The sequence below is a fragment of the Microbacterium sp. F2E genome (assembly GCF_020905435.1).
GTDB lineage: Bacteria > Actinomycetota > Actinomycetes > Actinomycetales > Microbacteriaceae > Microbacterium > Microbacterium lacticum.
In genome coordinates this window covers 111817-166807 of the sequence record NZ_JAJJIB010000004.1, presented here as the reverse complement: position 1 = coordinate 166807, position 54991 = coordinate 111817, and the positions used below count along the sequence as shown (strand labels likewise).

General features: G+C 72.5%; 56 protein-coding genes and 1 tRNA gene (2 of these 57 running past the window's edge). 30 read left to right on the top strand and 27 right to left on the bottom strand.

Features of this window, described 5'->3' with window-relative positions; translation table 11 throughout:
* Nucleotides 1–1506, bottom strand: partial view of an MMPL family transporter gene (locus tag LOK55_RS05285; RefSeq protein WP_229934537.1) — the beginning only. 1506 nt of this gene lie to the left of the window's left edge; 1506 of the gene's 3012 nt are visible here — the first part of the coding sequence; the start codon lies at nt 1504–1506; the stop codon falls past the left edge of the window.
* A gap of 127 nt (nt 1507–1633) precedes the next feature.
* Here LOK55_RS05285 and LOK55_RS05280 point away from each other — a divergent pair, with 127 nt between their 5' ends.
* Nucleotides 1634–2272, top strand: coding sequence for a TetR/AcrR family transcriptional regulator (locus tag LOK55_RS05280; RefSeq protein ID WP_229934536.1), 639 nt, complete (start codon nt 1634–1636; stop codon nt 2270–2272).
* Between the two features lie 52 nt (nt 2273–2324).
* Here LOK55_RS05280 and LOK55_RS05275 read toward each other — a convergent pair whose 3' ends face one another.
* Nucleotides 2325–3404: an NADH:flavin oxidoreductase/NADH oxidase gene (locus LOK55_RS05275; RefSeq protein WP_229934569.1), complete on the bottom strand. Its 1080-nt coding sequence runs from the start codon at nt 3402–3404 to the stop codon at nt 2325–2327.
* 40 nt (nt 3405–3444) lie between these two features.
* Between LOK55_RS05275 and LOK55_RS05270 the strand changes: the two genes are divergently transcribed.
* From LOK55_RS05270 to LOK55_RS05250, 5 genes are all read left to right on the top strand, one after another.
* Nucleotides 3445–4317: an ADP/ATP-dependent (S)-NAD(P)H-hydrate dehydratase gene (locus LOK55_RS05270; protein WP_229934535.1), complete on the top strand. Its 873-nt coding sequence runs from the start codon at nt 3445–3447 to the stop codon at nt 4315–4317.
* A gap of 43 nt (nt 4318–4360) precedes the next feature.
* Entirely contained in the window at nt 4361–5599 is a 1239-nt protein-coding gene (locus LOK55_RS05265) for a DUF2029 domain-containing protein (RefSeq protein WP_229934534.1), read from the top strand.
* Between the two features lie 74 nt (nt 5600–5673).
* Nucleotides 5674–6030, top strand: coding sequence for a thiamine-binding protein (locus LOK55_RS05260; protein ID WP_229934533.1), 357 nt, complete (start codon nt 5674–5676; stop codon nt 6028–6030).
* A gap of 12 nt (nt 6031–6042) precedes the next feature.
* Complete coding sequence (locus LOK55_RS05255; protein WP_229934532.1) at nt 6043–6228, top strand: hypothetical protein; 186 nt, start codon at nt 6043–6045, stop codon at nt 6226–6228.
* Nucleotides 6229–6265: 37 nt separating this feature from the next.
* Complete coding sequence (locus tag LOK55_RS05250) at nt 6266–7462, top strand: MFS transporter (protein WP_229934531.1); 1197 nt, start codon at nt 6266–6268, stop codon at nt 7460–7462.
* A gap of 67 nt (nt 7463–7529) precedes the next feature.
* On the opposite strand, the gene LOK55_RS05245 is transcribed toward LOK55_RS05250, so the two are convergent.
* From LOK55_RS05245 to LOK55_RS05230, 4 genes are all read right to left on the bottom strand, one after another.
* Entirely contained in the window at nt 7530–7856 is a 327-nt protein-coding gene (locus tag LOK55_RS05245) for a hypothetical protein (RefSeq protein ID WP_229934530.1), read from the bottom strand.
* Nucleotides 7847–8242: a hypothetical protein gene (locus LOK55_RS05240; protein ID WP_229934529.1), complete on the bottom strand. Its 396-nt coding sequence runs from the start codon at nt 8240–8242 to the stop codon at nt 7847–7849. The genes LOK55_RS05245 and LOK55_RS05240 overlap by 10 nt, the downstream gene beginning before the upstream one ends.
* Before the next feature lie 137 nt (nt 8243–8379).
* Nucleotides 8380–9582, bottom strand: a complete 1203-nt coding sequence (locus LOK55_RS05235; RefSeq protein ID WP_229934528.1) for a homoserine O-acetyltransferase — start codon at nt 9580–9582, stop codon at nt 8380–8382.
* A 173-nt stretch (nt 9583–9755) separates the two neighbouring features.
* Nucleotides 9756–11078, bottom strand: a complete 1323-nt coding sequence (locus LOK55_RS05230; protein WP_229934527.1) for a bifunctional o-acetylhomoserine/o-acetylserine sulfhydrylase — start codon at nt 11076–11078, stop codon at nt 9756–9758.
* Nucleotides 11079–11220: 142 nt separating this feature from the next.
* On the opposite strand from LOK55_RS05230, the gene LOK55_RS05225 reads away from it, so the two are divergent.
* Nucleotides 11221–12000 carry an SDR family oxidoreductase gene (locus LOK55_RS05225; protein WP_229934526.1) on the top strand — a complete coding sequence of 260 codons (780 nt, stop codon included), beginning with the start codon at nt 11221–11223 and terminating at the stop codon, nt 11998–12000.
* A gap of 34 nt (nt 12001–12034) precedes the next feature.
* Here LOK55_RS05225 and LOK55_RS05220 read toward each other — a convergent pair whose 3' ends face one another.
* Nucleotides 12035–13525 carry an MFS transporter gene (locus LOK55_RS05220; protein WP_374107619.1) on the bottom strand — a complete coding sequence of 497 codons (1491 nt, stop codon included), beginning with the start codon at nt 13523–13525 and terminating at the stop codon, nt 12035–12037.
* 23 nt (nt 13526–13548) lie between these two features.
* On the opposite strand from LOK55_RS05220, the gene LOK55_RS05215 reads away from it, so the two are divergent.
* Genes LOK55_RS05215 through LOK55_RS05205 form a run of 3 tightly spaced genes read left to right on the top strand, consistent with a single transcriptional unit; the run spans nt 13549 to nt 15476 of the window.
* A complete protein-coding gene (locus LOK55_RS05215) occupies nt 13549–14076 on the top strand; it encodes a phosphoribosyltransferase (RefSeq protein ID WP_196324740.1) in 528 nt (175 codons plus the stop codon).
* 27 nt (nt 14077–14103) lie between these two features.
* Entirely contained in the window at nt 14104–14841 is a 738-nt protein-coding gene (locus LOK55_RS05210) for a uracil-DNA glycosylase (protein WP_229934525.1), read from the top strand.
* A gap of 5 nt (nt 14842–14846) precedes the next feature.
* Nucleotides 14847–15476, top strand: a complete 630-nt coding sequence (locus LOK55_RS05205; RefSeq protein WP_229934524.1) for a GNAT family N-acetyltransferase — start codon at nt 14847–14849, stop codon at nt 15474–15476.
* A gap of 24 nt (nt 15477–15500) precedes the next feature.
* Here LOK55_RS05205 and LOK55_RS05200 read toward each other — a convergent pair whose 3' ends face one another.
* The 8 genes from LOK55_RS05200 to LOK55_RS05165 form a co-directional block, all read right to left on the bottom strand.
* Nucleotides 15501–15902 (bottom strand): protealysin inhibitor emfourin, encoded by a 402-nt coding sequence (locus tag LOK55_RS05200; RefSeq protein ID WP_229934523.1) that lies wholly within the window; start codon nt 15900–15902, stop codon nt 15501–15503.
* On the bottom strand, nt 15871–16944 hold the full coding sequence (locus tag LOK55_RS05195; RefSeq protein WP_229934522.1) for a M4 family metallopeptidase: 1074 nt from the start codon (nt 16942–16944) through the stop codon (nt 15871–15873). The genes LOK55_RS05200 and LOK55_RS05195 overlap by 32 nt, the downstream gene beginning before the upstream one ends.
* A 38-nt stretch (nt 16945–16982) precedes the next feature.
* Nucleotides 16983–17864, bottom strand: coding sequence for an ABC transporter ATP-binding protein (locus LOK55_RS05190; RefSeq protein ID WP_229934521.1), 882 nt, complete (start codon nt 17862–17864; stop codon nt 16983–16985).
* Nucleotides 17861–18649 (bottom strand): ABC transporter ATP-binding protein, encoded by a 789-nt coding sequence (locus LOK55_RS05185; protein WP_141381241.1) that lies wholly within the window; start codon nt 18647–18649, stop codon nt 17861–17863. The genes LOK55_RS05190 and LOK55_RS05185 overlap by 4 nt, the downstream gene beginning before the upstream one ends.
* Nucleotides 18646–19563, bottom strand: a complete 918-nt coding sequence (locus LOK55_RS05180) for an ABC transporter permease (protein ID WP_141381240.1) — start codon at nt 19561–19563, stop codon at nt 18646–18648. Before LOK55_RS05180 ends, LOK55_RS05185 begins: the two co-directional genes overlap by 4 nt.
* The gene (locus LOK55_RS05175; RefSeq protein WP_141381239.1) at nt 19563–20513 is read right to left on the bottom strand and encodes an ABC transporter permease; all 951 of its coding nucleotides are present in this window, start codon (nt 20511–20513) and stop codon (nt 19563–19565) included. The genes LOK55_RS05180 and LOK55_RS05175 overlap by 1 nt, the downstream gene beginning before the upstream one ends.
* Nucleotides 20514–20520: 7 nt before the next feature.
* A complete protein-coding gene (locus LOK55_RS05170; RefSeq protein WP_229934520.1) occupies nt 20521–22032 on the bottom strand; it encodes an ABC transporter substrate-binding protein in 1512 nt (503 codons plus the stop codon).
* 211 nt (nt 22033–22243) lie between these two features.
* Entirely contained in the window at nt 22244–23182 is a 939-nt protein-coding gene (locus LOK55_RS05165; protein ID WP_229934519.1) for an alpha/beta fold hydrolase, read from the bottom strand.
* 75 nt (nt 23183–23257) lie between these two features.
* Between LOK55_RS05165 and LOK55_RS05160 the strand changes: the two genes are divergently transcribed.
* The 3 genes from LOK55_RS05160 to LOK55_RS05150 all read left to right on the top strand — a co-directional run bounded on the left by LOK55_RS05160 (nt 23258) and on the right by LOK55_RS05150 (nt 25021).
* Complete coding sequence (locus tag LOK55_RS05160; protein ID WP_229934518.1) at nt 23258–23749, top strand: carboxymuconolactone decarboxylase family protein; 492 nt, start codon at nt 23258–23260, stop codon at nt 23747–23749.
* Entirely contained in the window at nt 23746–24468 is a 723-nt protein-coding gene (locus LOK55_RS05155) for a tyrosine-protein phosphatase (protein ID WP_196324751.1), read from the top strand. The genes LOK55_RS05160 and LOK55_RS05155 overlap by 4 nt, the downstream gene beginning before the upstream one ends.
* A gap of 67 nt (nt 24469–24535) precedes the next feature.
* On the top strand, nt 24536–25021 hold the full coding sequence (locus LOK55_RS05150; protein ID WP_141381234.1) for an SIP domain-containing protein: 486 nt from the start codon (nt 24536–24538) through the stop codon (nt 25019–25021).
* 63 nt (nt 25022–25084) lie between these two features.
* Here LOK55_RS05150 and LOK55_RS05145 read toward each other — a convergent pair whose 3' ends face one another.
* The 4 genes from LOK55_RS05145 to LOK55_RS05130 form a co-directional block, all read right to left on the bottom strand.
* Nucleotides 25085–25534: a Fe-S oxidoreductase gene (locus LOK55_RS05145; protein WP_229934517.1), complete on the bottom strand. Its 450-nt coding sequence runs from the start codon at nt 25532–25534 to the stop codon at nt 25085–25087.
* On the bottom strand, nt 25531–26430 hold the full coding sequence (locus tag LOK55_RS05140; RefSeq protein ID WP_141381232.1) for an arginase family protein: 900 nt from the start codon (nt 26428–26430) through the stop codon (nt 25531–25533). The genes LOK55_RS05145 and LOK55_RS05140 overlap by 4 nt, the downstream gene beginning before the upstream one ends.
* A gap of 114 nt (nt 26431–26544) precedes the next feature.
* Nucleotides 26545–27279 carry a PspA/IM30 family protein gene (locus LOK55_RS05135; RefSeq protein WP_229934516.1) on the bottom strand — a complete coding sequence of 245 codons (735 nt, stop codon included), beginning with the start codon at nt 27277–27279 and terminating at the stop codon, nt 26545–26547.
* A gap of 97 nt (nt 27280–27376) precedes the next feature.
* Entirely contained in the window at nt 27377–29443 is a 2067-nt protein-coding gene (locus LOK55_RS05130) for a YgcG family protein (protein ID WP_229934515.1), read from the bottom strand.
* Between the two features lie 379 nt (nt 29444–29822).
* Between LOK55_RS05130 and LOK55_RS05125 the strand changes: the two genes are divergently transcribed.
* Together LOK55_RS05125 and trmB are read left to right on the top strand one after the other, a co-directional pair.
* Entirely contained in the window at nt 29823–30683 is an 861-nt protein-coding gene (locus LOK55_RS05125; protein ID WP_141381184.1) for a DUF3097 family protein, read from the top strand.
* Nucleotides 30684–31070: 387 nt separating this feature from the next.
* Nucleotides 31071–31736 (top strand): tRNA (guanosine(46)-N7)-methyltransferase TrmB, encoded by a 666-nt coding sequence (trmB, locus tag LOK55_RS05120; RefSeq protein WP_141381186.1) that lies wholly within the window; start codon nt 31071–31073, stop codon nt 31734–31736.
* Nucleotides 31737–31844: 108 nt separating this feature from the next.
* Here the strand turns inward: trmB and LOK55_RS05115 are convergent, their stop codons facing one another.
* The 5 genes from LOK55_RS05115 to LOK55_RS05095 all read right to left on the bottom strand — a co-directional run bounded on the left by LOK55_RS05115 (nt 31845) and on the right by LOK55_RS05095 (nt 35485).
* Complete coding sequence (locus LOK55_RS05115; RefSeq protein WP_229934514.1) at nt 31845–33893, bottom strand: bifunctional lysylphosphatidylglycerol flippase/synthetase MprF; 2049 nt, start codon at nt 33891–33893, stop codon at nt 31845–31847.
* 52 nt (nt 33894–33945) lie between these two features.
* Nucleotides 33946–34155 (bottom strand): hypothetical protein, encoded by a 210-nt coding sequence (locus LOK55_RS05110; RefSeq protein WP_229934513.1) that lies wholly within the window; start codon nt 34153–34155, stop codon nt 33946–33948.
* Nucleotides 34156–34210: 55 nt separating this feature from the next.
* Nucleotides 34211–34378 carry a hypothetical protein gene (locus tag LOK55_RS05105; protein WP_229934512.1) on the bottom strand — a complete coding sequence of 56 codons (168 nt, stop codon included), beginning with the start codon at nt 34376–34378 and terminating at the stop codon, nt 34211–34213.
* A gap of 295 nt (nt 34379–34673) precedes the next feature.
* A tRNA-Arg gene (locus LOK55_RS05100) sits at nt 34674–34746 on the bottom strand.
* 16 nt (nt 34747–34762) lie between these two features.
* Complete coding sequence (locus tag LOK55_RS05095; RefSeq protein WP_229934511.1) at nt 34763–35485, bottom strand: SGNH/GDSL hydrolase family protein; 723 nt, start codon at nt 35483–35485, stop codon at nt 34763–34765.
* Nucleotides 35486–35633: 148 nt separating this feature from the next.
* Here LOK55_RS05095 and LOK55_RS05090 point away from each other — a divergent pair, with 148 nt between their 5' ends.
* The 10 genes from LOK55_RS05090 (at nt 35634) to LOK55_RS05045 (ending at nt 48017) form a co-directional block, all read left to right on the top strand.
* Nucleotides 35634–36488 carry a transglutaminase family protein gene (locus tag LOK55_RS05090; RefSeq protein WP_229934510.1) on the top strand — a complete coding sequence of 285 codons (855 nt, stop codon included), beginning with the start codon at nt 35634–35636 and terminating at the stop codon, nt 36486–36488.
* Nucleotides 36489–36627: 139 nt separating this feature from the next.
* The gene (gene argS, locus LOK55_RS05085; protein ID WP_229934509.1) at nt 36628–38304 is read left to right on the top strand and encodes an arginine--tRNA ligase; all 1677 of its coding nucleotides are present in this window, start codon (nt 36628–36630) and stop codon (nt 38302–38304) included.
* Nucleotides 38305–38308: 4 nt separating this feature from the next.
* Entirely contained in the window at nt 38309–39148 is an 840-nt protein-coding gene (locus LOK55_RS05080; RefSeq protein ID WP_229934508.1) for a DUF2993 domain-containing protein, read from the top strand.
* Between the two features lie 208 nt (nt 39149–39356).
* Entirely contained in the window at nt 39357–40811 is a 1455-nt protein-coding gene (lysA, locus tag LOK55_RS05075; protein ID WP_229934507.1) for a diaminopimelate decarboxylase, read from the top strand.
* Complete coding sequence (locus LOK55_RS05070; RefSeq protein WP_229934506.1) at nt 40808–42133, top strand: homoserine dehydrogenase; 1326 nt, start codon at nt 40808–40810, stop codon at nt 42131–42133. Before lysA ends, LOK55_RS05070 begins: the two co-directional genes overlap by 4 nt.
* Before the next feature lie 42 nt (nt 42134–42175).
* The gene (gene thrC, locus LOK55_RS05065) at nt 42176–43246 is read left to right on the top strand and encodes a threonine synthase (protein WP_141381177.1); all 1071 of its coding nucleotides are present in this window, start codon (nt 42176–42178) and stop codon (nt 43244–43246) included.
* Complete coding sequence (gene thrB / locus LOK55_RS05060) at nt 43243–44214, top strand: homoserine kinase (protein WP_141381176.1); 972 nt, start codon at nt 43243–43245, stop codon at nt 44212–44214. Before thrC ends, thrB begins: the two co-directional genes overlap by 4 nt.
* Before the next feature lie 154 nt (nt 44215–44368).
* Complete coding sequence (rho, locus tag LOK55_RS05055) at nt 44369–46366, top strand: transcription termination factor Rho (protein ID WP_229934505.1); 1998 nt, start codon at nt 44369–44371, stop codon at nt 46364–46366.
* 7 nt (nt 46367–46373) lie between these two features.
* Complete coding sequence (gene prfA / locus LOK55_RS05050; RefSeq protein WP_229934504.1) at nt 46374–47450, top strand: peptide chain release factor 1; 1077 nt, start codon at nt 46374–46376, stop codon at nt 47448–47450.
* A gap of 162 nt (nt 47451–47612) precedes the next feature.
* On the top strand, nt 47613–48017 hold the full coding sequence (locus LOK55_RS05045) for a phage holin family protein (RefSeq protein ID WP_196324430.1): 405 nt from the start codon (nt 47613–47615) through the stop codon (nt 48015–48017).
* 8 nt (nt 48018–48025) lie between these two features.
* Here the strand turns inward: LOK55_RS05045 and epsC are convergent, their stop codons facing one another.
* The 3 genes from epsC to cysK (LOK55_RS05030) are packed head-to-tail and all read right to left on the bottom strand — an operon-like array spanning nt 48026 to nt 50548.
* On the bottom strand, nt 48026–48613 hold the full coding sequence (epsC, locus tag LOK55_RS05040) for a serine O-acetyltransferase EpsC (protein WP_229934503.1): 588 nt from the start codon (nt 48611–48613) through the stop codon (nt 48026–48028).
* Complete coding sequence (cysK, locus tag LOK55_RS05035; RefSeq protein WP_229934502.1) at nt 48610–49557, bottom strand: cysteine synthase A; 948 nt, start codon at nt 49555–49557, stop codon at nt 48610–48612. The genes epsC and cysK (LOK55_RS05035) overlap by 4 nt, the downstream gene beginning before the upstream one ends.
* Before the next feature lie 40 nt (nt 49558–49597).
* Entirely contained in the window at nt 49598–50548 is a 951-nt protein-coding gene (cysK, locus tag LOK55_RS05030; protein ID WP_229934501.1) for a cysteine synthase A, read from the bottom strand.
* Nucleotides 50549–50674: 126 nt separating this feature from the next.
* Here cysK (LOK55_RS05030) and prmC point away from each other — a divergent pair, with 126 nt between their 5' ends.
* From prmC to atpB, 5 genes are all read left to right on the top strand, one after another.
* Nucleotides 50675–51586, top strand: a complete 912-nt coding sequence (prmC, locus tag LOK55_RS05025; RefSeq protein WP_229934500.1) for a peptide chain release factor N(5)-glutamine methyltransferase — start codon at nt 50675–50677, stop codon at nt 51584–51586.
* Nucleotides 51587–51658: 72 nt separating this feature from the next.
* Nucleotides 51659–52396, top strand: coding sequence for an L-threonylcarbamoyladenylate synthase (locus LOK55_RS05020; protein WP_229934499.1), 738 nt, complete (start codon nt 51659–51661; stop codon nt 52394–52396).
* Entirely contained in the window at nt 52393–53610 is a 1218-nt protein-coding gene (locus tag LOK55_RS05015) for an MraY family glycosyltransferase (RefSeq protein ID WP_229934498.1), read from the top strand. Before LOK55_RS05020 ends, LOK55_RS05015 begins: the two co-directional genes overlap by 4 nt.
* Complete coding sequence (locus tag LOK55_RS05010) at nt 53607–54203, top strand: hypothetical protein (protein WP_229934497.1); 597 nt, start codon at nt 53607–53609, stop codon at nt 54201–54203. The genes LOK55_RS05015 and LOK55_RS05010 overlap by 4 nt, the downstream gene beginning before the upstream one ends.
* 140 nt (nt 54204–54343) lie before the next feature.
* On the top strand, nt 54344–54991 hold the 5' portion of the coding sequence (atpB, locus tag LOK55_RS05005; RefSeq protein WP_229934567.1) for a F0F1 ATP synthase subunit A. It continues 141 nt past the right edge of the window; the window shows 648 of its 789 coding nt (coding positions 1–648); its start codon is at nt 54344–54346; the stop codon falls past the right edge of the window.

Genomic DNA, 54991 nt, shown 5'->3' with positions numbered 1-54991 from the left:
GCCGGGGATCTGCTCGACCTCGGCCTTCAGGTCGGCCATGAGCCCGAGCGGATCCGTCGAGGTGACGATCGTGCCGGTGAGGATGAGCGGCCCGTTCGCGCCGGCGCCGAAGTGCTCGGCGGTGAGGTCGTAGGTCTGCCGCGCCTCGCTCGAGGTCGGCTGCATGCCGGCGTTGGGGAGGGCCAGCTGCAGGCTCGCGGCGGGGATCGCGACCACGCCGAGCGTGACGACGACGGCGATGGTCGTGATGATCGGATGCCTCGTCACGAGCGCGACCCAGCGGTTCGTGCGGGCCGGCGCGGCGGCGAGGGCGGGGGTGCCCGCGGCATCCGCCTTGCCCACCTCCGCGGCATCCGCGTCGTGCTCGGCGTCGGCACCGGCGGCCCCGGCGGCGGGCGTTTCACCTCGGCGCGAGCCTCGCCCGCCGGGCCGCCGCCGCACGGCGACACCGCGGGAGAGCCCGTAGCCCCACCCTGCGACCCGTGCCTTCGCGAAGCCGAGGAGGGCGGGGGTGAGGGTTACCGCGACGAGCACGGCGACCGCGACGGCGGCGGCCGCGGCGATGCCCATCGTGGTGAGGAAGGGGATGCCGGCGAAGCCGAGGCCGATCAGGGCGATGAGCACCGTCACGCCCGCGAAGACGACCGCCGAGCCGGCGGTGCCCGTGGCGCGGGCCGCCGACTCCTCGGGGTTGGTGCCGGCGCGCACCTGGTCCTGATGTCGCGCGACGATGAACAGCGCATAGTCGATGCCGACGGCGAGTCCCAGCATGATCGCGAGCATCGGCGTCGTCGACGAGACCGTCGCGAAGGCCGTCGACAGGAAGATGAGGGTGATCGCGAGGGCCACGCCGATCAGGGCGCTGACCAGGGGGAACCACGCGACCGCGATCGAGCGGAAGGTCACGATCAGGACGAACAGCGCCACGAGCACACCGACGGCCTCGATGATCGACAGCGCGGGGAGGGAGGTGGAGAACAGGTCGCCGCCGACGGCGACCTTCGATCCTTCGGGCAGCGCACCGCCGAGCGCGGCCGACTCGTCTTCGAGGGCCGTCTTCGTGGCATCCGGCACGTCGGTCACGGTGCCCGCGAACTGCAGGCGGATGAGCGCCGCCTCACCGTCGTCCGACACCATGCCGCCGACCATCTCGTCGAACGGGTCGGTGACGGCGAGCACGCCGTCGAGGTCCGACAGCTGCGACACGGCCGAGGCGATCTCGCCGCTGTAGGGCCGCTCGTCGATGCGGTCGCCGGGCGCGGCGACGATGACGTACTGGGCGCTCGTGCCGCTCGCCTGCGGGAAGGTGCGATTGAGGATCTCGAGGCCCTCTTCGCCCTCGGTGCCGGGGATCGAGAACGAGTTGTCGAAGCCCTTGACGCTGCCGGCGGCCATGCCGGCGCCGACGATGCCGCCGACCACGCCGAGCAGCAGCAGCCAGCCGACGAGCACCCGCCAGGGGTGGCGGTACGACCAGCGGCCGAGCGAGTACAGAAGTGTGGACACGGGCGCTCCCGATACGAGGGTCAGTGGGGTTCGATACAGCGCTGTATCCGATACATAGATCGATCCTAAGAGCGTCGCCCGCCGCAAGTCTGGTGAATCGATGTGAAAATGTCCGAGAGGAGGCGCCGTGACCGATGTGACGAGCCGCGCCGGCAGCCGCCGCCGCGAGCAGACCCGCGCGCGTCTGCTCGACGCCGCTCATGAGGTGTTCGCCGAGGTCGGCATGGATGCCGCGTCGGTCGAGATGATCTGCGAACGGGCCGGCTTCACGCGCGGCGCGTTCTACTCGAACTTCGAGTCGAAGAACGAGCTCTTCCTCGCCCTCATCACCCAGCTCGCCGGGGAGAAGCTCGACGAGGTGGCCGTGCGCGTGCAGGAGCTCGCCCCCGACGCGGTCTCCGACATGAGCGCCCTCGTGCGGCAGGTGGTCGGCGTCTCGTTCGGTGCGCGCATGGAGCCGCAGCTGATCAGCGAGATCCGCACGCAGGCCCTCCGCGATCCGAGCCTCGCCACCGCCTACCTCGCCTGGGAGGGAGCGCTCCGCTCGCGCGTCGAGGGCATCATCCTGCAGGTCGTGGATGCCTACGGCCTGCGCCTCCGCCTCACGGTCGCCGAGGCGGCGCAGCTGCTCGTCGACGTCTCCGACGACACGTGCGCGCGCGCCACGATCGAGGGGCGCTCGAGCGCGGAGATCACCGACCGCATGAACGACCGGCTAGAACGCCTCGTCGGGGTGCTCGTCGAGAACCCGGCCGTCGTGCGCTGACGGCGCCGATGTCGCGCGGCGCGCCGGTCTCGCTGGTGGCGCCGGTCGCGCCTCAGCGCGGCTGCCGCGGCCGGGCCCGCAGGTACTGCGGCGGCCACGGGGCGGTCGCCGGGTCGCCGAGCTCGGTCGCCGCGCGCAGCGCGAAGTGCGGATCGCGCAGCCACTCACGACCCGCGAGGATGACATCGGCCGCGCCCGCGGCGAGGATCTCCTCCGCCTGCGGACCCGAGGTGATCTCGCCGACCGCGCCGACGGCGACGCCCGCCCCCGAGCGCACCTCGGCGGCGAGGGCGACCTGGTAGCCCGGGCCGGTGACGATCTGCTGGTGGGCGACGAGACCGCCGCTGGAGATGTCGAAGAACACCGCGCCGCGCTCGGCCGCCCACCCGGCGACGACCGCGGTCTGTGCGGCGTCCCAGCCGCCGTCGGCCCAGTCGCTCGCCGAGAAGCGCACGGTCAGGGCCGCGCTCGGCGCCGCCTCCCGCACCGCGTCGACGACGCGCAGCAGCAGTCGGGCGCGGTTCTCCAGCGAGCCGCCGTACTCGTCGGTGCGCGTGTTCGACAGCGGGGAGAGGAACTGGTGCAGCAGGTAGCCGTGCGCGGCGTGCACCTCGAGCAGCGCGAACCCCGCGGCGACGGCCCGCGCCGCGGCCGCGGCGAAGGCATCCACCACCGCGTCGATGCCCGCGGCGTCGAGCGCGACGGGCTCGTCGAACCCCTCGAAGGCGATCGCCGACGGGGCCACCGTCTGCCAGCCGCCGTCCGACGCCGGCACCGTTCCGCGTTCGCCGGTGAGCGGCGACCAGGTCGACGCCTTGCGGCCGGCGTGCGCGAGCTGGATGCCGGGGACGGCGCCCCGCGCGGCGATCGAGGCGGCGATCGGGGCCCAGGCATCCCGCTGCGCGTCGTTCCAGAGCCCCACGTCCTCGGGCGAGATGCGCCCCTCGGGCAGCACCGCGGTCGCCTCGGCGATAACGACGCCCGCCCCGCCCGACGCGAACTGCGCGAGGTGCACGTGGTGCCAGTCGTTCGGCACACCGTCGACAGCCGAGTACTGGCACATCGGGGCGACCCACAGACGGTTGCGGACGGTCAGCCCGCCCAGCTCGATCGGCGTGAACAGCAGGTTCATCGGGTCCTTCCGGGGAGAGTGACGGGGGTAGGGTGACGCCATGGCGCTCGAGTGGACGGCGGAGCAGGCGGCAGGGGTTCTCCGGATGCCAACGGCCTCCGACGACAAGTATTCCCGCGGCGTGCTGGGGGTGCGCACCGGGTCGGACCGCTACCCGGGCGCCGCGGTGCTCGGCGTCGAGGCCGCCCACCGCACCGGGCTCGGCATGGTGCGCTACCTCGGCGACGAGCGCCCGACCGCGCTCGTGCTCGCCCGCCGCCCCGAGACGGTGACCGCGGACGGTCGCGTTCAGGCGTGGCTGATCGGCTCGGGCACGGATGCCTCGGAGCGGAGCGGCGCCGACACCGCCGCCCGCCGCGAGCTGCTCGCCGGGTCGATGCCCGTCGTCGTCGACGCGGGCGCGCTCGATCTCGTGCCGGGCGCCGTCGCGCCGGTCGTCGTTAGCCCGCACGACCGCGAGCTCGCGCGCCTGCGGGAGGCGGCGGGGCTGCCCGAGATCTCGCTCACCGGGCCCGGCGCCGACCGGGAGGGCGCCGCGGTCGACACCGCCGCCGCGCTCGGTGTGACGGTGCTCCTGAAGGGATCGCGCACCGTCGTCGCGACCCCCGCGGGCCGCGTTCGCACCGTCGTGAGTCCGACGGCCTGGCTCGCGGCGGCCGGCACGGGCGACGTGCTCGGGGGCATCCTCGGCGCGCTCGTCGCCGGCGCGGCCGGGGCGGCCGAGGCCGATGCCGGGGCCGACGGCAGCGCCGCGCTCGACGCCGATACCCTCGGCGCGCTCGCGGCGACCGCGGCGTACGTGCACGGCCACGCCGCCGCGGCGGCGTCGGCGGCACGCTCGGGGGGGCCGATCGCCGCGCTCGACGTGGCCGGGTCCGTGGCATCCGTCATCGGCACGCTCCTGGCCCGCTGAACCCGCGCGGGGGCTCCGGCCGCGCCTCCCTAGGATGGGGAGCGTGTCGAGACGGGCTGCGCTGTGGATCGCTTTCGCGCTCGTGCACGCCCTCGTCGCGTGGCTCGGATTCGCCTACCCGAACGAGCCGATGGGCGACGTCTACCGGGTCTACGAGCCGTGGTCGCTCGAGGCGCTCCAGGGCCGCGGCATCGTCGGCATCACCGAGGCGTGGGTGTACCCGCAGCTCGCGCTCGTGCCGATGGTGCTCGCGCACACATTCGCGCCGATCGCCGGCTACACCGTCGGCTGGGCGATCCTCGTGACGCTCCTCGACGCGGCCGCGTTCGCCGTGCTCGTCGGCCGCGGCGCCTCCCTCCCGCGCCGCACCGCCGCCTGGTTCTGGCTCGCGTACATCGTCCTCCTCGGCCCCGTCGGGCTCTACCGGCTCGAAGCGGTCACCGTCGCGCTCGGGATCGTCGGATGCCTGTGGCTCGTCGGCCGGCCGTGGGCCGCGTCGATGCTGCTCGCCGTCGCGACCTGGATCAAGGTGTGGCCCGCCGCACTCCTCGCCGCCGCCGTCATCGCGGTGCGCCGTCGCGGCGCGATCGTCGGCGGCGCGGCCGTGGTCAGCGTCCTCACCCTCGGCGCCGTCGCCCTCGCGGGCGGCGCCGGCAACGCCTTCGGGTTCATCGACGAGCAGACGACCCGCGGCCTGCAGGTCGAGGCGCCCATCGCGACCCCGTACCTATGGGGGGCGCTCCTCGGCCAGCGCGGGTTCGCGGTGTCGTACTCGTTCGAGCTCCTCACCTTCCAGGTCACCGGCACCGAGATCGACACCGTGATCGCCGCGATGACGCCCGCCCTCGTGCTGGCGATGGCAGCTGTCGCGGCCCTGGGCGTCGTGAAGGCCGCGCGCGGGATCGGATTCGCCGCGCTCTTCCCGCCGCTCTCGCTCGCTCTCGTGCTCGGGTTCATCGTGTTCAACAAGGTCGGCTCGCCGCAGTACCTCGCCTGGCTCGTGCCCTCGCTCGTCATCGGCATCGTCGTGCGCCGCCGGGTGTGGGCGGGGCCCGCGATCCTCGCGCTCGTGGCGGCGCTGCTCACACAGCTCGTCTACCCGCTGCTGTACGCCGGCATCCTCACCCCCGAGCCGGTGTCCGTCACCGTGCTGACCCTCCGGAACCTCGTCGTGTGCGCGCTGTTCGTCTGGATGGTCGTGCGCGTCGCCCGGCTCCCGGCGCCGGCGCGGCGGCGCGCCGAGATCGCCGCCGCCGAGGCATCCCCCTCGCCGAGCGTGTGACCCGCGCCCGCCCCGTCCGCTCTTTCCGTCCGATCAGCCGTCCGACCAACCGTCCGATCAACCTGGAGGTTCCCATGCTCATCGCCTTCTCCGTCGCCCCGAGCGGCGCTCCGTCCGACCCCGCCGCGGCAGCCTCCGCCGTCGCCGAGAGCGCCGACGGATCGGTGCACGACGCGGTCGCCGCCGCGGTGCAGATCGTCCGCGCCTCGGGTCTGCCGCACCGCACGACGTCGATGTTCACCGAGGTCGAGGGGGAGTGGGACGAGGTCTTCGCGGTCGTGAAGGCCGCCACTGAGGCCGTGCTGCCGTTCGGGTCGCGGGTCTCGCTCGTGCTCAAAGCCGACATCCGGCCCGGGCGCACCGGCGAGATCGACGGCAAGGTCGAGCGGCTCGAGCGGGCTCTCGAAGAGCGCGGCGAGCTCGGCGCGTAGCCGCACGGCGTCGTGCTCAGCCCGCTCGCCGCAGCGCGGCGCCGGCGCGCTCGAGCGGCGCACCGCCTCCTGCAGCACTGCGATGCGGTGCAGCGCCTGCCCGGCGAGTCCCGCGGCGCCGACCAGGACGTCGAGATCGCCCGCGAGCGCGGTATCCCGGTCTTCCACGCCCTCGAGGAGATCCCGACACTAGGATGACTCGGTGACCTCCTCGACCTGATCGAAGAGGACGGCGATGTGGGCGCTCCTCTCCCTCGCCATCGGCTCCTTCGGCATCGGCATGACCGAGTTCGTCGTGATGGGCCTCCTCCCGCAGATCTCCGCCGACCTCCTGCCCGCTCTCTCGGCCGCCGATCCCGACACCGCGATCGCGCACACCGGCTGGCTCATCTCGCTGTACGCGGTCGGCGTCGTCGTCGGGGCTCCGACGATCGCGGCATCCGTCGCGAAGTACCCGCGCCACCGCGTCATGCTGGTGCTCGCCGCGGCGCTGACGCTCTTCAACGCGCTGACCTTCGTCATGCCGACCTTCGAGCTCGTCGCGGTGTCCCGCTTCCTCGCCGGGCTGCCCCACGGCGCCTATTTCGGGATCGGCGCGCTCGTGGCATCCGATGTGCTCGGCCCGGGCAAGCGCGCGCAGGGCGTCGCGTTCGTGCTCACCGGCCTCACGCTCGCGAACGTCGTGGGGGTGCCCGTGGGCACGGGCCTCGGTCAGCAGTTCGGGTGGCGCGTGGCGTTCATGATCGTCGCAGCGATCTTCGCCCTCGCCGCGATCCTCATCGCGTTCTTCGTGCCCGCGCACGCGGGCGACCCGGGGCGCACGCTCCGCGCCGAGCTCGGCGTCTTCCGCATTCCGCAGGTGTGGCTGACGCTCGCCGTGGGGGCGATCGGCTTCGGCGGCTTCTTCGCCGCTTACAGCTACATCGCCTCGATCGTGACCGAGGTGGCCGGCTCGCCCGCGTGGGCGGTGCCGATCGTGCTCGTCGTGATGGGCGTCGGGATGACCGTCGGCAACCTCCTCGGCGGGCGGCTCGCCGACCGGGACCTCCGCCGCACGCTCCTGTGGGGTCTCGCGCTGCTCGCGCTCGTGCAGGTCCTCCTCGCGCTGACGAGCGGCTGGATCGTCAGCCTCGTGGTGTTCGTCTTCGCCGTCGGCGTCGTCTCGTCGGTGCTGAGCCCGTCGATCCAGACGCGGCTCATGGATGTCGCGGGCGACAACCAGTCCATCGCCGCGGCCCTCAACCACTCCGCGCTCAACATCGGCAACGCGACCGGGGCGGCCCTCGGCGGCGCGGTGATCGCGGCGGGGCTCGGCTTCGTCGCCCCGGTGTGGGTGGGCGCCGCGCTCGCCGCCGCGGGGCTCGTGACCGCGGTCTGGAGCTTCCGCGCCGACGCGCGACAGAAAGCGGCACCCGCGCTCGCTCTCTCCTAGCGCGGATGCCGGTTTCTGGCGCGTGAGCGGCGGGGTGGATAGCCGTGGCCGATCTCGTGCACGAACGTCAGGGTGCCGCCCAGCGCGCCGAGCCGAGCCCGCCGACCCCGCATCCGGGCACGTTCACCGGCATGCCGGTCGGGAGCAACCCGTAGGAGACGACGTCGGCGCGGTTGCCGTCGGCGACGCGGGTCGCCGCGAGGCTCGTGAGGAGCGCGTCCCAGTTGGTCGTACAGGCCCCCGGCTTGGTGCGCGCGTCGTCGAGCGGCCGGGTCCAGGGGAGCGTCGGCGTCGAGGCGAACGAGCCGGTCTGCTGGACGGGCATCATCCGGAACGCCAGCGCGGCGGTCGTCTGCGCGTCGGCGAGGGTGGGCGCGGGCAGGTTCAGCGCCATCCCCGGGTTCGCGGGCGTCGGGGCCGCCGTGCTTCGACCGGGGTGACGGTCGGCCAGAGCCACGGTGCGAGCGTCGTGACGGTGGAGTACGCGCCGAAGATCCCGTCCTGCCGCTCGACCAGCAGCGTGCCGCCGACGGCGTCGCCCGTGCTCTTGCCGATCGGCGGGCGCACGTATGCGCGGACGATCGCCGTCTTGTACGCGACGAGGGTGGCGGCGTTGTCTGGCGCCCGGTCGGCAGGATCGGTGAGATGCTCACGCGAGCGGTAGTGCTGGATCGCCTGCGTCACCTCGATCCCCGTCGTCGTGCGCCAGAGCGCGGGGCGCTCGCCGAGCACGTCGTGCAGCCGGTCGAGGGTGAGGATCAGGTCGTCGAGATCGGGCATCACAGCCTCCGTCGTCGTTCGTGGATGATCACGAAGAGCGCGCGCCGGGCGCGGTGAGACATCGGCGCCGGGTTGCCGACCGGGTCAGGTGCCGGTCGGTGTCGAGTCGGTGCGCGCGGGTGGATGCCCCGCCGCGGTCAGCTCTCGAGGAGCCCCCGCAGGTGCGTGCCGACGGCGTCGGTCTCGATGAGGAATCCGTCGTGGCCGAAGTCGCTCGAGAGCACGACCATCGTCTCGCCCTGCGTCGTGCGGATGCCGCGGAAGATCCGCTCCTGCCCGTCGACGGGGAAGAGCCGGTCGCTGTCGATGCCGAGCACGAGGGTGCGGGCGGTGACGCGGGCGAGCGCGTCCTCGACCCCGCCGCGCCCGCGGCCGACGTCGTGCGAGTTCATCGCCTCGACGAGGGTGAGGTAGCTGTTCGCGTCGAAACGGCGCGTGAACTTGTTGCCGTGGAAGTCGAGGTAGCTCTCCACGGCGAACCGCCCACCGCCCCCGAGCGGGCTCACGCCCGACTGCCAGGAGCGCTGGAAGCGCAGGTTCAGCTCCATCGGGCTGCGATAGTTCAGCAGCGCCATGCGCCGCGCGAGCGCGAGACCGCGGTGCGGGCCCTCGCCGTCGTCGGCGTCGTAGTAGTCGCCGCCGGCGAAGTGCGGGTCGATGCGGATCGCCTCGAGCTGCACCGAGTTGAGGGCGATCTGGTCGGCGGTGGTCGTCGGGGGAGCGGCGAGCACCGCGAGGCGCTCGACCCGATCGGGCAGCCCCACGCCCCACTCGAGCGCGTGCATCCCGCCCATCGATCCGCCGATGACGGCGGCCCAGCGCGCGATGCCGAGCGCGTCGGCGAGCAGCGCGTGCGCTGCGACCTGGTCGCGCACGGTCAGGTAGGGGAAGCGCGCCCCCCACTCGCGCCCGTCGGGGCCGATCGAGGCGGGGCCCGTCGAGCCCTGGCATCCACCCAGCATGTTCGGGGCGACGACGAACCAGCGGTCGGTGTCGATCGGCGCGCCGGGGCCGACGATGTCGTCCCACCAGCCATCGGTGGGATGCCCCGGGCCCGCGCTGCCGCGCACGTGACTGTCGCCGGTGAGGGCGTGGAGCACCAGCACGGCGTTGTCGCCGGCCGCGTTGAGCTCGCCCCAGCTCTCGTAGGCGAGGCGCGCGAACGGCAGCCGCTCGCCGTTCTCGGTGCGGAAGGCCCCGAGCGGGGCGAACAGGCGGCCGCCGGCGGGGTCGCCGTCGCGCCAGGCGCCGCTCGCCGGGGGCCGCGCGCGCAGCAGCCGCGCGTCGGCCTCGGAGATGGGCGCCGACGGCACCGTGTCTTCGGAGGCCTGCCAGTCCATGGCATCCATTCTCGCGGGCGCGGCGGCCCGCGCGACGCGTGTTACGTGCGGCGGCCTCCACGCGAGAAACCACTCGCGGCGCGAGAAACCACGGGTGGCGTGGTTTCTCGGCGCGCGAGCGGTTTCTCGGCGGGTGCGCGGGTGCGCGGGCGCGGGCGCGGGCGGGCGGATGCTCAGGCGCGCGCGGCCTCGGAGACCCGACGCGCGGCGGCGAGGGCCTGCTCGAGGTCGGCCTTGAGGTCCTCGACGTTCTCGAGACCCACCGACAGGCGCACGAGGCCGGGCGTGACGCCGGTCGTGAGCTGCTGCTCGGGGGTGAGCTGCGAGTGCGTGGTGGATGCCGGGTGGATGACCAGCGAGCGCACGTCGCCGATGTTCGCGAGGTGGCTGAACAGCGTCAGCGAGTTGACGAACTCGCGACCCGCCTCGACGCCGCCCTTGAGCTCGAACGAGAGCACCGCGCCGACGCCCTTCGGGGCGTAGCGGTTCGCGGCGGCGTACCACGGCGAGGTCGGCAGCCCCGAGTAGTTGACCGAGGCGATGTCGTCGTGGTTCTCGAGCCACTCGGCGATCTCCTGCGCGTTCTGCACGTGGCGCTCGATGCGGAGCGACAGCGTCTCGATGCCCTGGATGAGCAGCCACGCGCTCTGCGGCGAGATGGCGGCGCCCAGGTCGCGCAGCAGCTGCACGCGCGCCTTGATGACGTAGGCGAGCGGGTCGCCGACCGCCTGCGTGTACACGGCGCCGTGGTACGAGGGGTCGGGCGTGGTGAGGCCGGGGAAGCGCTCGGCGTGCTCGGTCCACGGGAAGGTGCCGCCGTCGACGATGACGCCGCCGATCACGGTGCCGTGGCCGCCGAGGAACTTCGTCGCCGAGTGCACGACGATGTCGGCGCCGTGCTCGAACGGGCGGATGAGGTACGGCGTCGCGATCGTGTTGTCGACGATGAGGGGCACGCCCGCCTCGTGGGCGACGTCGGCGACGGTGCGGATGTCGAGCACGTTGATCTTCGGGTTGCCGATCGTCTCGGCGAAGAAGAGCTTCGTGTTCGGCTGTACGGCGCGGCGCCACTCCTCGGCGTCGTCCTGGTTCTCGACGAACGTCACGTCGATGCCGAGCTTGGCGAGCGTGTACTTGAAGAGGTTGTACGTGCCGCCGTAGATCGACGACGACGAGACGATGTGGTCGCCCGCTTGCGCGATGTTCAGCACCGCGAAGGTCTCGGCCGCCTGGCCCGAGGCGACCAGCAGCGCACCCGTGCCGCCCTCGAGCGCAGCGACGCGCTGCTCGACGACATCCTGGGTGGGGTTCTGGATGCGGGTGTAGATGTTGCCGAACTCGGCGAGGGCGAAGAGGTTCGCGGCGTGGTCGGCGTTGTCGAAGACGTAGGAGGTCGTCTGGTAGATCGGGGTCGCGCGGGCCTTCGTGACCGGATCCGGCGCGGCACCGGCGTGGATCTGCGTGGTCTCGAAGCGCCAGTTCTCGGGTGCGGACATGTCGGGCTCCTGCGGGTGTTTCGGGTACGGCGCAGGCGGATGCCGGGGCCACGACCGAGAGTACGGTCCGGGCTCTGTGTCAACAACGACGCGGAAATGTGACGTCACAATGGGTGTCCGCGCGGCCGGGTAGCGTGGAGCCATGACGACCAGACGCGCTGTGGTGACGGGGGCAAGTTCCGGGATCGGCGAGGCGGTGGTCCGGGCGCTCCGCGCGAGCGGGTGGGACGTCGTCGGCGTCGCGCGCCGCGCGGAGCGGCTCGCCGCGCTGGATGCCGAGGTGGGATCGGCCTCGTTCGCGGCCGACCTCACGAGTGCGGCCGACGTCGCCGCGCTCGCCGAGCACCTGGCATCCACCGGCGATCTGCACGCGCTCGTGCACGTCGCGGGAGGCGCCCGCGGCGTCGACCGGGTCGAAGACGGCTCCGTCGACGACTGGCGCTGGATGTTCGAGGCGAACGTGCTCTCGACGCAGCTCGTCACGGCGGCGCTCCTGCCGCTCCTGCGCGACGGGATCCGCGCGGGCGGCGGTCACGCCGACACCCTGTTCGTCACCTCGACGGCCGCGCAGGTCGCCTATCCCGGCGGGGCCGGCTACAACGCGGCGAAGGCGGGCGAGGCGATGCTCGTGCACGCCCTGCGGCTCGAGCTGAACGGAGAGCCGATCCGGGTGACCGAGGTCGCCCCCGGCATGGTCTACACGCCCGAGTTCACCCTCAACCGCCTCGGCGGCGACCGGGCGCGCGCCGAGAAGGTGTACGACGGCGTGGAGGAGCCGCTCCAGGCATCCGATGTCGCCGATGTGATCGCGTACGCGCTCAACGCTCCCGGGCACGTCAACCTCGACCTCGTCACGATGCGCCCGGTCGCCCAGGCCGCGGCGCACGTGCTCGCCCGCGGCGAGCTGCGCCCGCGCGGCTGAGCCCGGGCGCGACCGCGCGCCCGCGCCAGCCGGGTCAGGCCGCGGGAGCGTCGGCGAAGGCGACCTTCGGCACGAACAGCAGCAGCAGGGCGGCGAGGAATCCGCCGGCGGCGCAGATCGCCCAGACCGTGAGGTATCCGCCGAGGGATGCCGCGGTCTGCGACGCGACGGCGCCGGCGCCCGCGGCGAGCACCACCCCGAACACGGCCGACGAGAAGGTGCCGCCGATGGTCTTCGTCGTGTTCGTCAGGGCCGACGCGATGCCGGTCTGCCCCGCGGGTGCGGCCGCCGCGGCGGCGGCGGGAAGCGCCCCGACGAGCGCGCCGCAGCCGAGTCCCGCGATGCACAGGTTCAGCAGCACCTGCCACAGCTCGAGATGGAACGGCAGGAAGAGCGCGTACCCGGTGCCGACGAGCAGCGCCGCCACGATCAGCACGACGCGCGGGCTCGCCTTGCGCGAGGTCACCGCGAACAGCACCGCGCCGACGATCAGCGAGACGAGGTAGATGCCGATGATGTACGAGCGCTCCGTGGCATCCAGCCCCAGGCCGTACCCGAGCGAGCGGTCGGTGCCGGCGTAGGTGGAGAGGGGCCCCTGGGCACCGAGCAGGCTGATGCCGACGAGGAACGCCGTCGCCTGCACGGGCCACATCTCCGGGCGGCGGAGCACCCGGATGTCGATCGCGGGATCTTCCTGGGCGAGCTCGTACCGCACGAACCAGACGAACACCGCGATGCCCGCCGCGACGAGCGCGATCACCCACCACCAGGCCGCCGGGCCGAGGTGCAGTTCGCCGATCATGCGCATCCACGCGAGCCCGCCCGTCACGAGGAGCAGCCCCCACGCGAGGATCACGAACCCCCACGTGTCGAGCGTGCGCCCCGGCTCGGGCGTCGATTCGGGCACGAACAGCCAGATCACCACCGCGATGAGGGTCACCGCGATCGCCGGGACGAGCAGCGTCGTCGTGAGGTCGGCCGACGCGGCGAAGATGCGCCCCGCCGCGAGGGCGCCGACGATCGCGCCCGCCTGAAGGCCGACCACGAGCAGCCCCGCCGCGCGGCGCGTCATCGAGACGCCGTGCGAGCGGCGCCGGCCGCGCTCGAAGATCAGCGCGATCTCGAGCGGCAGCCACACGACGTAGAAGCCCTGCAGAGCCCAGGCGGCGAGGAACGACCAGAACGACGTCGCGAACGCGAGCCACCACGACGCTCCGGCGGTGAGGATCGCGGCGATCAGCAGGATCCGCTTGTGCCCGTACATGTCGCCGAGCTTCGCGAGCACGGGCACGACGAGCGCCGACAGCAGCAGCTGCGCCGCCTCGAACCAGTTGACGTCGGAGTCGTGGATGCCGAGGTGCACCACGATGTCGCTGAACAGGGGCACGTAGTAGCCCTGCAGGATGCCGCTGACGAACTCCACCAGCACGAACCAGCCGATGAGGGCCGCCGTCACCCCCACCGCGGAGGTGCGCAGCGACGCCGTCGCAGTGGAGAGGGAACGCGGTGTCGGCGACTGTGGCACGGCGCTCAGTCTAGGTTGGAACGGTGACCGACGACGACGCTTCCGACGACCGCGAGATCCTCACCTGGGACGGCTTCGGCGCGGCCACCCGCGCCCTGTCCCGCGCGATCGTCGACGACGGGTTCGCGCCCGACGTGGTCGTCGCGATCGCCCGCGGCGGGCTCCTCCCCGCCGGCGCCATCGCGTACGGGCTCGGCGTCAAGAGCTGCGGCGCGCTGAACGTCGAGTTCTACACCGGCATCGGCGCGGTGCTCGACGCGCCCGCGCTCCTGCCGCCCGACCTCGACCTCGGCTACCTGCCCGGCAAGCGCGTGCTGCTCGTCGACGACGTCGCCGACTCGGGGCGCACCCTGGCGCTCGCCGTGACGATGCTGACGGATGCCGGGGCGGAGGTGCGCTCGGTGTGCATCTACACGAAGCCGGGCTCCGTGGCATCCCCCGACTTCTCCTGGCGCGAGACCGACCGCTGGATCGACTTCCCCTGGTCGGCGCGCGGCACGGTCTTCGAAGAGGAAGCCGGCGCCGACTCGCACACCGGCGCGAGCGCGTGACGGTCGGCGCGTGAGGGCGGGCGCCTGATGGCGAAGACTCTCGACGAGCTGGCCGCCGCGGGTCTCATCGACCCCGGCTGGGCGGCGGCGCTCGCCCCGGTCGCCCCCGACATCGCCGCGCTCGGCGAGCGGCTGCGCGCCGAGACGGCGGCGGGGCGCGCCTACCTGCCGGCCGGCGACCGGGTGCTGCGGGCGTTCGCCCGGCCGCTCGACGGGGTGCGCGTGCTGATCGTGGGACAGGACCCGTACCCGACCCCGGGGCATCCGATCGGCCTGTCGTTCGCCGTCGACGCGCACGTGCGCCCGCTGCCGCGGAGCCTCGGCAACATCTACCGCGAGCTCGAGAGCGACCTCGGCATCCCGCCCGCCCCGCACGGTGACCTGTCGGCGTGGAGCGATCAGGGCGTCATGCTGCTCAACCGCGTGCTGACCGTTGCGCCGGGCGCCCCCGCCTCGCACCGCGGCTGGGGCTGGGAGAAGGTCACCGAGCACGCGATCCGCACCCTGGCCGCCCGCGGCGGGCCGCTCGTCGCGATCCTGTGGGGAAGGGATGCCGCGAACCTGCGACCCCTGCTCGGCGACGTCCCGATCATCGAGTCGGCGCATCCGTCGCCGCTGTCGGCGAGCCGCGGGTTCTTCGGCTCGCGCCCGTTCTCGCGGGCGAACGCGCTGCTCGTCGAGCAGGGCGCGCCCGAGGTCGACTGGCACGTGGATGCCGGCGGCATCGCCGCTGCGGATGGCACCGATGCCGGCGGCGTAGGCTGACGCGCATGCTGGAGGAGGAGTACGAGAAGACGCGTCGACGGCTGCCGGCGCACCTGCGCCGCGCCGAGAACGAGCGCCCGTTCTCCTACGAGATCCGCCCGGTCCGCGACGCGGACGTCCCCGACATCCGGGAGATCTACAACCACTACGTGACGAACTCCGTCGTCACCTTCGACGAGAAGAAGTGGACCCTCGCGCAGTGGCGCGAGAAGATCGCGCACCTGCGCAGGCTCGGCATGCCGTTCCTCGTCGCACAGTCGCCGTCGGGCCAGGTGCTCGGCTACGCGCTCGTGCAGCCCATGTCGTCGAAGTCGGCGTACCGCTACAGCGTCGAGAACTCGATCTACCTCGGACAGGCGGCGACGGGGAAGGGCCTCGGCCGCGCACTGCTCGAGGCGCTCATCGCGGCGAGCGAGGCGGCGGGCATCCACCAGATGGTCGCGGTGATCAGCGACAAGGGCGCCGAATCGTCGATCGCGCTGCACGAGAAGCTCGGCTTCGTCGAGGTCGGCCGGATGGGCCGCGTGGGGTTCAAGTTCGGCCGCTGGCTCGGCACGATCTACCTGCAGAAGCAGCTGAAGCCGGTGAAGCAGAAGCGGCGGCTGTTCGGCCGGCGCGCAGACGCCGAGGACTGACCGGCGGCGCGGTGACCGGCGCGCTCAGCGGCTGGGGGTCGGTGAGGATGCCTCGTGCACGGCGTCGATCAGCTCGCGCCACGCGCCCGACGCGTCCGACTCGGCGAGCTCCGCATGCCGCGTCGCGCCGGGGACGGTCGCGCTGACGCTGTACGCGAACCGGTCGGCACCGGCGGATCCTGCGGTGGCCGATCCAGTGGCCGCCGCGCCGGCCGCGCCGGGCGGATCCGCCGCGCAGTCGTCCCACGGGCAGCCCTCGACGAGCGCGATCCAGGGATCGGCGTCCGAGGCATCCGCCTCGACCACCCACCTCCGGCGCATCCCGGCCAGGCCGCCCGAGCGCACGACCGTCACGGCGACCGCGGGACCACCCGCGTCGCGCGAGACGCCCGCGTCACCGGGTCCGTCGTCGGGCTGCTGCGCCACCGTTCGTCACGCCGACGGCGCTCCACGCGGTGCGCACGGCGGCGGCCTCCTCCGAGTCCTCACCGTACTCCGCGGCGGCGACCTGTGCGGTCGCCTCGGCGAACCGGGCGAAGTCGGCGGTGCGGGGCAGCGAGCCGCCCGTCACCGTGAGGTACCAGATGCGGCCCGCCCGCTCCCAGGCGTGGCCGCCGAGCGCGACCGCGACGAGGTGGAACGCCTTGTTCGGGATGCCCGAGTTGATGTGCACGCCCCCGTTGTCCTCGGTGGTCTCGACGTAGTCGCGCACGTGCGCGGGCTGCGGGTCGCGGCCGAGCACGTCGTCGTCGTACGCGGTGCCGGGCGCCTTCATCGACCGCAGCGCCACGCCCTGCACCGCCGGGGTGAAGATGCCCGCGCCGATCAGCCACGACGCCTCCGCCGCGGTCTGGCCGCGCACATGCTGCTCGGTGAGGGCGCCGAACACGTCGGCGACCGACTCGTTGAGCGCCCCCGACTGCCCGGAGTACTCGAGGCCGCCGGAGTGCTCCACGACGCCGTGGCCGAGCTCGTGCGCCATGACGCTGATCGAGCCGGTGAACCCCGTGAACACCTCGCCGTCGCCGTCGCCGAACACCATCCGCTCGCCGTTCCAGAACGCGTTGTCGTACTTCTCGCCGTAGTGCACGGTGGCCGCGAGCGCGCCGCCGGCGCCGTCGATGGATTCCCGGGCGACGGCATCCCAGAAGAAGTCGAACGTCTCGCCGAGGCCGTCGAAGGCCTCGTCGACCGCGGCGTCGCCGGTGGCGGGATCGTCATCGCCGCGCACGCGCACCCCGGGCAGCTGTTCGCGGTGCTGCGCGTCGGAGATCACCCGGTCGGGGGCGGGCGACCCCTCGAACACGAGCGCCTCGCCCTCGACCGTCACATCGAGATTCGCCCGCGTGGGGTGGTAGACCCGCGGCGTGGCGAGGGTCGCCCGGGCCGCCTCGGCGGCGACGGCCAGGTGCGGCGACTCGGCGTCGGCGAGCCGTGCGAGCAGGTACGGCGGAACGATCGCGTACATGGCGTCACCCTACGCCCCGTCGCCGACACCCGCCGGGCTCAGCCGGCGCTCGGGTCCCGGCCCGGCTCGATGACCGGGATGGATGCCAGCAGCCGCCGCGTGTACGCGACCTGCGGCGCGAGCAGCACCTTCTCGGTCGGCCCCTCCTCGACGATGCGGCCGTCCTTCATCACGATCACCTCGTCGCAGAGGCTCTGCACGACACCGATGTCGTGCGACACCATCACGAGCGTGAACCCCTGCGTGCGGCGCAGGTCGCGCAGGAGCTCGAGCACCTGCGCCCGCACTGTGACATCGAGCGCCGAGAGCGGTTCGTCGCCGACGAGCAGGCGCGGCCGGTGCACGATCGCCCGGGCGAGGGCGATCCGCTGCCGCTGACCGCCGGAGAACTCGTGCGGGTAGCGGGTCGCCATCTCCGCCTCGAGGCCCACGTCCTCCAGCACCTCGCGCACGCGCGCGCGCCGCTCCGCGCCCGGCGTGAGCACGCCGAGCGCCCACAGCGGCTCGCCGACGATCCGGCCGATGCTCATGCGCGGGTCGAGCGACGCGTACGGGTCCTGGAACACGATCCCGGTCTCGCGTCGCAGCCAGTGCAGCGAGCGGGCGCCGGCGCGCGCGTCGACCGGTCGGCCGTCGAAGGTGACGGTGCCCGAGGTCGGGGCGTCGAGCCCCAGCAGGATGCGGACGAGCGTCGATTTGCCCGACCCCGACTCGCCGATGATGCCCAGCGCCGAGCCCGTGCGCACATCGATGTCGGCGTCGTCGAGGGCCGTCGTCGTGCGGGAGCGCTCGAACAGACCGGTGCCGCGCTGGCGGAACGTGCGCCCGAGTCCGCGCCCCCGGACGAGCACGTCGTCGAACCCCGAGTCGCCAAGGCCGCCGGGCCCGACCGGCTCGACGGGCTCCACGTCGGGCGTCATGCGAGGCCTCCCGGCTTCCAGAGCGTCGCGGTCGCGTCGCGCAGCAGCCCCTGCGTGATCGGCGAGGCGGGGGCGGTGAGCAGGCGCGACAGCGGTCCGTGCTCGATGACGCGTCCCTCGTCGAGCACGACGGCGTGGGTCGCGACCTGCGAGAGCACGGCCAGGTCGTGCGTGATGAACACGAGAGACATGCCGTCCCGCGCGACGAGACCGTTCAGCAGGTCGAGGATCTCGGCCTGGATCGTCACGTCGAGCGCGGTGGTCGGCTCGTCGGCGATGAGCAGGCGCGGCCGGCAGGCGAGCGCCATCGCGATCGCGACCCGCTGCCGCTGTCCGCCGGAGAGCTGGTGCGGATAGCGCTTCACGATCTGCTCGGGGTCGGGCAGGCGCACCCGCGCGGCCTCGGCGACGGCGCGGCGGGACGCCTCGCGCCGCGAGGCGCCCTCGTGGATGCGGATCGACTCGCCGATCTGCCGTCCGACGGTGCGCACGGGGTTGAGGGCGGTGCGCGGCTCTTGGAAGACGATGCCGATCTCGTCGCCGCGGAGGGTCGCCAGCTCGCGGTCGGGCAGTCCGATCAGCTCGCGGCCGTCCCACCGCACGCTCCCCGAGGCCGTCGCGCCCTCGGGCAGGAGTCCGAGGATCGCGAGCGCGGTGAGCGACTTGCCCGATCCCGACTCGCCGATGAGCCCGACTCGCGCGCCGTCGGGCACGTCGAACGAGACCCCGTCGACGACGCGGCTCCCGTCCAGCTCGACCACGAGATCGCGCACCTCGAGACTCACGAGACCACCGCCGGCTGCGGGATGTCGGAGCGGGTCGTGCGGGTGCGGCGCGAGAGGGTCGGGTCGGTCGCCTCGCGCAGTCCGTCGCCCAGCAGGTTGAGACCGAGCACCGTCAGCGTGATCGCGAGCCCCGGCCAGACGACGGTGAGCGGATGCACCGAGATGTAGGTCTGCAGGTCTTTCAGGAGGAGCCCCCAGCTCGGCTCGGTCGCCGGCGCGCCGAAGCCGAGGTAGCTGAGGCCCGCCTCGGCGAGCACCGCCACGGCCATGCCCCACGACAGCTGCACGATGAACACCGGTGCGACGTTGGGCAGCAGGTGCCGCCACAGGTTCTGCACGGGCGTGAGGCCCGACGCGCGCCCCGCCAGCACGAAGTCGCTGTGCAGCACGCGGCGGAGCTCGGGCCGCGTGACGCGGGCGATGTTCACGCCGAAGCCGATGCCGACCGACACGATCACGACCCAGAGCGAGCCGCCCCACACAGACGACAGCATCATCGCGATGAGGAGCACCGGGAAGGCGATCAGGATGTCGACGAGCACCGCGACCGACTCGCGCACCCACCGGGTGGTCAGCGCGCCGAGCGCCGCGAGCAGCAGCCCCAGGAGGGTCGCCACGACGCCGGCGCCGAGCGCGACCCACACGGTGGTGCGCGCTCCGGCCATGAGGAGGCTGAGGATGTCGCGCCCCGATCCGTCGGTGCCGAGCAGGTGCGGGATGCCCGGGGCATCCCAACGATTGGCGACGTCGACCCGCTGCGGGTCGAACGGCGTCCAGAACCGTGCGACGAGCGCGGTGAGCGCGGTCACGGCCACGACGATGATGCCGAAGCGGCCCGTCGACAGCGACCAGAGCCGCGCGAACCACGAGGGACGGTCGCCGGTGCGACCGGTCTGCGCGCGCCGCCGGACCATCACTCCGCCTCCCGCTGCCGCGGGTCGATGACCCGGTGCACGAGGTCGACGACGAACCCGACGACCAGCACGAACCCGGTGAGCACGAGCAGCTCGCCCTGCACCTTGGGCAGGTCGCGGTTGCCGACATCGGCGACGAGCATCCGTCCGATGCCGGGCAGGCTGAACAGCTGCTCGATCACGACGGAGCCGACGATGATGCCGGCCACCTGCAGACCGAGCACCGTGATGATCGACAGCCCCACGGTGGGCAGGCCGTGCCGCACGAGCGCCTGATTGCGGGTGAGCCCCTTCGCGGCGGCGGTGCGCACGAAGTCCTGCCCCGTCGCCTGCAGCGTCGCCGAGCGGACGAAGCGCATGAGCATCGCGCCCTCGATCACGCCGATGGTGATCGCGGGGAGCAGCAGCGAGCGGAACGCGAGGCCGGGGTCCGACCACCCGCTGCGCGGGAATCCCTGCGCGGGCAGCCAGCCGAGCCACACCGCGAAGACGACGACGAGCATCATGCCCGCCCAGACGACCGGCACGGCGGCGAGGGTCTGCGCGGTGACGTTCAGCGCGGTGCCGTCGGCGTGGCCGCGGCGCATCGCCGAGATCACGCCGAACGGCAACGCGACGAGCATCGCGATCGTCATCGCCATGAGACCGAGCGGGATCGTGACCTGCCCCTTCTGCACGAGCTCGTCGGCGACGGACGATCCGGTGAGCAGCGACGAGCCGAGGTCTCCCTGCAGCACCCCGCCGATCCACGCGGCGTACTGCACCGGCAGCGGGTCGTCGAGGCCCAGCCGGTCGCGGATGGCGGCGACCTGGTCGGGGGTGGAGTTCACCCCGGCGATGAGCTGGGCCACATCGCCGGGGAGAACCCGCAGGGTCATGAAGATGAGCGCACTGGCGACGAACAGGCCCAGCAGCAGCAGGGCCAGCCGCGTCAGCGCGTAGCGGATCACCCGTCTGCTAGCTCTGAGACGTGGCCAGCTCGGCCAGGTTCATGCGCTCGTTGACGTTGACCGACGGGAAACCGGTGATGTCGGTGCCGACGGCGACGACGGATGCCCCGTTGTACAGCCAGTCGGCGGCCTGGTCCTCGGCCACGATCTTCGCGGCCTGCTTCAGCAGGTCGGCCGACGTGTCGGGGTCGGTGGCACGCGTCGACTGCGCGTAGAGATCCTGCACCTTCGGGTTGTCGTAGGTGAAGTAGTAGTCGGGGTTCGCCCAGTTCTCGAAGTCGCGGGCCTCGGTGTGCAGCACGAAGCTCAGCTCGTAGTCCTTGTTCGTGTAGACGTCGCTGATCCAGGTGGGGAACTCCACGTTGTCGACCTTCAGCGTGATGCCGACGTCGTGCAGGTTCGACACGAGGATCTGCGACACGGTCGAGCCGTAGAACGCGGGGATCGTGAGGTTCAGCGTGATGTCCTCGGCGCCCGCCTCGGCGAGGAGCTTCTTGGCTGCGGCCGGGTCGAACGGCGCCGTCGACTCGAGGTCCTCGTAGCCGGGGTCGAGCTCGGGGATCGGACCGTACTGCGTCTGTCCGGCGCCGAGCGCCGCGACGATCGACTCCTTGTCGATGGCCTGACGGATCGCCTGGCGCACGCGCTTGTCGGCGAGCGGCCCCTTCGTCGAGTTCATCGCGAGCAGGCCCTTGTCGGTCGACTTGCCGAGCACGAGCGCGAAGTCGCCGTTCGCCTCGACCTGGTCCTTGAGGTTCGCGTCGAACCCGGTCAGCACGTCGAGCTCGCCCGCGAGCGCGCCGCTGAGTGCGGCCTGCGTGTCGGGGATGAAGTCGAGCACGACCTCGGCCGCCTTCGCCTTGTCGCCCCAGTAGGCGTCGTTGCGCTTCAGGGTGATCGAGTCGCCCTGCTTCCAGTCGGCGAGGGCGTAGGGGCCGGTGCCGTTGGCGGCCGTCTTGCGGTCGGTCGTGTCTCCCTCTTTGAAGACGAGCCCGGCGCGGCCGGTGAGGTTCCATAGCAGCGTCGAGTCGGGCTCGCTGAGGGTCAGCACGATGTCCTGCCCATTCGCGGCGATCGAGCTGACGCGCTCGAGGCGCGCCGAGTCGCGGTACGAGGCGTTGTCCTTGACCTGCTGCAGCGACCACACGACGTCGGCGGGGGTGAGCTCCTCGCCGTTGTGGAAGGTGACGCCCTCGCGCAGGGTGAAGGTGTAGGTGAGGCCGTCGGCCGAGACGTCGTGGCTGGATGCCAGGGTGTCGACGATCTCCTGGTCGGGGGTGCGCGAGACGAGGCCCTGGTACACGTTGTCGATCAGGATCTGGTCGAGCGCGGCGCCCGCGGTCTCGCGGATGTCGAGGTTGCCGGGCTCGGCGACGAGGCGCACCGCGATCGAGGCATCCGGGTCGGCGGACCCGCCCGACGAGGTGGGCGACGGCGACGTGCCGCCGGTGCAGGCGCTGAGCAGCAGGGCGCCGGCCGCGAGGAGCGCGGCAGCAGCGACGGTGGTGCGGCGAAGCATGTGAGGGGGTTCCTTTCGCAGGGCGGACGGGCGCGAAGATGCTGTGGGCGCCGGTCCGCAGACTCGAGTGCGCCTTACAGCCTAGGCTTCCGGCGCGGTGCCCCGGTCATGATCGGCCGCGGCGTCGGTCACGATCTGTCACACGGTTCGTCGCGCCCCGTCGCACGGGTCGCCGAATCGCGCGTTCTCGCTCGCCGGACGGCCGGTCCGCTCACGCGTCGGCGATGTCGAAGACGAGAGCCGCGAGCGGGGCTGGCAGCTCCTCCTGCACGTTGTGACCCGAAGGCACCGTGAGGACGGATGCCTGCGGCACGCGCGCCACGAAGTCGGCCGCGTCGCCCTCGGTGACGAAGCCGCGCTCGCCGCGCACGAGCGTGATCGGCACGGTGACCGCGGCGAGGTCGTCCCAGCCGGAGGCCGACAGCGCGCCGCGGATCGCCTGCTGCTGCGCCTCGGCGCTCGCCGCGGCGGCGGGGTCGGCGGCGAGGGCGTTCGCGAGGTGCGCGAAATGGTGCTTCCACTCCACCCGGCCGTCGGACCGCACGCGGGAGTTCTGGAAGACGCCCCGCGTCGCCGCCTCGCGCGTGCCGCCGAGCCCGAAGGCGAGGGCGCGGTCGACGAGCTCGTCGCGGCTCGCCCAGTCGGTGGGCCCCGCGAAGAACGCTCCGATCTGCGCGGCGTCGCCGTTCGGGTCGATGCCGGGGGTGATCTCGACGATCACGAGTGCGCGGACGAGCTCGGGATGCGTGGCCGCGAGGGCAGCGGCGGTGAGTCCGCCGAGCGACTGGCCGACCAGCACCTGCGGGGCATCCGTCCACTCCGCGATCGCCGGGGCGATGTCGGCGGCGAGCGTCGCCCCGACGTAGGCGGCGTCGTCCCGCCACGACGAGTCGCCGTGGCCGGGCAGGTCGAGGGCGAGGGCGGGAAGACCCAGGGCGAGCACGGTCGTGTCCCAGGTGTGGGCGTTGAGGCCCGCGCCGTGCAGGAAGGTGACGACAGGGGAGGGGAAGGTGCCCGAGGCGGCGTCGCCGTACTGCAGCGCGCTGACGGTGCGGCCGTCCGGCAGTGCGAAGCTCAGCCGCCGGGCGGGCGGGGCGGTGACGCCGAGCTCGGCGGCCTGGGCGGAGAGATAGGGGAACTCGGCATCCATCCCGCCATTGTGGTGCACGCGCGGCCGCCGCGTCCCGCTCGCCGTTGCGCGGTGCGGGCGCAATAGGGTGGGCGCATGACCACAGAGCGACGCGTGCACCTCTCCCGTTCGGCCCGGCCCGCCTACGACGCACTGGAGGCGTTCTCGCAGACGGTCGGCACCCTCGCGACCGAGGCGGGGATCGACGACCGGCTGAAGGAGATCGCGCTCATCCACACGTCGCAGCTCAACGGCTGCGCCTACTGCGTGCGGGTGCACGTCGACCGCGGCGTCGCGGCCGGCCTCACCGCCGACGAGATCGCCCAGATCGCGGTCTGGCGCGAGTCGGGCGTCTTCAGCGCGCGCGAGCGGGCCGCCCTCGAACTCGCCGAGAGCTACGTCTACATCCACGAGGAGGGCGTCTCCGACGAGCTGTACGACCACGTCTGCGGCATCTTCACCGAGGAGGAGTACGTCGCCCTCAGCTGGCTGCTCGTCTCGATCGGCGCCTTCAACCGCATCACGATCGCCGGAAAGTACCCCGTGCCGCCGCGCCGAGGGGAGCGGGCCCCGAGCGCGACGTCATGACCCCCGCGGGTCTGCCGGTGGGCGGCGCGCTGAACCTCCGCGACGTGGGCGGCCTCCCGGCGGCGTCGGGCGTCACGCGGAGCGGCGTCCTCTTCCGCTCCGGAAACCTCGCCCGCCTCACCGGTGACGGGCGCACGGCGCTCGCCGCGTTGGGCCTCCGCCGTGTCGTCGACCTGCGCGCCGACGACGAAGTGGCGCTCGAGCCGAGCCGCCTCGACGGGCTCGAGGTCGAGACGCTGCGCGCACCGCTCTTCCTCGGGTCGGCGGCATCGTTCTTCGTCGACGACGTGCCGCTCTCCGAGATGTACCGCGCGCTCGTCGACACCGGCGCCGAACGCCTTGTCGAGGTGGTGCGCGCCGTGCTCGAGACGCAGCCGGTACTCGTGCACTGCACCGTCGGCAAGGACCGCACCGGCGTCGCGGTGGCGCTCATGCTCGCCGCCGTCGGGGTGGAGCGCGCGGCCGTCGTCGACGACTACGCCCGCACCGAGGCGCTACTGCCGCCGGCGCGCAACGCCCGCGTGCTCGCGTACCTTCGCGCCGCCCATCCGCAGGCGCGCCACCTCGACGAGCTCGCGACCCGGTCGCCGGCGCCCGTGATGAGCGGCCTCCTCGACGAGCTCGATGCGCGCTACGGCTCGCCCGCCGACTATCTGCGCGCGCAGGGCGTGCGCGACGACGAGCTCGCCGAGCTCCGCCGCGTGCTCATTGCAGGCTGAGTATCTGCGGCGGAATCGGGGCAGGCGAGGTAAGGCTCGCCTAAACGGGGAGTATAGTGAAAGCATCATGACCACGCTGACCGAACACGCCGTCGCCCACGACGCCACCGCCTGCAAGGCATCCCGTCATGCGCGCGTGCAGCAGCTGATCACCGCCGACGAGACCTCGCTGGTCGAGCTCGAGACGCTCATCGCGACCCTGCCGATCTGCTCGACCGGTCGGGTGTTCATCGAGGTGCCGGATGCCTCGTACGTGTTCGATCTCGCCGTGCCCGCCCGCATGATCGTGACGTGGCTCGACCGTTCGCAGCGCACCGGCGATCCCGGAACGGGCCGCGCCTGCGCCCCCGGACAGGCTCTCGCGCGCGCCGTGACGGCGTGGGCCGACGAGATGCTCTGCGCCGACGACACGTGCGCGGGCGGCACCCGCATCCACCTGCTCGGCGGCTTCCTCGGCACGGCCGACATCTTCGACCACCTGACCGGCGCCCTCGGCATCGAGGCGAGCGCCGTGCACACGCCCGAGCGCTTCGGACTCGCCGCCGCGCGCTGACCGGGGGTCGCGGCGCCGGCATCTGCCGCGCTGCGCTGCCGGTCGGCTTGGCTTGGGCTCCGTTCAGCTGCCGCGCGGCACGTAGCTGCCGTCTTCGAGCCCGGCGGTGATCTCGAACCGGTTCGTCAGCGGGTTGCGGCCGGCGACGAGGTAGAGCAGGGGCATGAGGAATCCGTACCGCCGCCACTGCCGCGCGTGCACGGCCTCGTGTCGTAGCACGGTGTCGGTGACCGGCGCCGATCCGGTGAGGTAGCAGCCGCCCACGCACACGCCGCCGCGGCCGAACGCCCAGTTCGGCAGGCCCGTGAACACCCACAGCCCGGCGCGGCGCGTCACCGGACCGGTCGACCACAGGCCGCCCCACACCCAGCCGACGGCGGTGCCCCACGCGTAGCCGAGGATGCTGATGGGGGAGTCGAGCATGACGGACGGGATCCAGGCGTCGATCGCCTCGCCGCGTGCGACGGCGCGTTCGGCGCGCTGTCGCCAGCCCGCCGGGGGGCGGGCGATCACGCGAGCGCCCCGACGACCCGCAGGATCGTGCCGAGGTCGTCGACGGCGGCGGCCGGAGAGGCCGGAGCGAATCCCGCGATCGACGCGCCGACGAGCGGCACGCGGGCGCGGGCGGCGGCGATCGAGCGCAGCAGCGCGTCGAGCGACAGCCCGAACGGCACCGGCAGGCCGACGCCGGAGATCACGGCAGGGTCGAGCACATCGAGGTCGACGTGGATGTAGAGGGCGGTGGCACCCGTCGCCGCGACCGCGTCGGCGAGGCGCTCGGGGCCGTCGAGGTCTTCGACGGAGAGGCGCAGCACACCGGCATCCATCGCGGCCGTCTCTTCGGCGTCGTCGAGCTCCCGCGCTCCGGCGAGGATCACCCGCTCGGCAGGCACGATCGGCCCGCCGGACGGGAGCGGCAGGTCGTCGATCACGGCGCGCAGGGCCATGCCCGCGAACGCGCCCGAGGGCGAGGAGGCGGGCGAGTTCAGGTCGCCGTGCGCGTCGAACCAGACCACCGCGAGGCGATCGTGCGCCGCGGCGGCGTGGGCGATCGCCGGCACCGCGACGCCGCAGTCGCCGCCGACCACGAGCGCCGGCTCGGCCGGGGCGGCCGCTTCGGTCGGCGCGGCCGCGGCGTCGAGGTCGGCGGCGGGCGTCGAGCCCTCGGGCGTGCGCGTGTCGGGGGCGCCCGCGGCCAGGGCATCCCTCACCGCGTCGGCGGTGCGCGAGAGCGCGCTGTAGCGCCGGATGCCCGTGTCGAGCGCCTCGCCGGCCGAGGTCGGCACCTCGACCCGCACCGTGCGAGCGCGCGGCAGGTCGCCGGCGATCGCCTCGGCGCCGTCGACGAGGTGCATCGCCCGCGCAGCGGGCGACCCCTGCCACTGCGGCACGATGAGGAAACGCGTCATGGGGTCATCCTCCCGCACAGCGCCCGCACGCGAGAAACCACTCCGCGCGTGAGAAACCGCGGCGGGCGTGGTTTCTCGACACGGGAGTGGTTTCTCGGCGTGGTGGCGGGGTGGTTACTGCTCGATCGCGGGGGCGGGCGCGCCGGCCTTCAGCGCCGCGAGGCGCGCCTCGACCTCCGTGAGCTCGCCCACGTCCTCCAGCTGGTTGAACTGCGCATCGAGCGAGGATGCCGCGATCTCGGCCTTGCCCGCCGCGAGCGCCTCCTGGCGGCGCACCTTGTCTTCGAAGCGGCCGATCTCGCTCGTCGGGTCCATGACGTCGATCGACCGGACCGCGTCGTGCACCTTGTTCTGCGCCTCGGCGCTCTTCTGCCGCGCCATGAGCTCGGAGGCCTTCGACCTCAGCTCGACGAGCTTCTGCTTCATGCCGTTGAGGCCGTCCTTGAGCTTGTCGACCACCTCGGTCTGCGCGGCGATCGAGGGGGCCAGCGCCTTCGCCTCGTTCTCCTCGCTGATCTGACGCTGCAGGGCGATCTTGGCGAGGTTGTCGAACTTGTCGGCGTCGGTCGTGTTGCCGGCCCGGCGCAGCTCGTCGGCCTTGCGGCTCGCGGCGAGCGCCTTGTTGCCCCACTCGGCGGCGGCCTTGACGTCCTCCTCGTGGTCGCGCTCGAGCAGGCGCAGGTTCCCGATCGTCTCGGCGATGGCCGATTCGGCGTCGGCGATGTTGTTCGTGTAGTCGCGGACGAGCTGGTCGAGCATCTTCTGCGGGTCTTCGGCGGAGTCGAGCATCGCGTTGACGTTCGCCTTCACGAGCGTCGAGATTCGGCCGAAGATGGACTGCTTTGCCATCGGTTTTCCTTTCCTAACGGGAACTGGGGGTGTCGGTGGGTGTGGGAGGTCGGGGCTCGGATGCCGCGGGCGTTCGTGGCGGGCGCGGGAGGAGGAGTCAGAAGCGGCCGCCTCCGCGCCGGCTGCGGGTGCCGCCGCCGCCGAAGCTGCCGGGGCCCATGCCACCGCCCCGACTGCCGCCGCCGTAGCCGCCTCCTCCTCCGTACCCGCCACCGCCGAACATACCGCCGCCACCGCCACGACCGCCGCCCAGCAGCGAGTTGATGAGGATGCCGCCGAGCACGGCGCCCATCACGTTGCCGCCGCCGCCGCTTCCGCCGCCGCCGAACATGCCGCCGCCCGAGAAGGCGCCGACGTCGTTCTGCGCGTACTGGATCGCCTGAGCGGCGAGGTCGTTCGCGCGCTGGGCGTAGGGGAGCGCGGCGGCGGGGTCGGTCTGCTGCAGCTGACGGGCCTGCACGAGCGAGGCGCCCGCCTCGGCGAGCCGCGTGCGCGCCTCGGCGCCGATCGCTCCGCGCCGCGAGGTGATGAAGTCCTCTGCCGTCGACACCTGCGCCTGGGCCTGCGTCATCAGGGCGTTCAGCTGCTGGCCAGCGCGCTGCGCCTGCGCCTGCGCGTCGCGCACCCCGGCGAGCGTCGCGTCGATCTGCGTGTTCGCGGCGTCGAGGTTCTGCAGGGCGGCGAGCGGCTGCTTGGCCGATCCGGCGAGGAGCGCCTTCGCGGCATCCACCTGTCCGCGGGTCGTCGCGATCACCCCGGCGAGGCGCCCATCGGTGTCGGGCAGGCCGCTCGCGGTCGCGATGTCCTGCTCGATGTCGGCGATGAGGCCGGCGGCGTCGGTCTCGGCCTTGCCGAGGTCGGCGGCGAGGGTGCCCACGGCGGTGTGCAGCAGGTCGGCCTGCGCCACGGCGTCCTCGGCGGCGCGGATGCTGACGGCGGCGGCCGCCGAGTCGCCGGCGGCGATCGCCTGCTGCGCGGCGGCCAGCTGCTCGTCGGCGAAGGCGAGGTCGGTCGCGGCGTGCACGGGGTTGTCGGCGATCGTCGCGAGGGCGGCCGGGGCGTACGCGCCTTGGAGCGCGGCGAGCGCGCTCGCGCTCTGATCCTGCGCGGCGGCGACCGTCTGGCGCAGCGCCTGCACGCGGGCGAGCGCGTCGGGGGCATTCTGCTCGAGCTGGCGCAACTCGTCGAACGCCTTCGCCTTCTCGTCGAGACCGGCGTTCGCCCGCTCGCACAGGTCGATGATCTGCGCGTTCCAGGCGCGCACGTCGGCCTCGGAGTCGGGGGTGGAGTCGTCGAGCCGCTGCTGCAACTCGAAGGCCTGGTCGAGGGATGCCTTGGCATCCGTCAGCGCCTGCTCGAACTCCGCGGCCGCGGCGTCGCCGAACTGCGCGCGGGCGAAGCCGAGCTCCTGCTCGCTCGTCTTGATCGCGTCATCGGTCTGCACGAGCGCCGACGCGGCCCGGCGGCGCAGTTCGTCGGTGGACACCTGGGCGAGCGGGTCCTGCGGGGCATCCGCGCCGATCGCGCCACCGACACCGCCCTGTCCGCCCGCCACGGCGGGGGTCCTCTTGCGGCGGGAGCGCACGACGATCCAGATGACGAGCGCCGCGAGCGCCACGAGGACGAGGACCAGAAGGATCGGCGCGAGGGCGCCGCCGGAGCCGCCGGAGCCGCCAGTTCCTCCCGAGCCGCCCTTCACCGCGTCGGCCAGGCCGGCTGCGGCCGCCGTGGCGGCTCCCGCCCAGTCGCCGGAGGCGAGGGCGGGCCGCACCCGCTGCTGCTCGATCTGGCGAAGCTGATCCTCGCTCACGGGTCCCTGCGAGTAGCCGGACAGGTAGTACTGGCGGCCGTCGGTGGCGACCGCGAGGAGGTACTGGTTGGGGCCGAGGCCGTTCGCCTCGGCCGTCGCGTTCGCCCATCCCTCGGGGCTCGTCGGGTCGGTGAAGGTCGGCACGTAGACGACCCACAGGTCGACGCCCGAGGTGGTGGAGAGGGAGTCGAGCTCCTTCTCGACGCTCGAGGTCTGCGAGGCGCTCAGCACCCCCGACTCGTCCAGCACGCGCGTTGCGCCCAGCGTCACCGGCGCGGTGGCGAGGGCTGCGCCCGCGCCCCCGAGCACGATCGCGACAGCGGCGGTCAGAGCCAGCATCAGACGCGTGCGCATGGCGCACCCCCTCCTTCGCGAGACCTTCGCGACGGCCTCCTACCGATCCTATGCCGGGCCGCGTATGAGGCGATAGGTCGCGGCATGGGAATCGGCTATGCGCCCGGGTCGGGCGGGATCGGGCGGGGCCGCCCGACCGGGCCGGGTCGGGCCGTGTCGCCAGGCCGTGCCGGGCCGGGTCGGGCCGCCGGGTCGTGCCCCGCAATGCCCCGCCGGGTTGGGCCGCGTGCCGCGTCGGCGTGGCGCGGGGTCGGGCTGCGTCGGGCGGGGCCGCGTGCCGAGCCGCGCTGGCGATGCCGCGGACGGGGGCGGTGCGATCGGGGCGTCGCTGCCGGGCCGGGCGGCCCGTGGCAGGTAGCGTGTCGGATTCGGAGGCGAGATGGTTCACGACGGGATCGACAGGTACGGCGGCGATGTGCTCGCCGCAGGGTGGCGGGATGCCGGGCGGCGGGTGGTGGCATCCGTTCCGGCCGACCCGGGTACGGTCGTCGAGGTCGCCGGCGACGGCTTCTGCGGCGCCGTCACCCGCGTGCAGTCGGGCACCGTCGAACTCGAGGACCGCCGCGGTCAGCGCCGCCTCTTCCCGCTCGGTGGCGGGTTCCTCATCGACGGCGAGCCCGTGCTGCTCGGGCCGCCGAACCCCGCGTCGGGCGGGCCGGGCGGTGCCCGCGCGCCCCGCCGCACCGCCTCGGGTTCGTTCGCCGCGCCGGAGGCCCGGGCGCGCGTCGCGCGCGCGTCGCGCATCCTCGTCGAGGGTCGTCACGACGCCGAACTGGTCGAGAAGGTCTGGGGTGACGACCTGCGCGTGGAGGGTGTCGTCGTCGAGTATCTCCAGGGTGTCGACCTGCTCGACGACCTGCTCCGCGCGGAGCCGCCCGGGCCCGGGCGGCGCTACGGCGTGCTCGTCGATCACCTCGTCCCGGGGTCGAAGGAGTCGCGCATCGCGCAGGCCGTCGAGCGGGGGCCGCACGGCGCGCACCTCCGGATCGTGGGGCACCCGCACATCGACGTCTGGCAGTGCGTGCGCCCGTCTTCGCTCGGCATCGCGGCTTGGCCCGATGTGCCGCGCGGCATCGAGTGGAAGGTCGGGGTGAGCCGGGCGCTCGGCTGGCCCGCCCGCGACCAGGCCGACATCGCGCGCACCTGGCAGCGCATCCTCGGGTCGGTCAGGAGCTACCGCGACCTCGATCCGGCCCTCCTCGGACGCGTCGAGGAGCTGATCGACTTCGTCACCGAGTGACGTACGCAGGAGATCCGTCGCCGATCGCGCCGTTGAGGCCCCTGGCCGCCCCTGCGGGCCCGGATCTCCTGCATTCGTCACCGGTACCCCGGTCAGCCGCCTGGCGCGGCCCGGCCTCAGCCCACCGGCCCTCCCCGTCTCGGCCGGCCGGCCCCTCTGCCGAGCGCCGCCTCGCGCCCGGGGCCGCCGGCCGAGACGGCCGTGACCCTCGGGCCCGAACCCGCGTGACGGGTGCAGGAGATCTGGCGCCGGAGGCGCCGTTCGGGGCCGCAGGGCGCCCGCGCGGGCCGGATCTCCTGCATTCGTCACGGGTAGCCTGGGGGAGTGACCGACTCGACCCCGCGCTTCCGCGACAAGCCCGTCTCCTTCGTCCGGCGGAGCGGCCGGATGAGCGACGGCCAGGAGCGCGCCTGGGCCGAGCACGCCGGCTTCTACTTGATCGAGGTGCCGCGCGGGCAGGCGGCGACCAGCATCGAGCCCGGTAACCGGATCGACCCGGCCGAGACCTACGGCCGGACGGCGCCGCTCGTGATCGAGATCGGCTCCGGCCAGGGCCACGCGATCGTGCACGCCGCCTCCGCGGCGCCGGAGCGCGACTTCCTCGCCGTCGAGGTCTTCCGCGCGGGGCTCGCCCGCACGATGCTCGACGCCGCCCGCGAGGGCGTGCAGAACCTGCGGCTCGTCGAGGCGAACGCGCCCGAGGTGCTCGAGCACCTGCTGCCCGAGGCGAGCGTCGACGAACTGTGGATCTTCTTCCCCGACCCGTGGCACAAGTCCAAGCACCACAAGCGCCGCCTCGTCGACCCCTCATTCCCGCCGCTCGCCGCGCGGGCGCTGCGCGACGGCGGCGTGCTGCGCCTCGCGACCGACTGGGAGGACTACGCCCGGCAGATGCGCGCCGTGATAGCGGATGCCGCGGACTTCGCCCCGGCGTTCGAGGGCGACTGGGCGCCGCGATTCGACGGACGCGTCATGACCGCGTTCGAACGGAAGGGCATCGCGAAGGGACGCGAGATCCGCGACCTCGTCTACCGCCGGGAACCGCGCGGGTGAGCGCCGCCGCCGATCGCCCCGCCGACGATCGGTCGGCGGCCGACGCGGCGCGCGAGTCGGAGCTGGGCGCCGACGGGGCGCCGGGCGCAGCGCCCGAGGCAGCGCCCGCTACGACGCCCGAAGCAGCGCCCGCTGTGACCGCCGGAGTGGCGCCCGACCCGGCACCCGCCGTGACGCTCGGGCGCACGCTCGTGCCCGCGCTTCTCGTCGCGCTCGCCGCCCCGGCCCTCTTCGTGCTGCTCGTGCCGTGGCTCGGCTGGCGAGCCCGTCCGACAGGCGTGCGCTGAGCGCCGCGAGCATGCTCGCCTCGGGCGGGTACTCGTGGGCGAGCGGCGCCCCCGACAGCGACATGAACTCGGCGCCCTCGTCGCGGAACGCCACCGCCGACGAGGCGATGAGGTACTCGATGACGGGGCCGAACCCGCCCTCGCGCCGGCGCATGAGGTCGAGCGTCCAGCCGCGCACGCCCCGGCCGTCGTCGCCGTAGATCGGCAGCCAGGAGAGGAAGCCGTCGACCGTGCCGTGCGGGTCGATCGCGAGGGCGATGCGCACCTCGGGATCGTCGGCTTCGGCGAGCGTGCCGAGGGTGAAGCGCATCTCGGGCAGGTCCTTGTCGCCGACCCACTGCTCCGAGATCGCGTTCAGCTGCGCGCGCACACCCCACGGCTCGTCGGCGAGCCGCGTGAGGCGGAAGGTCATGTCCTCACGGCCGGCCTTGTTCATCGAGGTGCGCACCGAGTTCCACGCCTTGCCGGTGAAGGCGAGGCCGGGGAGGTCGACGATCGTGTCGTCGGCGACGACGAGCGAGCGCCAGGTGTCGGGCACGGCCTCGCGCACCGTCTCGCCGACGCTGAAGAAGCACGGCACGAGGCCCGCGTGCTCGGCCGCGTGGATGAACTCGCCGACCGACTGTGCGCGTCCCTCCGCCGGGCCGAGCGGATCGGCGAGTGCGATCACCGCGCCCACGCGCTTCTGGAAGGCGACGATCCCCGTCGAGGTGCGGAAGTAGTCGTTGCCGTCCCAGGTGGTCATCCACGACAGGGTGCTGCCGCCGGCCCGGCGGAGCAGGGCGGATGCCTCGTCGACGGTCGGTTCCGCGCCGCCGCCGAGCGTCGTGCGGCGGTGCCGGGCGAACGCGCCGCGCACGCTGATGAGGTAGATCAGCATGAGCAGCGATAGGGCGCCCATACCGATCTCGAGCGCCGCCGTGCCGAGGAGTGTCACGTCGACGTCCACATCGACATCGACGTCACCGGCCACCGGCAGGAGGAGGGCGAGACCGATGGCGCTCAGCACATTGATCGACATCAGGATGATCGCCACCACCCACGCCCAGCGCCGCGCCTGCAGCAGGCCGTTGGCGATCACGACGACGACCACCACGTCGATCGCCGTCGACCAGAAGCTGCCGCCGAGGGGCTCCGTGCCGCCGAACGGGCCGTCGGTGGGGACGATCGCGAGGATGGTCTCGATCGCGACGAACGCGAGCATGCCGATGAAGGCGACGAGCCGTTGCTCCCGCAGGGTGGCGCGCGGGGGGCGCAGGGTGCGGTCGACGACGAGGATGAGGAGCACCGCGCAGAGGTCTTCGAGGTCGGTGACGGTGCCGAACACGAGCACCGCCACGATGACGGCGCTGAGCAGCAGCATCCATCCGCGGGTGCGCCATGGCGCCGGGGCGAGACCGGCGAGCGCGGCGATGCAGGCGAGCGCGCCGGCGCTCGGCCCGACGTCGAGGCTGCTCGCGGCCTCCTGCGCCCACGTCCACCCGGAGAACAGGCGCAGCAGGCTCAGCAGCAGCGCGCTGGCGAACACGCCGAACAGCTGCCCGACCCAGAAGTAGGCGAGGGCGATGCGGCTTCCCCGGAGGTACTCGAGTGCGCCGAGCGCGCCGAGACCCACGAGGGTCGGGATGTAGACGAGGGGCTGGACGACGAAGAACGTCCCCGTGATCGGCGTCCACCAGCGCCCGTCGTCGAGGGCCGGCAGCCCGTACGCCCACGTGTACATGCCCGCGCTCTCGACGAACGGCTCCCACAGCCCGCGCGAGAGCACGCCCACGACGAGCACGACGAGGATCGTCGCGATCGTGGCGGGCGTGCGGCGGAGGATGCCGGTGACGCGGGCGGAGCACGCGGGTGCGGTGGGCGCCGTCATGGTTCCACGGCAGCGACTGTCGCCGCTGTTCCGAGGCTGCGCGGCGGGGGCGTCACAGGGCGGCCAGCAGCGCCGGCCCGAACGCGATCGCCGCGGCGATCGGCACGACGAGCAGGCCCAGCACGAGCACCGCGCCGAGGCCGATCAGTCCGAGGACCGACAGTGCGGTCGCGGTGCCGGTCGAGACCCGGTCGCGCAGCGGCGTGCGCGTACGCGCGGATCGTGCGGCGACGGAGGGGTACGGGATGCTGGCGGTGACCATGCTTCGACGCTACGAAGCGCGGCGGGCGAGGGCATCAGCCCAGGGAGGGATTCGTCTACGCCGCGAGGATGAACGCGCGGCGGACGGTGGCGCGGGCGAGCGTGAGGGTCAGCACCAGGAGAGTGACCAGGAAGAACCCGCCCAGGTAGACGGCGTCGCCGAACACGAGGTCGAGGAGCTCGAGCACGAGCAGCTTGCTTGCGGGGAGCACGAGCAGCAGCATCCCGATGTTGAGCGCGCATCCACGGCCCGCGCGGGGCCCGGACGCGCGCCGCGATCCGCTTCTTCACGAACAGCACGCCCTCGAGCACGATCTTCAGCAGGACCGCGGTGAGGAGCGCGACGAGGAAGCTCTCCGAGATCACCGCCGGGAAGAGCTGGATGAACACGCCCAGCACGACCAGATAGACGAAGACGTCGACGAGATCGATGGGCCGCACCCGCACAGGGCGAGTGTATCCAGGTCGGCGGGTCGCGACGCGCGGCTACGACCGTGACGTCATCGACGAGATGTGAAGTGCCCCCGACAGGAATCGAACCTGCGACCTTTGGTACCGGAAACCAACGCTCTATCCCCTGAGCTACGGAGGCGTACCGATCGAGAGTATCACCGAGAGATGGCTCGAACTGCCGCGGCGAGGCGCTCGGCGAGGTAGCGGTGCCCCGCGGTGGAGGGGTGGTCGCGCCCGAGCCCGGTGTCGATGACGTCGGTGTCGTTCGCGGGGGTGATCCAGTCGTCGCCGATCGGCGAGATGTACCACCAGCCCCGACCGGCGGCCGCGGCGGCGAGATCGCGGTCGATGCGCTCGGTGGCCGCCTCGATCGGCAGCACCTGCGGCGCGGGGCCGAGGACCACGATCTGCGCGCGCGGATAGGTTGCGGCGAGGGCGTCCCACGCGGCATCCACCGCGGCGCGGTAGCCCGCCACGGGCTCGCGTCGATCGTTGATCGATCCCTGCACGATCACGAGGTCGGGCTGCAGCTGCGGGTCGAGCGCGGCGATGCGGGTGCCGAAGTCGGGGCCGTCGAGCCCGGGCTTGAGATATCCCGAGCCGCGTACGCCGTCGACGACGGTCGTCCACCCGGTCATTCCCGCAACGACATATGCGTAGCCGAGGGTGGGGTCGGATGCTGCGGAACCGTACGTCCACGAGTCGCCGAAGATCAGCACGGTGGGATGCTCGGGGAGATCGAGCAGCTCCGGAGTCGTCGCCACGGCCACCGCGCCAGACCCCGCCGCGACGACCGCCTCGGGGGTGGCCGGGGTCGCCCACGGCCGCAGCAGCGCGGCTCCGGCGACCGCCGCGACCGCCACGGAGACGGCCAGCATGACCCGCGCCCGACGGCGCCGCAGAGAGCGCTGAGGGGAGGGGGCGGACGTCCGCATGCGTCGAGGGTAAGCCACGCCGAGTGGGAACGGGAACAGGCGTCGAAACACGGCGTGCGACGGAGCCTCCGCGGCGTGCGAGGATACTTCGGTGCAACGCATCGTGACCGCCGAACTCGACCTGGAACTGGGCGCCTCCGTCGACCTCATCTTTCAGATCGCGGCGGCCCAGCCGGCACCCGTTCTGCGTGAGGAACTGACCTTCAGTCAGGGCGACCGCGTGTACACGCCGACCGAGATCATCGACCAGTCCGGCAGCCGCCTGCACCGCCTGCAGGGCGACGCGGGACGCCTCGAGGTGCGCTACGAGGCGCTCATCGACGGGCACGTCGCGCAGCGCTCCACGAGCGATCTCGAAGCCATCACCTACCTGCGCCCGAGCCGGTACTGCCAGTCCGACGAGGTCTTCTCGCAGGCGCGGCGCCAGTTCCGCGGGCTGCAGGGGTTCGACCTCATCGCCGCGGTCAGTGAGTTCGTGGCATCCTCGACGACGTACACCCCCGGGCTCAGCCAGGGCACCGATTCGGCCGTGACCACGCTCATGACCGGGCAGGGCGTCTGCCGCGACTACGCGCACGTCGTGATCGCGCTGCTGCGCGCGATGGACATGCCCGCCCGCTACGCCGCGTGCTATGCGCCGGGCCTGCGCCCGATGGACTTCCACGCCGTCGCCGAGGCCTATGTCGACGGCAGCTGGTACGTCATCGACGCGACGCGGCTCAGCAATCGTCGCTCGCTCGTGCGCATCGCGACGGGGCGCGACGCCGCCGACTGCGCGTTCCTCAGCTACCACGGCGGCTACGTGGGCCTTCAGCGCATGCGCGTGGACGCCCTCGTCGTGCCGGGGGATGTGGCGGATGCCGAGGCCGCCGCCGCGCAGGACGCCGCCGCCGCGGCAGCCGACCCCGCCCTCGACGACTTCGCCGAGCTCGTCCAGCTCGCCTGACCGGCCCGCGCCCGGCGCGCGTCACCGAGACCGACCGTCTGGCGCGACACCGACCGCCGGGCAGTCGGTCTGGTGCCGAACGGCCGGTCTCGACGCACGGGGCGGGCGCTCAGCGCCGCGCCCGTAGACTTGACGGGCTATGAATCCTGATGCCCTCGCCGAAGCCCTCCTCGCCGTCATCGCCCCGCTCGCCGAGGCCCGACGCGAGGGGTCGAGCGCCGGGCTGACCGCCGCCGACTTCCCGCTCGAGCGCCCCCGCAACCGCGACCACGGCGACTGGGCGTCGAACGCCGCGCTGAAGCTCGGCAAGGCGGTCGGCGCGAACCCGCGCGAGTTCGCGCAGGAGATCGCCGACGCGCTCGCCGCCACCGACGGCGTCGCGTCGGTCGAGGTCGCCGGCCCCGGGTTCATCAACATCCGGTTGGATGCCGCCGCCGCGGGCGCCCTCGCGAAGACGATCGTCGAGGCGGGCGCCGCATACGGCACGAACGACAGCCGCAGCGACGAGATCATCAACCTCGAGTTCGTCTCCGCGAACCCCACCGGGCCCATCCACCTCGGCGGCACCCGCTGGGCCGCCGTCGGCGACGCGCTCGCCCGCATCCTGCAGAGCCAGGGCGCCCAGGTCACCCGCGAGTACTACTTCAACGACCACGGGGCGCAGATCGACCGGTTCGCGCGCAGCCTCGTCGCCGCGCACCAGGGCGACCCGACCCCCGAGGACGGCTACGGCGGCGGCTACATCGACGACATCGCGCGTCGCGTCGCGCTCGCCTACACCGACGGCGGCGCGAACGACATCGACGCGCTCGAGCCGGCGGCCAAGCAGGAGGCGTTCCGCGAGCTCGGCGTCGGCTTCATGTTCGCCGAGATCAAGCAGTCGCTGCACGAGTTCGGCGTCGACTTCGACGTCTACTTCCACGAGAACGACCTGCACACCTCCGGCGCCGTCGACCGTGCGATCGCGCGGCTGCGCGAGCTGGGCCACATCTTCGAGGCCGACGGCGCGACGTGGCTGCGCTCGACCGACTTCGGCGACGACAAGGACCGCGTCGTCATCAAGAGCGACGGCAACGCCGCCTACATCTCCGGCGACCTCGCCTACTACCTCGACAAGCGCGAGCGCGGCTTCAACCGCTGCATCATCATGCTCGGCGCCGACCACCACGGCTACGTGCAGCGCCTCATGGCGATGACGGCCGCCTTCGGCGACGAGCCGTACGTCAACCTGCAGATCCTCATCGGCCAGATGGTGAACCTCGTCAAGGACGGCACGCCGCTGCGCATGTCCAAGCGCGCCGGCACGATCGTCACGATGGAGGACCTCGTGGAGATCGTCGGTGTGGATGCCGCGCGCTACGCCCTCACGCGCTCGTCGGCCGACTCGAACCTCGACATCGACCTCGACGTGCTGCAGAAGCGCACGAACGACAACCCCGTCTTCTACGTGCAGTACGCGCACGCGCGCACCCACAACGTCGCCCGGAACGCCGCCGCGTCGGGCGTCGACCGGAGCGCGTTCGCGCCCGAGCTGCTCACCCACGAGACCGAGTCGGCGCTCCTCGGCGCGCTGCAGGAGTTCCCGCGCATCGTCGCCTTCGCCGCCGAGACCCGCGAGCCGCACCGCGTCGCCCGCTACCTCGAAGAGCTCGCCGGGCTCTACCACAAGTGGTACGACAACTGCCGGGTCATCCCGCTCGGCGACGCGCCCGTCGACGACGTGCACCGCACCCGGCTGTGGCTGAACGACGCCACCGGCCAGGTGCTCCGCAACGGCCTCGACCTGCTCGGCGTCAGCGCTCCCGAACGGATGTGACCCGATGAGCGCCGACGAGCATCCGACCCAGCCGCTGCCCGACCCGAGCGCGACGTGGATCCTGCAGACGGATGCCTCGGCGCCCGCGCCTCGACGCCACCGCCGTTGGCCGTGGCTGGTCGCCGTGCTCGCGGTCGCCGCCCTCGCCGTGGGTGCGTGGTTCGCCGGGGAGTACATCGCCCGCGGCATCGTCGAGCGCACGATCCGCGAGCAGGTGGTGCAGCAGCTCGACCTGCCGGCCGACCAGCAGATCGACGTCGACATTCCGGGTCAGGTGCTGCCGCAGCTGATCTCGGGGCGCTTCGATCAACTGACCGTCTCGAGCGCCGATGTGCCGTTCGGTCAGCTCAGCGGTGACGTCGTCGTGCACGCCTCGGGCGTTCCGGTGCGCGGCGATGCGCCCGTCGACAGTGCGAGCGCGCAGGTGACGCTCGACCAGTCGCAGTTGCAGGCTCTGCTCTCGACGGTCGACGGCTTTCCGGCGAGCACCGTCAGCCTTGCCGAGCCGCACGTCGAGGTCGCGATGGATCTGCAGCTGTTCGCGCTCACCGTTCCGATCGGTGTCGGCCTCACGCCGAGCGCGTCTGCCGGCCAGTTGGTGCTCACCCCCGACACGCTGAAGGCGGGGGATGCCGAGGTGTCGGCCGAGGCGCTCGTCGATCAGTTCGGCGCGGTCGCCCGCACGGTGGTGCGTGATTGGGACGTCTGCGTCGCGCAGTACCTGCCGGCCGGCATCACCCTGTCGGGCGTGCGCGTGGCGGGGCAGACCGTGGTCGCCGACTTCGATGTCGACGGTGCGATCGTCACCGACGCCGCGCTGCAGCAGAACGGCACCTGCGCCTGACCGCTCGCGTCGGCGCGTCGAGAACACACAAGTGCACGCCTGACGCACCCCGAACGGTGCAATTGTGCGGTTTCGCGGGGGCGCCGCTGGGCGCTCTTCCCATACGCGGGGCGGCATGCGGGGGTGCCCTAGACTTGTCGCACATCTGACGGGCACGTGGCGCGCAAGCGCCCGCCCGTGGCCTTCACCCCGATTGGTTCCCCTCCGCGTGTCCGCCCCTTCCGACAGTCCGCTCGTGCCGGATTGGCTCATCGTGCCCGATGACGCGAACGCCCTCGCTCCGCACGTGTGGCCGGATGCCGCGCACCGCGACGACAGCGGAGAGCTGGTCCTCGGCGGGGTCGCCGCGAGCGACCTCCGCGCCCGGTTCGGCACGCCGCTGTACGTGCTCGACGAGGGCGAGGTGCGCTCCCGCGCCCGGCGTACTCGCGCGGCCTTCGACGAGGCCGCCGCCCAGCACGGCACGACGGCGCAGGTGTACTACGCGGGCAAGGCCTTCCTGTCCACCGAGGTCGTGCGGTGGGTGGTCGCCGAGGGGCTGGCCGTCGACGTCGCGACCGGGGGAGAGCTCGCCGTCGCCCTCGCCGGCGGCGCCGACCCCGCGCGCATCGGCTTCCACGGCAACAACAAGTCGGTCGCCGAGATCGCCCGCGCGATCGAGGTCGGCGTCGGCTCGATCGTCATCGACAGCGACATCGAGGTCGAGCGGGTCGCCGCTGAGGCGGCACGCCGCGGCATCCGCCAGTCGGTGCGCCTGCGCGTCAACAGCGGCGTGCACGCCGAGACCCACGACTTCCTCGCGACGGCCCACGAAGACCAGAAGTTCGGCACCGCGCTCGCCCGCGCCGAGGAGGTCGTGGCGCGCATCCGCGAGCTGCCGAGTCTCGACTTCGGCGGCCTGCACTGCCACATCGGCTCGCAGATCTTCGGCGTCGACGGCTTCCGCGAGTCGGCCGCCCGCCTCCTCGACGTGCATGAGCGGCTGCTCGCGGGCGGCCCGGTCCCGGTGCTGAACCTCGGCGGCGGCTTCGGTATCGCCTACACCTCCGCCGACACGCCGACCCCGATCGAAGAGCTCTCCGGCGCCATCGTCGCCTCGGTCGCCGCCGAGTGCGCGCGCCGCCGCATCCCGGTGCCCGCCCTCGCGTTCGAGCCCGGCCGCGCGATCGTCGGCACCGCCGGGGTCACCCTCTACGAGGTCGGCACCACGAAGCCCGTGCAGGTCAGCGACGCGCTCACCCGCCTGTACGTGAGCGTCGACGGCGGCATGAGCGACAACGCGCGCACGGCCCTCTACGGCGCGCAGTACTCCGCCCGCCTCGCCTCGCGCTCCTCGGACGCCGCGCCCGCGCTCGTGCGGGTGGTCGGGCGGCACTGCGAATCGGGCGACATCATCGTCGACGCGGAATACCTCCCGGGCGACGTCGCCCCCGGCGACCTGCTGGCCGTCCCCGCCACGGGGGCGTACTGCTTCTCGCTGTCGAGCAACTACAACTACGTGCCGCGCCCGCCGGTCGTGGCCGTCACGGGCGGCGAGGCACGCCTGATCGTGCGCGGCGAGAGCATCGACGATCTGCTCGCCCGCGACATGGGCGTGACCGGCGCTGCCCGCGTCACCGCGGACGGGGCCGCCGCCGCTCCGGCTCGAAAGGAGACCGCATGACCGACGACCGTCGCCTCCGCGTCGCCCTGCTGGGCGCCGGCTCCGTGGGATCGCAGGTCGCCGCCCTGCTGCTCACGCACCAGGACGAGCTGGCCGACCGCGCCGGTGTCGCCCTCGACCTCGTCGGCATCGCCGTGCGCGACGTCGACGCGCCGCGCGACGCCGACCTGCCGCGCGAGCTCTTCACGACGGATGCCGAGGGGCTCATCGTCGGCGCCGACATCGTCATCGAGCTGATGGGCGGCATCGAACCGGCGCGCGAGTACATCGCCCTCGCCCTCAACTCCGGGGCCGACGTCGTCACGGGCAACAAGGCGCTCGTGGCGACCCACGGCTCCGAGCTCTTCGACGTCGCCGACCAGGTCGGCGCGACCGTGTCGTACGAGGCGGCCGTCGCCGGCGCGATCCCGATCATCCGGCCGCTGCGCGATTCGCTCGCCGGCGACCGCGTGCAGCGGATAATGGGCATCGTCAACGGCACCACCAACTACATCCTCGACCGCATGGATCGCGAGGGCAGCGACTTCGACGTCGTCCTCGCCGACGCGCAGCGTCTCGGGTACGCCGAGGCCGACCCGACCGGCGACGTCGAGGGCTTCGACGCGGCGCAGAAGGCCGCGATCCTGGCATCCCTCGCCTTCCACACAGCGGTGCCGGTCGACGCCGTGCACCGCGAGGGCATCACCGCGATCGACACAACGGTGATGGATGCCGCGCGCGGCGCCGGTTACGTCATCAAGCTCCTCGCCGTGTGCGAGCGGCTGGAGGGCGCCGCGGAGTCGCCGACTGGTGAGGCGATCTCGGTGCGGGTCGCGCCGGCGCTCGTGCCGCGCGATCACCCGCTCGCCTCGGTGCACGGGGCGAACAACGCCGTCTTCGTGCAGGCCGAGTCCGCCGGGAACCTCATGTTCTACGGTGCCGGCGCGGGCGGCGTGCAGACGGCGTCGGCCGTGCTCGGCGACGTGGTCTCGGCCGCGCGCCGGCACATCGCGGGCGGCGTCGGGGTGGGCGAGTCGACGCGGGCGAACCTGCCGGTGCTGCCGATCGGCCGCGTCACGACCCGCTACCAGATCACCCTCGACGTCTCGGACGAGCCCGGCGTGCTGTCGACCGTCGCGGGCATCCTCGCCGAGGGGCGCGTGTCGATCGCGACCGCTCTGCAGACGGTGATCACGGAAGCAAACGGCGAGTCGGGCACCGCCCGCCTCGTCATCGGAACCCACCGGGCGCTCGAGCAGGATCTCAGCGACACGGTCGACCGACTCGCCGCCAGCGGCGTGGTCGACCGCATCGTGTCGGTGCTGCGCGTCGAAGGTGACTGAGTAGGCGAATGAGACCGGCCCCGCCGGCAGAAGGAGACTGACATGGCACACGTCTGGCAGGGAGTCCTGCGCGAGTACGCCGACCGGCTCGGCGTCACCGAGACCTCGACCGTCGTCACGCTCGGCGAGGGCGGCACGCCGCTGATCCCGGCGGCGTCGCTGTCGGCGATGACCGGCGCGAAGGTCTTCGTGAAGTTCGAGGGCATGAACCCGACCGGATCGTTCAAGGACCGCGGCATGACGGTCGCGCTCTCCCGGGCCGTCGAGCACGGCGCTCAGGCGGTCATCTGCGCCTCCACCGGCAACACGTCGGCCTCGGCCGCCGCCTATGCGGCGCACGCCGGCATCACCGCCGCCGTGCTCGTGCCCGAGGGCAAGATCGCGATGGGGAAGCTCAGCCAGGCCGTCATCCACGGCGGACGGCTCATCCAGGTGCGCGGCAACTTCGACGACTGCCTCGAGATCGCCCGCGAGCTCGCCGAGGGCTACCCCGTCCACCTCGTCAACTCGGTCAACCCCGACCGCATCGACGGCCAGAAGACGGCGGCCTACGAGATCGTGTCGCAGCTGGGCGACGCCCCCGACTTCCACTTCATCCCGGTCGGCAACGCGGGCAACTACACCGCCTACACCCGCGGCTACCGCGAAGAGGCCGAGCGCGGGGTCTCCACCCGCGTGCCGCGCATGTTCGGCTTCCAGGCCGAGGGCTCGGCGCCGCTCGTGCGCGGCGAGGTCGTGAAGAACCCCGAGACGATCGCCTCGGCCATCCGCATCGGCAACCCCGCCTCGTGGGAGCTCGCGCTCGAGGCCCGCGACGCCACCGACGGCTGGTTCGGCGCCATCGACGACGAGCGCATCCTCATCGCGCAGAAGCTGCTCGCCGACACGGTCGGCGTCTTCGTCGAGCCGGCGTCGGCGATCAGCGTGGCGGGTCTGCTCGACCGTGCCGAGGCGGGCGTCGTGCCCGCCGGCGCGACGGTCGTGCTCACCGTCACCGGACACGGCCTGAAAGACCCGCAGTGGGCGCTCCGCAACGCCGACGGCACTGAGGTGCAGCCGGTCGTGGTCGACGCCTCGACCTCCGAGGTCGCGTCGCTGCTCGACCTGGCATGACCGTGACCTCGGGCGACTCGAACGCGGGCGCCGCCCCGGTGCGCTCGGTCGCCGTGCGCGTGCCGGCGACGAGCGCGAACCTCGGCCCCGGCTTCGACACGCTCGGCCTCGCGCTGAGCGTCTACGACGAGCTCGTCGTCACGGCGCTGCCGGAGCCCGGCCTCGAGATCGAGGTGACCGGCGAGGGTGCGGGAGAGGTGCCGACGGATGCCTCGCACCTGGTCGTCCGGGCGATGGCCTACGCGTTCGAGGCGGTCGGGCGCGAGCTCCCCGGCATCCATCTGAGCGCTCACAACACGATCCCGCACGGGCGCGGCATGGGTTCGTCCGGCGCCGCGGTCGTCGCCGGGCTGCTGGCGGCGAAGGGCCTGCTCGCCGGTGACGTGGAGTTCGGCCCCGACACCCTGCTGCGGCTCGCGACCGAGCTCGAAGGCCACCCCGACAACGTGGCGCCGGCGCTCTTCGGCGGCCTCACGATCGCGTGGATCGATGAGAACGGGCCGCAGCACAAGAAGCTGCTCGTGCAGCGCGGCGTCTCGCCGCTCGTGTTCGTGCCGGAGTTCACGATGTCGACCTCGGTCGCGCGCGGGCTCGCGCCCCTGCAGGTGCCCCGTGAGGACGCCGTGTTCAACGTGTCGCGCTCGGCGCTGCTGATCGCGGCGCTCACCCAGAGCCCCGAGCTGCTCATGGCCGCCACCGAGGATAAGCTGCACCAGTCGTACCGGGCGCAGGCCATGCCCGCGACCGACGCGCTCGTGCGGTCCCTCCGCGCGGAGGGCTTCGCCGCGGTCGTCTCGGGCGCGGGGCCGAGCGTGCTGGTGCTCGCCGACGGCCCGGGTCGCCGCCTCGACGCGGCGCGCGTCGCGGCATCCTCCTCGGAAACTCCGTGGGAACCCCTCATGCTCGCCGTCGATGTCAAGGGTGGTACAGTGAGGGACCATACGGAGGGTTCCACGGTCTGGCCGTGAATCTGGCCTCCGTCGCAATTCTGCGAACCCCCGCATAGTGACCCTCGCGCACGCCGCCGCCCTGATCGGGCGCTGAAGCGCACCGGGTCAGCGCCTGTCGTGGACGGCGTCTGTGCGGATCTGTCCTATCCACACCACCCCTGAAGGAGACCTCGTGGAGTCACTCTCCGAGATCGAGACCGACGGCACCGACGTCGCGCGCGAAGATGCCGCGAACACCGGCGCCGAGACCACCGAGACCGCGGCAGCGCCCGAGGCGCCCGCGCCTGAGGCGGATGCCGAGGCCACGGATGCCGCGGCTGACGCCGCACCCGTCGAGGCGGAGGCCCCCGCCGTGGAGGCCGAGGCCCCCGTCGCCGAGGCGCCCGCCGTCGAGGATGAGGCGCCGGCCGCCGAAGCTGCGCCCGTCGAGGACGCGCCCGTGAAGGCGCCCCGCAAGCGCGCGCCGCGCCGGGCCAAGAGCACCGACGCTCCCGCCGCGACGGAGGATCCGGCCACCGAGGCGTCCGCCGACGCGGCCCCCGCCGCCGACGCGCCCGCCGAGACCGCCGCGCAGCCCGCGACCGAGACGCCCGCCGCCGAGACCCCCGCCGAGGGCGCTAATGCTCCCGCCGACCAGCCGGCCGAGTCGAGCGACGGCGCGGAGACCCCCGCCGCCGAGACCCCGGCCGAAGGCGCCGAGCAGGCCGAGGGCGAGGCCCCGAGCCGCAGCCGCAGCCGTTCGCGCAGCCGCAGCCGCGGCCGCGGCCAGAAGGGCGACGCCGCGCAGAACGGCCAGAACGCGCAGACGGGCCAGGGTGACCAGCCCGCGCAGAACGCGCAGCCCGCCGAGGCATCCTCGAACAACAACAACAACGGCGGCAGCAACAACCGCGACGACGCCGACGAGCAGGGCTCGGGGCGCGGCCGCCAGCGCGGCAAGCGTCGCGGCCAGAGCCAGTCGGGCGACGAGTTCGAGACCGAGATCGGCGAGGATGACGTGCTCATCCCGATCGCGGGCATCCTCGACGTGCTCGACAACTACGCGTTCGTCCGCACGACCGGCTACCTCCCCGGCACGAGCGACGTGTACGTCTCGCTCGGTCAGGTGAAGAAGTACAACCTGCGCAAGGGCGACGCGGTCGTCGGCGCGATCAAGCAGCCCCGCGAGGGCGAGCAGTCGAGCCGCCAGAAGTACAACGCGCTCGTCAAGGTCGACGCGATCAACGGCCTGTCTGTCGAAGACGCGGCCAGCCGCGTCGAGTTCGGGGCGCTCACCCCGCTCTACCCGCAGGAGCGCCTGCGCCTCGAGACCGCGCCCGAGAAGCTGACGCAGCGGATCATCGACCTCGTCGCGCCGATCGGCAAGGGCCAGCGCGGCCTCATCGTCGCGCCGCCCAAGGCCGGCAAGACGATCGTGCTGCAGCAGATCGCGAACGCGATCGCGCAGAACAACCCCGAGGTGCACCTCATGGTCGTGCTCGTCGACGAGCGCCCCGAAGAGGTCACCGACATGCAGCGCACGGTCAAGGGCGAGGTCATCGCCTCGACCTTCGATCGGCCGGCCGAAGACCACACGACGGTCGCCGAGCTCGCCATCGAGCGCGCGAAGCGCCTCGTCGAGCTCGGTCGCGACGTCGTCGTGCTGCTCGACTCGATCACCCGCCTCGGCCGCGCCTACAACGTGTCGGCACCCACGAGCGGTCGCGTCCTCTCCGGCGGTGTGGATGCCTCGGCCCTCTACCCGCCCAAGCGCTTCTTCGGCGCCGCGCGCAACATCGAGAACGGCGGCTCGCTCACCATCCTCGCCACGGCGCTCGTGGAGACCGGGTCGAAGATGGACGACGTGATCTTCGAGGAGTTCAAGGGCACCGGCAACAGCGAGCTGCGCCTGTCGCGCCAGCTCGCCGACAAGCGGATCTTCCCCGCCGTCGACGTCAACGCGTCGTCGACGCGTCGCGAAGAGATGCTGCTCAGCCCCGACGAGGTCAAGATCACCTGGAAGCTCCGCCGTGCCCTCGCGGGCCTCGACCCGCAGCAGGCCCTCGAGGTCGTGCTCGGCAAGCTCAAGGAGACCTCCTCGAACGTCGAGTTCCTCGTGCAGATGCAGAAGTCGATCCCGGCGCCCGCTTCCGGCGGCCACAGCCACGGACACGAGAACAGCATCCGCTGATCCCGTTGTGTTCGAGTCCGTCCAGTCGCTGATCGCCGAGCACAAGGCGGTCCAGGAGGAGCTCTCCGACCCCGCCGTGCACGCCGACGCGGGGCGCGCGAAGCGCGTCAACCGTCGGTACGCGGAGCTGTCGAGGATCGTCACGGCCCACGAGGCGTGGGCCGCGGCATCCACCGACCTCGACGCGGCGCGCGAGCTCGCCCGTGAGGACGACGCGTTTGCCGAGGAGATCCCGGCGCTCGAAGGGCAGGTCGCCGCGGCGCAGGAGAAGCTCCGGCGCCTGCTCATCCCGCGCGACCCCGACGACGCGCGCGACGTGATCATGGAGATCAAGGCGGGGGAGGGCGGCGCCGAGTCGGCGCTGTTCGCCGCCGATCTCCTGCGCATGTATCTGCAGTTCGCGGCATCCATGGGCTGGAAGACCGAGCTCCTCGAGCGCAACGAGAGCGATCTCGGCGGCTACAAGGATGTGCAGGTCGCGATCAAGGGGTCCTCGACCGATCCGGCGCAGGGCGTCTGGGCGCACCTGAAGTACGAGGGCGGGGTGCACCGCGTGCAGCGGGTGCCCGCGACCGAGTCGCAGGGGCGCATCCACACCTCGACGACGGGAGTGCTCGTCTTCCCCGAGGTCGACGAGCCCGAAGAGGTGCAGATCGATCAGAACGATCTGCGCATCGATGTCTACCGCTCCTCGGGCCCCGGTGGCCAGTCGGTCAACACGACCGACTCGGCGGTGCGGATCACCCACATCCCGACCGGCATCGTCGTGTCGATGCAGAACGAGAAGAGTCAGCTGCAGAACCGCGAGGCCGGCATGCGGGTGCTGCGCGCGCGCCTGCTCGCCAAGCAGCAGGAGGAGCGGGATGCCGCGGCCTCCGATGCCCGCAGATCTCAGATCCGGGGCATGGACCGCTCCGAGCGCATCCGCACGTACAACTTCCCGGAGAACCGCATCGCCGACCACCGCACGGGGTACAAGGCGTACAACCTCGACCAGGTGATGGACGGCGCCCTCGGCCCGATCATCGAGTCGGCAATCACCGCCGACGAAGAGGCGCGCCTCGCCGCCATCGGCGCCGACTGAGCGCTCGCGCGGGTCGGCGTGGCGCGGTCCGCCCCAACTGCAAGGCCTGCGGCGCGACACGCCGCTGCGCGGCGCACGCGCCCGGCGCGTCGCGCACGATCCCTTGCAATCCGGGACCCGTGAAGGCGCGGTGAGGACTCCCGAATACGATAGTGTCAGCGCATGATCACCTTCGTCATCCGCGCGCTGATCTTCGTCGTCTCGGCGGCGGTCGGGCTCATCGTCGCCGACCTCGTGCTCGACGGGTTCCGCATCGACTGGTCGAACTGGTGGGGGTTCGTGCTCGCCGTCGTGATCTTCGCGGTGCTCCAGTCGGTGCTGACGCCGTGGGCGGCGAAGGTCGCGCGCAAGAACGCGCCGGCGTTCCTCGGCGGCATCGGCATCGTCTCGACGTTCATCGCTCTGCTGATCGTCGTGCTGATCCCCGGGGCGGGCCTCACGATCGGCGCCCCGTGGTGGACGTGGCTCGTCGCGCCGGTGATCGTCTGGCTCGTGACGGCGCTCGCGACGTGGCTGCTGCCCGGCCTGTTCTTCAAGAAGAAGGTGCAGGAGCGCCGCGCGGCCTGACCACCCGGTCAGATGAAGTACTCGGGCGTCGTCAAGAGCGCCCGGGTGTCGTCGCGGTCGGTGCGGCGCCGTGCCTTGGCGGGAACGCCCACGAGGATCGAATCCTCCGGGGCATCCTTCGTGACGACCGCGTTCGCGCCGACCGCCGACCCCGCCCCGATCACGACCGGTCCGAGGATCTTCGCACCCGCGCCGACGGCGACGCCGTCGCCGAGGGTCGGATGCCTCTTGCCCGCGTCGCGCGTGCGGCCGCCGAGCGTGACCCCGTGGTAGAGCATCACATCGTCGCCGACCTCGGCGGTCTCGCCGATGACGACGCCCATCCCGTGGTCGATGAAGAACCGGCGGCCGATGACCGCGCCAGGGTGGATCTCGACCCCGGTGAGCCAGCGGGTCAGCTGCGACAGGGCGCGGGCGGGGAAGCGCCAGCCGCGCGTCCAGAGCGCGTGCGCGAGCCGGTACGACCAGATCGCGTGCAGGCCCGAGTAGAGCACCGCGATCTCCCACGCGCTCCGCGCGGCGGGGTCGCGCAGCTTCGCCGCGGCGAGGTCTTCGCGCAGGCGCGCGCGCACACCGAGGCGCTCGACCGGGCTCACGCGGGCACCTCGTCCCGCAGGTGCGCGTACAGCGCCGTGGAGAGGTAGCGCTCCCCGGCATCCGGCACGATCACGACGATGCGCTTGCCGGCCGACTCGGGCCGCGCGGCGATCTCGAGCGCCGCCCACACGGCGGCGCCCGCCGACATGCCGGCGAGGATGCCCTCGCGGCTGGCGAGCTCGCGGGCGACGCGGATCGCGTCGTCGAACTGCACGTCGACGATCTCGTCGACGACCGACCGGTCGAGCACCTCGGGCACGAAGTTCGGCCCGATGCCCTGGATGCGGTGGCCGCCCGCGCGGCCCTCGCTGAGCACCGGCGAGTCGGCGGGCTCCACGAGCACGATGCGCACGTCGGGGTTCCGCTCCTTCAGCACCTGACCGACCCCGGTGATCGTGCCGCCGGTGCCCGACCCCGCGACGAACACGTCCACCCATCCGTCGGTGTCGCGCCAGATCTCCTCCGCCGTGGTGCGGCGGTGGATGGCGGCGTTCGCCGCGCTCTCGAACTGGTGCGCGAGCACGGCGCCGGGTGTCTCGGCGGCGATCCGCTCGGCCGTCGCGACCGCCTCGGTCATGCCCTTGTGGGGATCGGTGAGCACGAGCTCCGCGCCGTAGGCCTTCAGGATCGCGCGCCGCTCCTTCGACATCGAGGCGGGCATCGTGAGGATCACCCGGTATCCGCGCGCCGCGCCGATGAGCGCGAGCGCGATGCCCGTGTTCCCGCTCGTCGACTCGACGATCGTGCCACCCGGCCGGAGTGCGCCCGATTGCTCCGCCGCTTCGACGAGGGCGTAGCCCAGGCGGTCCTTGACGGATGCCCCGGGGTTGTAGAACTCGAGTTTGACGACGACCTCGGCCTCAGCGCCCGCGGTGAGGGCGTTCAGCCGCACGAGCGGCGTCTCGCCGAACGCCTGGGTGATGTCGGGGAGGATCGATGCCACGTGCCGAGTTTGTCAGATGCCGAGCGGGTCGGAGGCCGGCTCAGAGGCCCGCGGCCTCGTCGCGCAGGTTCTCGAACAGCACGGTCGACAGGTAGCGCTCGCCGAACGACGGCACGATCACGACGACGTTCTTGCCCTCCGCCTCGGGGCGCGCGGCGACCTGCAGAGCGGCCCAGATGGCGGCGCCCGACGAGATGCCGACGAGGATGCCCTCGTTCGTGGCCACCTCGCGGGCGACGCGCAGCGTGTCGTCGAGCTCGACGTCGATGACCTCGTCGATGACGCTCTGGTCGAGGATCTCGGGGATGAAGTTCGCGCCGATGCCCTGGATCTTGTGCGGTCCCGGGGTGCCCTTGGTGAGGAGCGGGGAGTCGGCCGGCTCGACGCCGATGACCTGGACGCCCGGCACGCGCTCCTTCAGCACCTGACCGACGCCGGAGATCGTGCCGCCGGTGCCGATGCCGGCGACGAAGTAGCCGATCTCGTCGTCGGTGTCGCGGAGGATCTCCTCGGCGGTCGTGCGGCGGTGGATCTCGACGTTCGCCTGGTTCGCGAACTGCTTGGCGAGGATCGCGCCGGGGGTCTCGGCCGCGATCTCCTCGGCCTTGGCGACGGCGCCCTTCATGCCGAGGGCGGGCTCGGTGAGCACGAGCTCGGCGCCGTAGGCCTTGAGCAGCAGGCGGCGCTCGACCGACATCGAGGCCGGCATCGTGAGGATCACCCTGTAGCCGCGCGCCGCGCCGACCATCGCGAGCGCGATGCCGGTGTTGCCGCTCGTGCCCTCGACGATCGTGCCGCCGGGCTGCAGCTCGCCCGACGCCTCGGCGGCGTCGACGATGGCGATGCCGAGGCGGTCCTTGACCGACGAGGCGGGGTTGTAGAACTCGAGCTTGGCGAGGATCGTGCCGGGCAGGCCCTCGCTGATGCGGTTGAGGCGGACGAGCGGGGTGTTGCCGAATGCGCTGGTGATGTCGTGGTGGATGCCGGACATGGGATGCCTTTCGTGCGGTGACGACGGGTCGGGTGCCGGGCATCGCCCGGGTGCGACCAGCCTATGCGGGCGGGGATGTCCGGGCGCTGAATGTGACGAACCTGCACGGGTAGGCTGGGAGGACCCATGAGCGCCGTGTCAGACCCCCGCGCGCCCCGCACGAGCGAGGCCCCGCGCGAGACCCCCGTGCGCCTGTCGATCCTGCTGGGCGCCGCCACCCGCACCCTGGTGGATGCCGGTGTGCCGAGCCCCGACGTCGACGCGGAGCTGCTCGCGGCGCACGCGTTCGGGCTGTCGCGCGGGGCGTTGGCCGCGGCATCCGTCCGCGGTGACGACGCGCCGGCGGACACCGCCGCCTTCGACGAGCTCGTCGCGCGCCGCGCGGCGCGCGAGCCCCTGCAGCACCTCACCGGGCTCGCGCCGTTCCGGCACCTCGAGCTGCGCGTCGGGCGGGGCGTGTTCGTGCCGCGCCCCGAGACCGAGATGGTCGCCCAGCTCGCGATCGACGCGCTGCGCGCCGTGCCCGACGCCGAGCCGATCGCCGTCGACCTCGGCACCGGCTCGGGCGCTCTCGCCCTCGCGATGGCGACCGAGGTGCCGCACGCGCGCGTGCATGCTGCCGAGAACGCCGTCGACGCGTTCATCTGGGCGAAGGAGAACTTCGCCCGGCTCGCGCCGCACGCCCGGCTGGCGTTCATCGACCTGGCATCCGCATTCCCCGAGTTCGACGGCCAGGTCGCCGTGCTCGTCTCGAACCCGCCGTACGTGCCGGATGCCGCGGTGCCCCGCGACCCCGAGGTGCGGCTGTGGGATCCGCCGTCGGCGCTCTACGGCGGCGAGGACGGCCTCGACGTCGTCCGCACGCTCTCGGAGGTGGGGATGCGGCTCCTCCGGCCCGGCGGCACGCTCGTCATCGAGCACGGCGAGTGGCAGGGCGCGCCCATCCGGGAGCTCCTCGACCAGGCCGGCTGGCGCGCGAGCGCGACCCACCCCGACCTGACGATGCGCGACCGCGCCACCACGGCCATCCGGCCCTGACCCGGAACCGGGCGCTCGAGTCCCACGCCGTGCCGGGGTCTGCCGGGCGACGCGCCGTAGACTGGACCGGATATGTCTGAGCTCTTCGACTGCCGCGACCCCGAGCAGCTCCTTCCCGGGATGCGCCGGGCGCGTCAGGCGATCGCGCGGGGCGAGCTCGTCGTGCTGCCGACCGACACCGTGTACGGCGTCGGAGCCGACGCGTTCAGCGCCGCCGCCGTCGCGCGCCTGCTCGCCGCGAAGGGCCGCGGACGCCAGTCGCCGCCGCCCGTGCTCGTCGCGGGGCTCGCGACGATGCGCGCCCTCGTCTCCGAGGTGCCCGAGCCGGTCGAACGCCTCGTCGAGGCGTTCTGGCCCGGGGGGCTCACGATCGTGCTGCCCGCGCAGCCGTCCCTCTCCTGGGACCTCGGCGACACCGGGGGCACCGTCGCGGTGCGGATGCCCGCCGCCCGCATCGCCCTCGAACTGCTCGAGGAGTGCGGCCCGCTGGCCGTCTCGAGCGCGAACCTCACGAAGCGCGCCGCGGCGATCGACGTGCACGAGGCCCGCGGCATGCTCGGCGACTCCGTGTCGGTGTACCTCGACGGCGGGGCTTCGAAGACCGGTGTGGCCTCGACCATCATCGACGCCACCGGCCTCGTCGGGGGCTCGGCCCGCCCCGTGCGGGTGCTCCGCGACGGCGCCATCCGGCGCGCGCAGCTGCGCGAGGTGCTCGGCGACCTGCTCGAGCCCGACCCCGCCGACGCCTACGGCGAGGCCGACCGCCGCCCCGAACCGCCCGCGCGGCCGGCATCCGACGGCTCGGCGTGAAGTACTACGTCTTCACCGTCATCCTGACGGCAGCCGCCACCCTCGCCTTCACGGCGATCGTCTGGCGGATCGGGCTGCGCTACCGGCTCTACCCCGAGATCCGCGAACGCGACGTGCACACGACGCCCAAGCCCCGCATCGGCGGGGTCGCGATGTACCTCGGCGTGCTGTCGGCGTTCGCGCTGTCGTCGCAGGTGCCGTACTTCTCGATCATCTGGACCGATCCCTCCCGGAACTGGTCGATCATGGCCGCGGCGACCCTCATCGTGATCGTCGGCGTGGTCGACGATCTGTGGGATCTCGACTGGATGATCAAGCTCGGCGCCCAGTTCCTCGCGGCCGGCATCGTCGTCGGCTTCGGCGGCATCCAGATCTACTACCTGCCCGTCGGCACCCAGCTCGCCGTCTCGAGCTGGGTGGGCTTCGCCGTGTCGGTGCTCGCGATCGTCATCGTGATGAACGCCGTCAACTTCATCGACGGGCTCGATGGCCTGGTCGCGGGCGTCGCCCTCATCTCGAACGTCGTGTTCTTCGTCTACACCTACATCGTGGCGCGCGACACCGGGGCATCCAGCTATTCGAGCCTCGCCTCCTTCATCGCCGTCGTGCTCATCGGCGTGTGCATCGGCTTCCTGCCGCTGAACTGGAACCCCTCGAAGCTCTTCATGGGCGACTCCGGCGCCCTCCTCATCGGCCTCCTCATGGCGACCGCGGCGATCGCGTTCACCGGCAACCTCGATCCGCGGCTGCTCGGCGACAACGACGTGTTCGGCCGCTCGCAGCTGCTCGGTGCGTTCATCCCGATCCTCTTGCCGGTCGTGGTCGTGCTGCTGCCGCTGCTCGATTTCGGCATGGCGGTCATCCGGCGCATGGGCCGGGGTCTGTCGCCCTTCTCGCCCGATCGCAAGCACCTGCACCACCGGATGCTCGACATGGGGCACAGCGACCGCGCCGCCGTGCTCGTCTTCTACGCCTGGACGGCGGTCGTCTCGATCGGCGTGCTGCTGATGTACTTCGGCACGGCGCAGGACTGGCCGGGCGACTACTGGCTGGGCGTCGGATACCTGGTCCTCGGCGCCGCCGCCTGCATCGCCGTGACGCGCCTGCCCTCCCGCCGTGCGCGGGCCGCGCACCCCGTCCCCGACGCCACCCCCGGGCCGTCCGCGCCCGACGCTTCCGAATCCGACCCGACCGCCGAACAGAGGAACGCATGACCGAGGCATCCGCCCCGAACACCCCCCGCACGCCGCGCGAGGTCTCCAGCAACCGGCTGCTGCGCACGACCCTGCTGTGGTCGGCGATCGTCACCGCAGGCCTCGCGGTCGTCGGAGCGATCGTCGGCTTCGCCGTCGCCGGCACGTCGGGCCTGTGGAGCGCGCTGGTGGCGGTGCTGCTCGCCGCCGTGTTCCTCGGCCTCACCGCCGGCACGATCCTCGTCGCGAACCGCTGGTACGGCGATCCGCTCTACACGCCGATCTTCTTCGGCGCGGTGATGGGCGGCTGGATCGTGAAGTTCGCCCTCTTCATCGTCGTGCTGTTCGTGCTCCGCGGCGCGCCGTGGCTGAACGGCACGGTGTTCTTCGTCGCCCTCGTGGTGAGCGTCATCGCCTCGCTCGCCATCGACGTCGTCGTCATGCTGAGGATGCGCGTGCCGCACGTCGGCGACGTGTCGCTGCCCACGCTCGCCGACATCATCGACGAGGCCCGCCGCCCGTCCGCACCCGCGCCGGAGGGCGCGACGACCCCGGAAGAGGGGGCGAGGCCCATCCGGTCCGATCAGGCGGACGAGAACCCGCCCAGAGGCTGATAGTCTGTCTCTGCGCCCGTTCGCGCCGCCCTACACCCAGGAGTGCAACGCGTGCGCAGTGACGCTCACACCGACCATCGTCGCCCCGGTTCGCCGGTGCCCCGAAGCTGGAGCCAGCGCTGTTTACCCAAGCTGCGACACTGATCGCCAAGACCGCCGAAGACGGCGGCGAGTTCCACGGACCCTCCATCTCGGACTTCTTCCCTGACGTCCTGTTCACGATCGCGGGCATCCCGGTCACCCGCATCCACCTGATCCAGTTCCTGGCGACGGCGGCGATCGTGCTCATCTTCACGCTCGGCACCCGCCGCATGCAGGTCGTTCCGGGACGCTTCCAGAGCCTCGTCGAGATGGGTCTCGACTTCGTCCGGGTCAACATCGCCGAAGACCTCCTCGGCAAGAAGGACGGCCAGCGGTTCCTGCCGATCCTCACGACGATGTTCTTCATGATCCTGTTCTTCAACCTGACAGGCATCATCCCGTTCCTGAACATCGCCGGCTCGTCGATCGTCGCAGTTCCGTTGCTGCTCGCGCTCATCAGCTACGTGACCTTCATCTACGCCGGCATCAAGAAGAGCCCGAAGAACTTCTTCAAGAACTCGCTGTTCCCCTCGGGCGTGCCGCCGTTCCTCTACATCATCGTCACGCCGCTCGAGTTCATCTCGACGTTCATCATCCGGCCCGTCACGCTGACGCTGCGACTGCTGATGAACATGATCGTCGGCCACCTCATGCTCGTCCTGTTCTTCTCGGCGACGCACTTCTTCCTCTTCACCCTGGGCGGGTGG

What these genes read in the sequence shown, in the direction of transcription:
- prmC (WP_229934500.1), top strand. Translation starts at nt 50,675, where the DNA reads ATGAGCGCCGTGTCAGACCCCCGCGCGCCCCGCACGAGCGAGGCCCCG.
- trmB (WP_141381186.1), top strand. Translation starts at nt 31,071, where the DNA reads ATGAGCGACGGCCAGGAGCGCGCCTGGGCCGAGCACGCCGGCTTCTAC.
- LOK55_RS05190 (WP_229934521.1), bottom strand. Translation starts at nt 17,864, where the DNA reads ATGACGCCCGACGTGGAGCCCGTCGAGCCGGTCGGGCCCGGCGGCCTT.
- LOK55_RS05275 (WP_229934569.1), bottom strand. Translation starts at nt 3,404, where the DNA reads ATGAACCTGCTGTTCACGCCGATCGAGCTGGGCGGGCTGACCGTCCGC.
- LOK55_RS05020 (WP_229934499.1), top strand. Translation starts at nt 51,659, where the DNA reads ATGTCTGAGCTCTTCGACTGCCGCGACCCCGAGCAGCTCCTTCCCGGG.
- argS (WP_229934509.1), top strand. Translation starts at nt 36,628, where the DNA reads ATGAATCCTGATGCCCTCGCCGAAGCCCTCCTCGCCGTCATCGCCCCG.
- LOK55_RS05135 (WP_229934516.1), bottom strand. Translation starts at nt 27,279, where the DNA reads ATGGCAAAGCAGTCCATCTTCGGCCGAATCTCGACGCTCGTGAAGGCG.
- LOK55_RS05095 (WP_229934511.1), bottom strand. Translation starts at nt 35,485, where the DNA reads ATGCTGGCCGTCTCCGTGGCGGTCGCGGCGGTCGCCGGAGCCGCGCTG.
- LOK55_RS05150 (WP_141381234.1), top strand. Translation starts at nt 24,536, where the DNA reads ATGACCACGCTGACCGAACACGCCGTCGCCCACGACGCCACCGCCTGC.
- LOK55_RS05205 (WP_229934524.1), top strand. Translation starts at nt 14,847, where the DNA reads ATGCTGGAGGAGGAGTACGAGAAGACGCGTCGACGGCTGCCGGCGCAC.
- LOK55_RS05080 (WP_229934508.1), top strand. Translation starts at nt 38,309, where the DNA reads ATGAGCGCCGACGAGCATCCGACCCAGCCGCTGCCCGACCCGAGCGCG.
- LOK55_RS05250 (WP_229934531.1), top strand. Translation starts at nt 6,266, where the DNA reads ATGTGGGCGCTCCTCTCCCTCGCCATCGGCTCCTTCGGCATCGGCATG.
- LOK55_RS05230 (WP_229934527.1), bottom strand. Translation starts at nt 11,078, where the DNA reads ATGTCCGCACCCGAGAACTGGCGCTTCGAGACCACGCAGATCCACGCC.
- LOK55_RS05260 (WP_229934533.1), top strand. Translation starts at nt 5,674, where the DNA reads ATGCTCATCGCCTTCTCCGTCGCCCCGAGCGGCGCTCCGTCCGACCCC.
- LOK55_RS05115 (WP_229934514.1), bottom strand. Translation starts at nt 33,893, where the DNA reads ATGACGGCGCCCACCGCACCCGCGTGCTCCGCCCGCGTCACCGGCATC.
- LOK55_RS05105 (WP_229934512.1), bottom strand. Translation starts at nt 34,378, where the DNA reads ATGCTGCTGCTCGTGCTCCCCGCAAGCAAGCTGCTCGTGCTCGAGCTC.
- LOK55_RS05195 (WP_229934522.1), bottom strand. Translation starts at nt 16,944, where the DNA reads ATGTACGCGATCGTTCCGCCGTACCTGCTCGCACGGCTCGCCGACGCC.
- LOK55_RS05240 (WP_229934529.1), bottom strand. Translation starts at nt 8,242, where the DNA reads ATGCCCGATCTCGACGACCTGATCCTCACCCTCGACCGGCTGCACGAC.
- LOK55_RS05155 (WP_196324751.1), top strand. Translation starts at nt 23,746, where the DNA reads ATGACCCCCGCGGGTCTGCCGGTGGGCGGCGCGCTGAACCTCCGCGAC.
- LOK55_RS05160 (WP_229934518.1), top strand. Translation starts at nt 23,258, where the DNA reads ATGACCACAGAGCGACGCGTGCACCTCTCCCGTTCGGCCCGGCCCGCC.
- LOK55_RS05140 (WP_141381232.1), bottom strand. Translation starts at nt 26,430, where the DNA reads ATGACGCGTTTCCTCATCGTGCCGCAGTGGCAGGGGTCGCCCGCTGCG.
- LOK55_RS05110 (WP_229934513.1), bottom strand. Translation starts at nt 34,155, where the DNA reads ATGGTCACCGCCAGCATCCCGTACCCCTCCGTCGCCGCACGATCCGCG.
- LOK55_RS05125 (WP_141381184.1), top strand. Translation starts at nt 29,823, where the DNA reads ATGGTTCACGACGGGATCGACAGGTACGGCGGCGATGTGCTCGCCGCA.
- LOK55_RS05070 (WP_229934506.1), top strand. Translation starts at nt 40,808, where the DNA reads ATGACCGACGACCGTCGCCTCCGCGTCGCCCTGCTGGGCGCCGGCTCC.
- LOK55_RS05210 (WP_229934525.1), top strand. Translation starts at nt 14,104, where the DNA reads ATGGCGAAGACTCTCGACGAGCTGGCCGCCGCGGGTCTCATCGACCCC.
- LOK55_RS05180 (WP_141381240.1), bottom strand. Translation starts at nt 19,563, where the DNA reads ATGGTCCGGCGGCGCGCGCAGACCGGTCGCACCGGCGACCGTCCCTCG.
- LOK55_RS05170 (WP_229934520.1), bottom strand. Translation starts at nt 22,032, where the DNA reads ATGCTTCGCCGCACCACCGTCGCTGCTGCCGCGCTCCTCGCGGCCGGC.
- LOK55_RS05235 (WP_229934528.1), bottom strand. Translation starts at nt 9,582, where the DNA reads ATGGACTGGCAGGCCTCCGAAGACACGGTGCCGTCGGCGCCCATCTCC.
- LOK55_RS05270 (WP_229934535.1), top strand. Translation starts at nt 3,445, where the DNA reads ATGGCGCTCGAGTGGACGGCGGAGCAGGCGGCAGGGGTTCTCCGGATG.
- LOK55_RS05225 (WP_229934526.1), top strand. Translation starts at nt 11,221, where the DNA reads ATGACGACCAGACGCGCTGTGGTGACGGGGGCAAGTTCCGGGATCGGC.
- LOK55_RS05045 (WP_196324430.1), top strand. Translation starts at nt 47,613, where the DNA reads ATGATCACCTTCGTCATCCGCGCGCTGATCTTCGTCGTCTCGGCGGCG.
- LOK55_RS05165 (WP_229934519.1), bottom strand. Translation starts at nt 23,182, where the DNA reads ATGGATGCCGAGTTCCCCTATCTCTCCGCCCAGGCCGCCGAGCTCGGC.
- thrC (WP_141381177.1), top strand. Translation starts at nt 42,176, where the DNA reads ATGGCACACGTCTGGCAGGGAGTCCTGCGCGAGTACGCCGACCGGCTC.
- LOK55_RS05010 (WP_229934497.1), top strand. Translation starts at nt 53,607, where the DNA reads ATGACCGAGGCATCCGCCCCGAACACCCCCCGCACGCCGCGCGAGGTC.
- LOK55_RS05245 (WP_229934530.1), bottom strand. Translation starts at nt 7,856, where the DNA reads ATGGCGCTGAACCTGCCCGCGCCCACCCTCGCCGACGCGCAGACGACC.
- LOK55_RS05130 (WP_229934515.1), bottom strand. Translation starts at nt 29,443, where the DNA reads ATGCGCACGCGTCTGATGCTGGCTCTGACCGCCGCTGTCGCGATCGTG.
- thrB (WP_141381176.1), top strand. Translation starts at nt 43,243, where the DNA reads ATGACCGTGACCTCGGGCGACTCGAACGCGGGCGCCGCCCCGGTGCGC.
- cysK (WP_229934501.1), bottom strand. Translation starts at nt 50,548, where the DNA reads ATGTCCGGCATCCACCACGACATCACCAGCGCATTCGGCAACACCCCG.